This window comes from Paenibacillus albiflavus (genome assembly GCF_004344915.1).
Lineage (GTDB): Bacteria > Bacillota > Bacilli > Paenibacillales > NBRC-103111 > Paenibacillus_AM > Paenibacillus_AM albiflavus.
Genome location: NZ_SKFG01000012.1, coordinates 57,672 through 115,342 on the forward strand (window position 1 = coordinate 57,672; position 57,671 = coordinate 115,342).

Below are 57,671 nucleotides of genomic sequence, written 5' to 3' on the forward strand. Positions count from 1 at the left end.
AGCTTGGAGGCGGAGTACACGCTCGCGCCTGCCTCGCTCACGATCAAATACTGCAAGTGGCGCCGGCTCGACGCTTGCTCTTCCTTAATAAACTCCGCAACGAATTGCTCCGTTTCGCGAGAAGCGGTTCCGTTACCGATGACGATTAATTCTACGTCATACTTGTCCACTAACGTGTGAAATTTATTCTTCGCCTCGACGACTTTGTTCGCTGGCGGCGTTGGATACGTAACGGCTACTTCCAACATTTTGCCCGTCTCATCGACAACGGAGAGCTTACAGCCTGTCCGATACGCAGGGTCGACGCCAAGAACCACCTTGCCCTTCACAGGCGGCTGCAAGAGAAGATTACGCAGATTCTCCGCAAAGATCGCAATCGCATGGGTCTCGGCTTTCTCGGTTAACTCGCCGCGCACCTCACGATCAATAGAAGGCTCGATTAACCGTTTATAAGCATCTTCAATCGTTGTACGCAGCAGATCGCTCACAATCGATACGCCTTTGATCACCTGTCCGCCAATCCAATCATGTACACGGTCAGTTGGAACGACTAGCTTTACTTTAAGAACATCCTCACGCTCACCACGGTTAATGGCAAGTGTACGATGTGGCGGCAGCTTGCGAATTGGTTCTTGATACGCGTAATACATCTCATAAACGGATTCCTGCTCAGCATCCTTAGCTTCCGTCTGAACAATCCCTTGATCAAATGTAAATTTACGAATCCAGGAACGAATTTTGGCATTGTCCGCAATCGATTCCGCGATGATATCCATCGCTCCTTGAAGCGCATCTTCCGCAGTAGGGACTGACTTCTCTTCATCTATGTATTTGGCAGCTTCGCTTATAGCGTCACCGCTCTTAGGCTGTGTCATAATCCAATCTGCAAGTGGCTCAAGACCCCGCTCCTTGGCAACGGATGCACGAGTTTTACGTTTTTGCTTATAAGGGCGATATAAGTCCTCAACCTCTTGTAGCTTAGTTGATGCAAGAATGGCGCCGCGCAGCTCATCCGTCAACTTGCCTTGCTCATCAATTAATCGGATGACTTCCTGCTTGCGCTCTTCTAGGCCTCTTAAGTAACGTAGACGTTCTTCAATATCCCGAAGCTGATTCTCGTCAAGCTCACCTGTCATTTCCTTCCGATATCTCGCGATAAAAGGAATCGTGTTCCCCTCATCTAATAAGCCTACAGCAGTCTTTACCTTGCCGACAGGCAGACTAAGTTCGGCTGCGATCTGTTTAACAATTTGACCTTCTGTCTCCACTACGTAATTCCACCTTTCCTGACACAAGAAGAAACGGTTTCACCGTCCTTAAAGGCGGTGCGTTTCTTAAGGTATTCCTTAGAATTTATGACACGAATGTTATAAATTCTAGAATACCAAAAAAGAGGAACTCAAAGTCCCCCCATCATGTAATCACTTATCGTTCATACAAGGGGCAATGTTTCCTCTTTTAAAATTCAATTAATCCTAGACTGACCTGCAAAGCATCATCCACTTTGCCCATCATTTCCTCATCCAAATGAGTAATTTTGTCTGTCAGGCGTTGTTTATCAATCGTACGCACTTGTTCAAGCAAAATAACGGAGTCTCGATCAAAACCGTGGACTTCGGCATCAATTTCGACATGCGTTGGAAGCTTGGCTTTCTGAATTTGGGCAGTAATAGCCGCAACGATAACGGTTGGACTAAAACGATTACCAATATCGTTCTGGATGATCAGCACAGGTCTTACTCCACCTTGCTCAGATCCAACGACAGGTGACAAATCCGCAAAAAAAACATCGCCACGTTTAACAATCAAGATTTACACCCCGCTAACTAAGCGATCCACTGTACCGTCCGCTTCTTCCTCCGCCAAAAATGCTTCTGAAGCCATGCTTAAATTAATTTTGGCCATTTCCAAATAGCCTCTTTGCATGGATTCGCGTATGGAGCGTTTTTTGCGTTCGATTAGGTATAACTTCATCGCTTGACGTATAAACTCACTGCGATTCGAATTTTCTTTCTGTACGATGCCATCAACTTCTTGCAGTAAATGGTCTGGCAACGAAATCATTATTCTTTTTGTGCTATGCAAATTGCTCACCATCTTGCACCCCCAGAAACAGTACAAAACAATATTACCATTTTAACATTTATCTTGCAAATTTATACAAGAACAAGTATATGTGGCGGATATACATTCTATGATATAACGAGGTATATATTATGAGTATACATTTATCCTTCCCAAAGTGCGTTAACAACTTTCACAACTTTGTGTCTTTTTACATATACTCGCGGTACACGACTGGCAATCATACATCCTACTTCGTAATTTATCGTACCTAATTTGGCAGCTAACTCCTCTGCTGTAATTCGCTCATTCCCTTGTGCGCCAAGGATGACAACCTCATCACCTACCGCAGCATTCTGAATACCGCTCACGTTAATCATGCACTGATCCATGCAAATACTTCCAACAATTGGCACTCGCTGACCCTGTACAAGCACATCTACTTGACCATTTAATCTGCGCGAATATCCGTCTGCATACCCAAGCGGAAGAGATGCGATTTGCTCGTCTCCCTTTGTTCGATACTTAAGTCCATAGCTAATTCCAGAATTAGTAGGCAATGTTTTGACCAAAGCAATCTTTGTTTTAACGCTCATGACGGGCTTAAGCTTAATTTGGTCCATCTTTACTTCTTCGGAAGGATACAATCCATACAGCGCTACCCCAATCCGTACCATATTAAAGGATAATTCAGGTGTATCAATTGCCGCTGCACTATTGCCTGCATGTATGTAAGGAATGTCAATTCCTTGATTATGCAAATTGTCGACTAACTTCGCAAAATGCTCATACTGTTCGATAACATATGATTTATCCGCATGATCCGCTGTTGCAAAATGGGTAAACAAGCCTTCCACATGAACATGAGGAAGCTTCTTTAATTCTTCTATAAAAGTGACTGCTTCTGCCTGTTCACGCAATCCGATTCGTCCCATGCCTGAGTCAATTTTGACATGAACTTTAAGCCTTTGAGTAGTAGACGGCTCTCTTGCTTGCAAGGCTGCAAGCAGTTCCTGACTAAATACATTCAACGTAATATCGTGATCGATTGCCAAATCGATTCCTTCAGGAGATGTATAGCCCAATACGAGGATCGACGCTGTGATTCCTGCTTTTCGCAAATTAAGTGCTTCATCCAAAAAAGCTACTCCTAAATAGTCGGCACCTTGCTCTAATACTTGCTCTGCAACCTGCACAGCTCCATGACCATAAGCGTTCGCTTTGACGACTGCCATCATTCGCAGTTCATTTGGCAATACTCTTCTAAACTCTGACCAATTCCATTCAAGCGCATCGAGTGAGATCTCTGCCCAAGTAGGTCGATAGAATCCCTCCACCTGCTACACCTTCTTTTCCGATTCTCATTGTCATTTCTCTTTATCCATAGTAGACATATAGCAATAAGGGGAGAATCATCACATGACCCTACCCTTATATACTATGAACCTCTACCGAATACAAATGATAAACTTATGTTAATCGGATGATACGGTGCTGTCAAATGACATTTTATTTCATCATTGTTGGATTATTGCTAGACTGTGCAACCTGAATCATCTCTTCTTTTGGCAAGTCGGAGGTCGTTAAGCGATACTCTACTCCATCGCTAATCCATGAAAGTGTACGCTTCTCATCACCCGTCATTACAGCCATCGTAAATCCAAGATCAACGATATCCCCTGCAATCATACTGGAGACTGCTTGCTCGCGTGGCTTAGCTTCTAGTACAGAATAGTTGTATTTACCCGTGTAACGGATTAGCAAGGCATCATTCTCTCCATACTTCACTGTACTAATATCCTGCTGGGATACTCCGTTCGGGATGTACAGATCCACTAGATCGACCTGATCAGATTGATGATCTTGATCTTCTTGTGGCGGCGTCATCGTTTGCATCGATTGTAGATTAAAGCTTGTCATATTGCGCTGCATATCGAAGGAGTCCTTCTCGAACTTCTTGCCAAATTCGAAAGTAGTAAAATCAACCTTCACAACGACATGATTGCTTGCATCCGATACTTCAACCTTTTGCGGTTTAAGACTCTTTTGGTCCAACCAAATTTTTTGGCGCGTTAAAGTGCCTGTGCTGTAGTTTGCTGCAACTTCAAATACATAGGATTCTTTATCCGTTGTAAAATTACGCTGCGCATCCTCGGTTATGCTTTTAACGAGTGACTGGTACAAATATACTTGCTGCTGATTCTCAGGCCAATCGCTTTGGAAACGGAAGCTTTTGTTCAGATGTGGTGTTAGTACGAATACGCCATCTTCATTCCGTAATACGATCTGTGTAATGTCTTTCTCCTCATTCTTCAGCATAATCCGATAAAAATGCGGGCTCTGATACCATACTTCAACTGCATACTCCTGCGGTTGCTGTCCCGATTGCAGAATCATGCGACCGGCTCCTTGATAACTCTCCATACTAGAGACAACTTTACCAAGGTCTTTCACTACTCCTCCAGCATCCTTCTTGCCACATCCAACTAATACCACCGCAATAACAAGCACGATGGTGGTTAACCACGTCATCCGGCGCATTCCATCATCCCCTACCTTCATTAGTAATCAGCTTTGGTACATACTATGAGGGGACTTGGACATTTATGCGGACTAGTTTGACAAGCCGCGGCTTTAGCTTAAGCTAATTATTTATCTGTTCGTTTGAAAATAACATCATACATTTGATTTCCATGCAGCAAAGATCGCTTCACACGTGAGATTGTCGCCGTGCTCGCTTTGGCTTCTGCTTCAATGTCACTATAAGTATGTTGGTTATATAACATTTTCGCGACTAGATATCGTTGTGACACGGTCTTGACTTCATTTACCGTACATAAGTCGTCAAAGAAGGCATAACATTCTTCCACGCTTTTAAGCGCTAAAATACCCTCGAAAAAATCATCTAAAGATTTGCCTCGCAGCTCATTTATTAGCATATGTTACCCCCTTGCGTACTCTGAAAGCGTTTCAGTATGTAACATATTATAGCATTATTTACATTTATAATCACATAAACAATTAATAATATACAAAAATTTACAGAAAAAAGCCGGCTAGCTACCAGCTTTTTTCCTGTAGTCCACTTTCTTGTTCATGAATCCCATCAAAATATTAATAACTGGTGATGCTAAGCAAAATATAGCGAAAGGTAAATATTCCAATGTGGATACGCCTAACGTTCCTGTAATGAATACACCGCTGACACCCCAAGGGATTAGCGCATTGAACGCCGCACCTGCATTAGCCAATATTCTTGATAATTCTTTACGGGGTAAGTGAATCTCATCGTATTGGGACTTGAACGCTTCTCCCGGCAATATAATGGATAAATATTGTTCACCAAGAAGCAGGTTAATGCCCATGGAACTTAACGCTGTCATTAAGATGAGTTTTCCTTTCGTACTTACGAAAGCAGTTACCCTCGAAATTAATGTCTTGATTATTTTTAGTTCAACGAGCAATCCGCCTAGCGCGAGCGCCAACAGAATCAAGGAAACAGACCACATCATGCTCTGAATTCCACCGCGGGATAAAAGCTTGTCCACACTGTCTACTCCTGTTTGCGATACATATCCGTCCTGCATTAGATTGGATATATCAAGAAACTTCGTATGAGGTTGATAAACATAAAGAACACCGATCGTAAACGCTATACTTAACAATAAAGTTGGGATTGCAGGTATTCTCCTCCATGCACATAGAAAGAGCACCAACACTGGAATTAATGTAACTATAGAAACGGTAAAACCGCTATTGAGGGTATTCACTAGTTCATTGATTTCTTCCCCTGTGGACAGGACCTTAGAGCTTCCCGCGACCCCAAAAAATAGGAGTGAAATAATAAAGGCTGGAATGACAACCCACAGTATATAGCGGATATGATCAAACAATTCAACCTCGGCAATAGCTGAAGCCAGGTTCGTGGTATCTGATAACGGAGAGACATTGTTCCCTAGAAAGGCGCCTGAAATGATGGCTCCTGTAACGATAGCGGGAGGATAGCCCATAATCTGCCCCATACCGAAGAAAGCGATGCCTACTGTCGATATCGTCGTAAAGGAGCTGCCTACTGTGATCCCTACAACTGCACAAATGACAAAAACCGAAGGTAAAAAAAACTTCGCAGATAATATACTGAATCCATACACCATAATCGTCGGAATCGTACCAGCAGCAATCCAGACGCTTATTAATGCGCCGATAAGCATAAATATTAGAATAGGTATTAACCCCGGCGATATCCCGTTCTGGATTCCTTTATGAACCACATCCCAAGATGCTCCTTTTATCTTAGCGAAGACAATAACAATTCCCACGGAAATCAAAATGGGGATTTGAGGAGATATACCTAACCCGATGATGCAAGCACCTATAATTGCTAATAATACAACTAAAAGAAACAAGCTTTCCTTTAGTGATACTTCTTTTTTCATATTCGAAACTCCTTACAATGACCATCTATTTACAATGAAGTCATTTAAATTGGGATAATAGATTGGACATCAACAAACACGCTGCTTTTACTACTCCTATTTGGATATAAAGAAATGCGTAACAATACATAATCGTTACGCATTCTTTTTTTGTTACTCGTTCATTTCGTTATAAATATCTTCAAGTTTTTCATGGATTGCTTTTTCAATTTTGGCTGCATATTCTGCGAAAACTTCTTCATCATGCGCATATGGAGACAATGCACAAGCACGCAGTATCGTTACTTTTTCTGCTCGATCCCACTCTGCCTTGCTGAACCCTAAGCTTTGCACGAATTGCAATGGGCTGTTGCCATAGTCAGGAATTGCAAAATCTGTATGAGAAGTAATGAATTCATTGCTATAAAGGCTGCCTTTTACGTACGATGCGTGATTGAAGAATTCGTAATTTAACTTGTTCATTTGTACCAAGTCTGTATTGCCTTCTTCATTAAATACATAGTCAACCATGTTGAAGTCAGGTTTGGTCAATGGGTACAAATTGATCACTTTGCCATTTACATTGAATTTTCTATTCTTCAAGAAATTATAGAAGCGATATGCACCTTCGATACTTGCGCCCATCAACTTGCCGTATCCTGTAACGTTTAGCGGCAACACTTTATGAGCTGTCCAAACTGATGCAGCAGTTGCTCCCGCTTTGGAGCCTTCCAGAATATAAGCGCCAAGCAAAGCTGGAATGTCGGCACCTTTTTCAAATACATAAGTTGCAAAATAAGAAATCGCGTCACGCATTCTTGTGTCTCTTACAACGATAGCACCAGCAGAATAAGGGATATAGCCCATTTTGTGCGGATCAATCGTAATCGATTCGGCTTGACTCATCGCTTTGAATGAATTGTAAATATCTTCTGTAAGCCATTCGTTTTTTAATTTCATATCTGTGAAGATGCTATGCTTTTTAAATACCTCATCAATTTTGTTATATTCGATAAATTCATCATTTTCGTCCAAGAAAATAGCACGAGCGTATCCGCCATAAGCTGCATCTACATGGATATAATAGTAAATTCCTTCTTTAGCTAATTTTTCGCGGAGCTCAACAATTTTATGAATGTGATCGATTTGGCCTTCTTCGGTACTGCCGACAACGCCGACAACACCAAGAATTGGAATGTTTTGTGCAGCCAATTCACGAATTTTTGCTTCTAGCTTGCCAATACCCATGCGATAATTACTATCTACATCGATGGCCTCTACACAATCCAAGCCGATACCGATGATGTCCGCTGCTTTCAACCAAGAATAGTGCTTCGTTTGCGGTATTAACCATCTTCCTAATTTATCGAGGTTTTTGCCGCTGCGTGCAGAATGTGCTTTCACCTCATCTAGCTGGTCAGGAATTTGTTCCATGATGTTCAGAATTTCATCTGTAGACATGTTCAGCAATTCCCATTCGGATTTACCTTTTACATGCTCAGGTGCGACTTCTTGGATCGCAAGCGGAAGTGATTTCATATTTCTTGCGTACCAGAGTCCTTCCAAGTTGGCGATCGAACCGTCTGCACAAATATGCCCCCAGCTTTCGCCTTCTTTGTAACTCATCATCTTGGCAAGTTCATGTCCGACTTCTTCTTCCATCTTCGATGTACCTGGAGAGGATTCATACGCAACGTTATTGCCATTCCAGAGCATGGCAGCCGTATAAGCAATAATCGCTGGCATCAAGGTTTCCGAGTTCATATGCCCCCAGAAGCGGCCAGCCGTATGCCATGGCAACGATTCAGTACGGAGCTTGGAGGAAAGCTCATTGAACACACTGCGCATATGGTCAGCCGTATCCTGGAAGCTTTGCGAGCTTTTATCATACGGAGTAATAACCGGCAAGTCTTGCGGTTGATAATTTTGACGCCAGCCTACATGCTCATCAACAACTTTAAGCAATAATTCTTTGAAAAGATCCACGTTCTCGCCTTTGCTGCCCAGGAATAGTGCTTTAAGGTTAAGATCGGGAATTTCATAGTTCATGTTGTATTCCTCCAGTTATGATGAATTGTATGATGCAGTACCTGTAGATGAATTTATTCACCCTTTTTCCAGCTTGGTTTCTTGGCTTTATAGATAATCAAGGCGATACCTACCATCACGACAGTAGCTGCCACCTGATATATCACATATCCCGTGTATTGACTTGGTTCGAGAATAGAAGGCGGAATCAAGCTGACCACTAAAGTAATGCCTACACTGAGCAGTGACAGCAAAGAAACGAACCACATTAAACCATTCCCACGATTCCCTAGTCTAAATGGTCTTTCCATATTCGGTGCTCTGTAGCGCAAACGAATAGCTGAAATTCCGATGAATGCATAGACAATGCAATACAAAATCGTCGTTGTGATCGTGATAATTAGAAATGCGCTGTTGACATTCGGTACGACAACATACAAGACGGACACTAACGAAATCACAATCGCTTGAATCAAGACGAATGTAATCGGAATACCTTTTTCTGTTCTCTTTTGAAAAAATGGCGGTAAATTGCCCTCTTCAGCAACTTTAATCATGGATTTACTTGGTCCGAGCACCCATGCGCTCAACTGCACTAATACACCAATCATAATCATTGCCGAAATGATATTGACGAAAATCGATGGAATCCCGATATCTTCAAAGAAAATCATGTAGGGCTGCGTAATATTAGCCAGCTCAATCTTACCTCTTGGTACCGCATTGGATACCGTCAAACCAGCGATAAGGTTGAAAATAACGAGCAAAATAACCGATGCAATTACGGCAATCGGATAATTGCGTTTCGGATTTTCAATATTGTTCGCATGAACGGATGAAATCTCTACGCCCGCAAAGATAAAGATGATACCCGACAAGTAAGCCAAGCTTCCCAAATCTCCGAGATTAGGCAGCAAGTCGCTGGCTTTAAAATTGCCTAAGTAACTGTTTTGTTGAATGCCATGTTTAAACATATAAATGACACCAAAAAAAACAAGGATAACGAATGGGATATATACCCCGATAATTGCCCCCCAATTCCCGGCAATCTTAACCATGTCGAACTTAAGATTCAATAAAGTTACCATCCAGTAAGAAATCAGAATCACCACAAAAATGAAGTAATTGTTAGACGATAGGTCAGGCTTATTAATGACATATCCTAATAAGACGCCGACTGTAGAAGCAACCATAACCATCCCGAAGAACATTTGAACCCATAATAACCAAGAGGTAACAAATCCCCATTTTTCACCTAATGCATTCTTAACCCACACTTGAGGGCCACCCTCTACAGGAAAGCCTGTAGATAATTCGGCGGACATCAATGCGATAGGTAGTGCAAACAATATCGCCGCAATGAGCATATAAAAGATCTGCGTCCAACCTGTGATCGAAAGCGTTGGCACACTACGTACGGTACCGAAGAACGCCATCGTAATACCGATTAACCCAAACAGTGTTAATCTTTTGGTCATGCGTCACACATCCTTTCCTTAAGTGTTAAAACTGCAACAGTATTTCAACTGCGACTATGCTAAACGCTAAAAATATCTTGGCTTATAAGGGGTGATTTTATTCTGCTTGTCGGATGGTCTTATTATCTTAAAAAGACAAAAAAAGACGATTCCTCCGCCATTTATCATGGTTTTGGAATCGTCTTATTATGATGAGCACCAATCTGTAAATTAATTTATAACAATTTCACGAGGCTGTAGTTCTTTTTACCTTTGCGAATGATGATGAAACGTCCATCGAAGGAATTGTCAACAGTGACGTCCATATTGACATCTGTCACACGCTCGCTGTTTAAGGTGATTGCGCCATTTTGAATATCTTCGCGTGCTTGGCGCTTAGAAGGTTCAATACCTACGTCAACCAGCCAGTCCACAATATTCTTGGTTTCTTTGGAAGCTTGGAATGTAGGCATATCTTTGAATCCTTGCTCAATTTCATCAGCTGTTAATGATTTAATATCGCCACTGAACAATGCTTCTGTAATTTTCTTCGCTTGGTTCAAAGCTTCCTCGCTATGAACGAACTTGGTCATTTCTTCAGCGAGCACGCGTTGTGCTTCACGTTTATGAGGCTCAGTTTGCACTTTGACTTCTAATTGATCAATTTCGTCTTTCGACAAGAAAGTAAAGAACTTCAAGTATCTAATAACATCGCGGTCATCTTGATTTGCCCAGAACTGGTAGAACTCAAATGGAGTTGTTTTGTTCGGATCGAGCCAGATCGCGCCACCCGCTGTTTTACCGAATTTCGTACCATCTGCTTTAAGCATCAATGGAATTGTCAATCCGAAAGCTTTGGCTTCAGATCCTTCTTTTTTACGAATCAAGTCCAGACCGCTTGTAATGTTGCCCCATTGGTCAGCACCGCCGATTTGCAATTGAACATCTTCATTTACAAACAAATGGTGGAAGTCCATGGATTGAAGAATCTGGTATGAGAACTCTGTAAAGGAGATACCTGAATCAAGACGGCTAGCAACGATATCTTTGGCCAACATTGTATTGACACTAAAGTTTTTGCCGTAGTCACGTAAGAAATCCAAAATTGTTACGTTATGTGTCCAATCAAAGTTATTTACCATTCGAAGACCAGTTTCGCCTTCGTTGAGGAATAACTTTTTCATTTGTGCTGTCAATGCATCAACGTTGTTTTGAACTTGATCTAAAGTTTGCAATGTACGCTCTGTTTGACGACCGCTTGGATCACCAATCGTTCCTGTTGCTCCACCAATCAGGATAACCGGACGATGTCCTGCTAACTGGAATCGCTTCAGCATCATGAACGGAATTAGATGACCAATGTGCATGCTATCGCCGGTTGGATCCACACCACAGTACAACGAAATGGACTTCTCGCTTGTTAATTTGCGCAATCCTTCAGCATCAGTTTGTTGATTAATCGCACCGCGCCATTCTAGTTCATCAATAATGTTGTTTATCATGTGAATCAGCTCCTTGGTGTATAGTTGTATGAATAAGAGAAAACTTTTTATATTATAAAAAACAAAAAAATCGCCACTTGCCTATTATAGGCAAAGGGACGATTTATTAACCGTGTTACCACCCAGATTGCATTATTCGCGCTGCAGCCACAAATAATACCACTCTTAGCAATTATATCGGTTGCTACCCCGCTTAGCATTACCTAAGTTACTCCCGAGCGTAATTCACAAGTTTGTTTGTACCAGGTCGCATCAACCCCTGGCTTTCTGCTAAACAGTGACAAAATTGCTACTAAACTCTTTCATCGCAAAATCCAATATTAGATTACTGACAATAATAGTGAATATATATTTAGTTGTCAAACGGAAAAATATGACATTGTTATTTAATAATGTTATGCTCTTTAGAATAAAGAATTTATCTGAAGAAAGGTGGTTTCTTTGATCCCGTTGATAATAAATTGGCTTTTTGTTGCAATTGGTTGTTTTATAATCCTAAGATTTTTTAGTTATATAACTCCAACGAAAGTTTCTTGGAAAAGGGATTTATCCATTTCACTTTTTTTAGGCGCTGTTATTATCATTTTGATAAAAATACTCCAATAGCAGCATATGATTTCGTCCCCAACATTTAGAATTTTATAAATTATCGTTATAATAATGTCAGAAATCTAACTCTTCCGAAGTCTATAGTATATAGTCAACAATATTTTGGTTTACGAGGATGGAAACATGACATGGTGTTTGAGCTAAAAGTGGATAATTACGTTGTAGAAGAAATGGAAGATGCACAGCTGGTGCAGTTATCGCAATCTGGTAATCGGGAGGCTTTTGGTGAACTTGTCCGTAGACACCGTGCCAAAGTATATGGGTATGCGCAATCGATAACCCAAGAACGTTACATGGCGGAGGACATTGTTCAAGATGCACTTGTAAGAGCTTTTCTCCATTTAGGAAAGCTTGTTGAACCTAGTCGGTTCTTACCGTGGCTGCATCGTATCGTGCGCAATCAAGCGTATACGAAGCTCAAAAGTCGGGTTCAAACTTCAGAACGAGTTTTCTCAAGCTTACGCGTGGCAGAGGAAGATTCAGAAGAAGGACGATTCCAAGATCTCGATTACATTCTGCATCGGTTAACTCGCACGATGTCTGCAGATAGCGCTGGCAATCTACCAGAGGAACGAATCGTTCGCCAAGAGATTCTAGAAACGATTATCAACATGCTTAATTGCTTGAGCGAACGTGAAAGACGCATATTCGAGTCGCATTTCTTTGACCATCTATCTCCACAAGAAATTGCGAAGCTGTTTCAGCTATCATCTGCTAATGTCTATCAAATTCTATCTCGTTCTCGTAAAAAAGTGATGCAAGAGAAGGTCCGAATCGTTGTTGACCACTATATGAAAAATAGAAGGGATTTGAATTTAATGAGCAAATTAACTTTAACTACACATGAACATACAACTCGTACTTGGACGACAGCTGCTAGTGCGATTCACCACGTCCTGAAATATACGGATAAACAATATTCACTGCCTATGGTAATGGGATTAACTGGATTTGCCTTTCAAAATATAATTTTTGGTGAAGATGTAAATATTGCCGGACCTACCCTGTTTCACTTTGATAGTGTGATTAAGAGAGGTTTGCGTAATCTCGGTTATGAAGCTGTATCCGTCGAAGGCATGAAAGCAGAAGTCGGCCCAAATGCCAATCTGATCGCACCATCACTAATGACGTCTGAAGCGGCAGAAAAAAGACCGATGCATGATCTGCTGCCGAATGCACTTGATCTGATCCATCGCTCCATTAATCGTGGTTATCCAGTTGTTGCATGGGATGTATTCATACCTGAATTTGGCGTTATTTATGGGTATGACGATGAACAGCAAACGCTTTATGCTGCTGATGTCTCCAAGGAGGGCACCCTATCTTATAACCACCTAGGCAGAAGTTTGACTAGCGATTTATTTGTGGTTGCGATCGATTCGGAGCGAGCTATCGATCCCGCTGCAAGCTTACGCAGTGCTCTGGATATGATCCTAGAACATTATGCAGGCAAAGATACCTTATGCGTTCCAAACAGCGCACATGGCATCGCTGCATATGATCTGTGGATCTCCGCATTCCGTAATGGACAAATTGAGCCTAACGGTAACTCGTATTGCCTGGCTGTCGTGCATGATGCTCGCCTATACGCAACAGCATTCTTGCAAGAGCTAAGTACCACTTGGAAAGGTGATTCACCAGAGGCAGATCAGATTCGCACACTTTGTGCAGATGCGGCTGCTGTATATAAGCAAATTGCAGAGGAATTAGACAAACTGGTTACGCGTTTCCCATTCCCTGTTGGCGGAGAGCCTAATAACCCTGCTATGCTAGAGGAGAATATCAAAGAGCTTGAAAATATAAAAGCATTAGAGCAGCAAGCCGTTGCGATCCTAGAGCAGATTCGCGAACTGCTATAAGAACAGGGTTGCCCTAGTCGAATATGGCTTGGGCAGCTTCCTAAAAACCCAGTGTCCGCATTAGAATGTAAAACATGCAGTCAAATTCCACCATATTGCCAAGTTGTAACTTTTGAATGCATTCCCTACATTCAAATATTGGAAAATCAGCAAATATCACGAAAAACATGAAATTAGCCTGCACAAAGTGCAGGCTAATTTAATAATTCCCTTCATATCCGTCATTTGACTGTATGAAATACATGCTAACGATACATCATGCACGTTCGTTCTTTTTAGCCCATTCAATTGCACCACCTAGGCTAATTTTCTTCAGCTTAGGCGTGTACGCATAAATGAGTGTTATAAAAGGTGAAAGCCATAGGAATGTTGCATATGGCGTGTAATCAATGACCGATACGCCTAATGTTGCTGCAAAGAATGCACCGCTCACTCCCCATGGAACTAAAGGATTCATTAAGGTTCCACAATCCTCTAACGTACGTGATAGAGTTTTCATCGGAATGTGACGCTTGGTGAACTCATCTTTGAACATTTGACCTGGCAATAAAATCGATAGATACTGCTCGCCCGTTAACGCGTTAACAGCAATTGAGGAACTACCTGCAGCCAGCACCATATGACTTGGATTATGCAATGGCCTAATCACGCGTTCGAATAATGAACGAATGACTCCACAATGCTGCAAGAGACCACCTAGAGCAAGTGCGATAATGATCAAAGAGATTGACGAAGTCATCGACTGCAAACCGCCGCGATGAACGATAGAAGCAACGATGTCACTTGCGACCTCGCCTTTGTAGCCACTTTGCATCACTTGCAACCACATCGATACATCTGCATTTCCCTGAACAAGCCAGGTTACGAGTAAACCTGATCCTATTCCTATTATTAGTGTTGGTATAATAGGCTTTCTTCTGATTGAGCAGTACAATACCGCAGCAGGTGATAGAATGGTCAGAAGATTAATATGGAAACTATCTTGAAGCGATGCTTGCATTGTAGCAATCGACGACAACTCAATACCTTCACTTTGTGGTATGAAAAAAAAGAAGCAAGCTGTTACAATGAACGAAGGTATGGTTGTATACAGCATATTACTAATATGCGTAAAAATCGGAACCCCCGTTACCGCAGGGGCAAAATTCGTCGTATCAGACAAAGGCGACATTTTATCCCCGAAACATGCCCCAGAAATAATCGCGCCTGCAGCAATCAAAGGATTAATGCCAATAGCGAGCGCCATTCCCATTAATGCAACCCCAACGGTACTCACAGTTGTAAAAGAGCTGCCCGTCAACATCGATACAACAACTGTAATAATAAGTGTGCTTAACGCAAACTGCTGTGGGCTAATATATTCAAGACCATAGTACAAGATCGTAGGTACCGTTCCACTCATCATCCAAACGGCAATCAGCACACCGATTAACCCCAGAATAATGATCGGCATAATCGCCGACTGAATTCCTTTGAGCATTGCAGCCTGCAGCTCATCCCAGCTAAATCCAAACAAATACAATAAAGTTGCAATAATCGCTGTCCCAATCAGCAAAGGTATATGTGGCTCTGACTTTAGAATGAACATGGCGAAGAATAATAACAGAAACATTCCAATAAATAAAATAAGACTTTGGCTAAATCTAGGTTGTTTAGACATGATGTGTAGCTCCTTAATTATCTAACTATAAAATTTTCAAGTTACTTAATGACTTTTAAGCTTACACGCTTTTACGCGATTAAGTATAATAGCACAATATAATAGAGAAGCACCTATTCGTCAAACGTCAAAATGTGGAATGCACGTTACTTTAATAAATAATGCAGCTAAATAACCCATTTAAAGGCTTGTGAATGATCTTTTTCCGAATCAAATCCTCTGTAACAAATGAATACAGAAAATGATAATACCAAATAAACCATTCTTCAAATGTTGTTTCGTTAGCATATTCCGATTTCAAGTAGCAAGCATTCAGCTTAGAACGATAGTTATCCAAAATCAGAATCAATTCCTCTTTGATGAGATCCGCAATAGAATTTAAGGATTCAAATTCTTTTGTACTTAGAACAGGAATGCTAACCTTGCCATTTGCAACCAAATTTAGCTTTTCAAATCCGCTGACCCAAGTTGGTTCAAGCTCCATTTTGCCTTCTGCAACATGAAGGATATGCTGCAAGAGTATCCCCTTATAATCTGCCTTGTCAGATAGGGCACCAAATAACTCGAACGCTTTCTCCTTAGTTAAGGTTACTAGATTAAGCCCACCATAGCGATCATTTCCGTACATACAATATCCAACATCACTCCATTTTTCATAGTGATTACCATATATTCCGTAAGCCTCAAGAGGATCATTAGCATCCTTCTCCATGATTGCCAAGTAATATTGTTTTCCATTCCGATCAGGACGATCCTTTTGCAAAAAATCACTTTCCACATGATCAATCTGAATGCAATCCAACAATACATCACTCAAGATAAACAAGGAGATATCTTCAAATGCGAAAGATTGGAACGCATCAATTCGATAAGTTTGCTCTCTAATGAAAGTTAAGTTCTTCTCAATTAAGGCCGCAATTTCTCCTCCTAATTCCGTGCACTGTCGATATAGGTCTTCACCATTTTCCTGCAAAATAACAGGGAATGTAGGTAGATAGCCCTGCTCTACTTTCTTGATTAATCCTTCCTGCAGCAAAAGCTCATAATACTCCTTCAGCTTTGATTGTGAAATAACCAAGGTATCTTTAATATCACTCTCTGTTCTCCTAGCATGCAGCATCACACAGAGCATATCCAGATTATTCTGACCAAGATTCACACTTGGAGAGTTATTGCCCCTTGATATCATTTTGACTTCATAAACATTAGCCATTACAACATACCACCCGTTATGTAAATTTTCAGAAAATAACAAAAACCAAAAACACCCTCCCAATCTACTGATTAAGAGGGTGAATTCTATTATAACGGAATTAATTTAATTTCTGCAAAAGCTCATAAGTAAGCTCCGCTGTTGATGTCAGCGTTGTGTCGCCTTCAACACCAATACCGATCGAATAGATGCCAGCGCTTCGTAGTGCCTCAATGCCTGCTTCTGCATCCTCTACGCCAATTGCTTCATCGGCTGCAACACCGAGTCCTTCAATCGCCTTCAAGAAAATATCTGGGCTAGGCTTGCCGTTCACGATCTCACTTACATCTACGATATAATCAAAATCTTGCAAAATGCCTAACCGAGCCAGAATGGCTGGCGCATTCTTAGATGCTGAGCCAATCGCCATACGGATGCCATGTGCTTTCAATTCCTTCAAGAAGGACTCGATCCCTGGCAGCAAATCCGCTGCTGTCACTAGCTGAATTAAATCTTTGTATTCCTCATTCTTCTCATTCGCCAGTCGCTCAATTTCTGCAGGCTCATAAGATTCAAGCTGATTGCCGTGCGCCAGAATTCGCTTCAAGGAATCGATTCTGGACACACCTTTTAACTGCTCGTTGAATTCAATATCGATTTCGATGCCAAGCTTATCCGCCATATTCTTCCATGCTTGATAATGGTACTTGGCTGTATCTGTAATTACACCATCCAGATCAAAAACAACTGCTTTAATATTGTTTAACATGTATAAACTACCGCCTCATAAGGTCTTAACACTAGTCCTTTTGGTTGTTCAGCAGAATCAGCATAATTGCTCATTAATTTACTCCAACCACAAGCCTCAAGCTGTGCAGGCAATGGGAACTGAGCCGTATTTCCATAGAAATTCGCTACAACTAGCAGTTTCTTGCCCTCATACGAGCGTGTATAAGCAAAAATCTCTGGGTGATCCGCTAAGATAAGTTCAAACTTACCATGTACAATAATCGGCATTTGTTTGCGCAGCTTAATCATTGCCTGATAGTAATAGAAAATCGAATTTGAATCTGCCAACGCCTGCTTCACGTTAATATCCGCATATCTTGGGTTTACTTTGAGCCAAGGTGTTCCTGTTGTAAAGCCACCGTGCTCGCTAGCATCCCACTGCATTGGCGTTCTCGCATTATCACGGCCCTTATAATGAATAGCCTTCATGAATTCTTCATGTGTAAGCGTATGGTTCTCTTGTACAAGCTCCTTATATGCGTTGCGAATCTCTATATCATCATATTCGCTAAGCTCATAAGCACAGTTGACCATGCCGATCTCTTCGCCCTGGTAAATATACGGAGTTCCTTTCATAAAATGAAGGACTGTTCCAAGCATCTTGGCGCTTAGCTCGCGATACTCGCCGTCATTTCCCCAGCGGGAAACAATTCTCGGCTGGTCATGATTGTTCCAGTACAAGCTGTTCCAGCCGCCATCTTCAAGCTCTGTTTGCCACTTAGCTAAGTTCGCTTTAAGCTCTACCAGATTCAGATCACGAAGCGCCCATTTGCCATTAGGCGTGCCTTGCTGCGTATCAAGATCCATATGCTCAAAAGTAAAAATCATATTCAACTCTTTGCGCTCAGGATCTGTAAATAACAAGGCTTCTTGTGGTGAGGAGCCAGGCGCTTCACCTACGGTCATGCAATCATACTTCGCCAATACTTCACGGTTCATATCCTGCAAGAATTCATGCAAACGCGGGCCATTCGTATGGTATTTGCCTATAATATACTTCTGGTCTGGTATCGGCTCGTAATCAAGGTAATTCTGATACTTGGAGATGGAACTAATCACGTCCAGTCTCCATCCATCGACACCTTTATCCATCCAGAACGTCATCAGATCCCATACTTCTTGACGTAATTGCTCATTCTCCCAGTTCAGATCCGGCTGTCTTTTGGAGAAATAATGCAAGAAATATTGCTTAGTCTCTTCATCATACTGCCATGCAGAGCCGCTGAAGTATGAGCCCCAGTTATTCGGTTCTGAACCATCTTCCTTACCGTCGCGCCAAATATAATAGTCACGATAAGGATTATCCTTATCCTTACGGCTCTCAACGAACCATTGATGCTCATCTGAGGTATGGTTCACAACAAGGTCCATTACAATCCGAATGCCACGCTTATGCGCTTCATCAATGAACTTGTACATATCCTCATTCGTTCCGAATTGATCATAGATTTTCTTATAATCCCGAATATCATAACCATTATCATCCTGCGGAGAATCGAATACTGGGCTTAACCAGATCACATCGATGCCTAGCTCTTTCAGGTAATCCAGTTTCTCGATAATACCTGGGATATCTCCTAAGCCATCCCCGTTAGAATCACGAAAGCTTCTTGGGTAGATTTGATAGACGACCGAGCTTTTCCACCAATCCTTCATCACTAGTTGCCCCCATTATGTTTATTCAATTTAACGACCTTATCATTAAGCTGGACGCTTTCGCCCATCAGCTCTAACGTCAAGGCTTCGCCTTTTAACAGCTCAATACTTGTATTCGTTCCGTCTACGGTAACACGCAGCAGGCGATCGCGATAGTTAATCTTGAATGAATATTTATCCCAGCCTTTTGGCAATAGCGGATTGAAGGACAGTTTGCCTCCACCTGTTCTCATCCCGGCAAAGCCTTGAACGATGGATAGCCAGCTTCCCGTCATAGATGTGATATGAAGTCCATCTTCTGTATCATTGTTATAATTATCAAGGTCAAGTCTAGCTGTACGTTTGTACATCTCAACTGCCTTCTCTTCCATACCAATTTCAGCCGCTAGAATGGAATGGATACATGGGGACAAACTTGATTCATGAACAGTCATCGGCTCATAGAATTCAAAGTTTCTTCTTTTCTCCTCCATGCTGAATTGATCATTTAGGAAATAAATGCCTTGCAATACATCTGCCTGCTTAATGAAGCAAGAGCGCAGAATGCGATCCCATGACCATTTTTGGTTAAGCGGACGATCTTCAGGTCTTAGGTCGCTAACTGGCATCAGATCTTTATCAAGGAAAGTATCATGTTGAACGAATACTTGCAGCTCTTCATCGTATGGCAAGTACATTTGCTCTACAATTTGGCTCCATTTGTTCATCTCTTCGTCTGATACATGAAGCTGATCGAGCTTCGCTGTTGCCTTGGTTTCACGCAAATACGCAATAACCTCATTCGTATAGTTCAAGCACCACTTCGCCATTAGGTTAGTGTACCAGTTGTTATTGATGTTGTTCTCATATTCATTCGGACCCGTAACGCCATGAATCATGTATTGCTGTTTACGCTTCGAGTAATGCACTCGATCCGCCCAGAAACGTGCAACACCAACTAACACATCAATTCCATATTCGCCGAGGTAGTCCTTATCATCCGTATAATTCACATAGTTATAAATGGCATATATCATCGCTGCGTTACGATGAATTTCTTCAAACGTAATTTCCCATTCATTATGGCATTCTACGCCTGTGAAAGTAACCATTGGATACAGGGCACCCTGCAAGCCTTGCTGCTTAGCATTGTGATAAGCCCCCGCTAACTGATTATGGCGATAAAGGAGTAGATTACGTGTTACTTCTTTATCAGCAACGGATAGATACAGCGGAACTGCATAAGCTTCCGTATCCCAGTAAGTTGCACCGCCATATTTTTCACCTGTAAAACCTTTAGGTCCAATGTTCAGACGAGAATCTTCACCGTAGTAAGTGGAGAATAACTGGAATAAGTTAAAGCGAATGCCTTGCTGCGCCTCGTTATCACCAGCGATTTCAACATCTGAAATTTCCCATCTCGCATGCCATTTCGCTTCATGCGCTTGTTTTAGTTGCTCATAACCAATTTGTGCAGCTTCCTCTGCGAATGCTTGTGCCTTGGAGCGAACTTCTCCTTCTGCATAATCACGGGAAGTTGTAATAGCGATATATTTATGAATGCCTACTGTTTCACCAGCATTAGCCTGCATGCGAACGGTATTCTCAACATACATCTCACGTTCATCAGCCTTAATGTCTGCTTGCTTCATCGCTTCAACATGCATACTAGCCGCTACAGTGAATTGTGGGGTTTGGAACGGATTCGCCTTAGTCTTCGTTACAAGATAGCCATTGGAAGCGTCCACCCCACGTTCAATCTCTAGCCAGAACGTTTCTTCATAGTTCGAGTCTTCATTCTTCACGTTACCATCAAGAGAAGGAACGAATTTAACTTCTCCTGCATAATTAAGCGGGGTCGCCTTATATGAAATCGCACAAATTTCCTGCTTATCCACGCTTAAGAAACGCTCAACTTCAATTCGAGTTTCTTTGTTACCTTTTACAACAGTGAACTGTCTCTTAAGAACACCGCCGAACATATCCAGTTCTTGATAGAAATCGCGAACCTGATCAACAGCCAAGTCAATCTCCTGCTCATCCAAATATACGCGAATCCCGATATAATTAAGGGAATTAATCACTTTGCCAAAATACTCAGGATAGCCGTTCTTCCACCAGCCTACCTTTGTTTTATCTGGGAACCAGACACCTGCTATATAGCTGCCTGTATGTGAGTCTCCCGAATAGGTTTCCTCAAAATTACCTCTCATCCCCATATATCCATTACCGATAGAAGTCAAGCTTTCTGCCAGTCTCATATCGTTCTTGTGCAGCTTATGAGTCGTTAATTTAAATTGTTCAACATCGAATAATCTCATCTTCCATTCCTCCTACTTCACGGACCCTTGCGTAATACCAGCAATAATTTGCCTTTGGGCAAAGAAATAAATAACAATTATAGGAATGATGGCAAGCGTTAGACCTGCAAGCGCCAAGTGCCATTGCTTCGTGTATTCCCCAAAGAAATAGAACATCTTAAGTGGAATTGTCTGCATGCCTTCCTGATTGATAACGAGTGATGGCAAGAGATAGTCATTCCATATCCAAATAATGTTAAGAATTCCCACTGTAACCGTGATCGGTTTAAGCATCGGGAAAACGATGCGCCAGAACGTCTGGAATGTGTTGCAGCCGTCAATTGTCGCAGCTTCATCCAATGTTACTGGAATACCCTTAAGTGAACCATGGAACAAGAAAATCGATAAGCTTGATCCAAAGCCCAGATACATAATCATGAGACCTACACGATTGAGCATTCCGGCTCCACCGAATAATTCAATAAGTGGAATCATGACGGATTGGAATGGAATCAGCATAGCCGCAGCAAAGATCAAGAAGATCACGCCACTCAATTTCGTTCTTGTTCTGGATAGTGCGTATGCACCCATCGATGCAAAGATAATGATTACCGCAACACTAATGACGGAGATCATTAAAGAGTTGAAGAATGTACTTGCAAAATCCAGCTGCTGCGCAGCCTTCGTATAGTTCGCAAACGTAATTTCACTAGGTAAGCCAAGTGTATCGCTGAATATTTCCTTCTTGGTTTTAAGGGAGTTAACAAGCATTAAATAGAAGGGAGAGATCCAGATAATACCGAGTAAAATTCCCAATATTTCAAGAAATAGATTCTTTCTTCTTCTTAGCATTACATCTCCACCTCACGCTTCTTGTTGAAATAAACCTGAGTTAAGGCGATGGCAGCCACAATAATGAAGAAAATAACTGCTTTAGCCTGCGCGTAGGCCATAAGATTCTCACTAAACGCAGTCTTATAAATATTCATTGCGACCATCTGCGTTGAGTTGTAAGGACCTCCGCCTGTAAGAGACAAGTTCTGATCGTACAATTTGAACGAGTTTGATAAGGTAAGGAATAAGCTGACTGTGAATGCCGGTGCAACAAGTGGAAATACAATGTGACGGAATCTTTGCCATGCACTCGCGCCATCAATTTCTGCTGCTTCAACCATATCCTGAGGAACATTCTCCAAGTAAGCCACATAGATAACCATGATATAACCAGACATTTGCCAACTCATCAGAATGACAAGTCCCCAGAAGCTTGTTGTCGGAGTCGATAACCAAGCTTGCAGTGCTTCAATTCCAAATAAGGAACCAATCGCGGCGAATGCTTTGATGAAAATAAATTGCCAGATAAAACCGAGAATCAAACCACCAATTAGGTTTGGCATGAAGAATACTGTTCTAAGTAAGTTTTTGGATTTGATCTTAGAAGTTACAACTAACGCTAAACCAAGACCGATTACATTGATAAAGATAATTGCTACGACTGAGAATTTAGTAGTAAACCAAAGTGAATTAAGGAATACGTCATCCTTAAACAGTTTGGTGTAATTTTCGAATCCAATAATAGTTGCTGAACCTATACCGCCAATACCGTTCCAATCTGTGAAAGAGTAATAAATACCATATATCAATGGCAGACATACGACGAAAAATAAAGCAATGAGTGTAGGAGCTAGAAACAGCCAGAATGACAGGCTATTCTTGTTGCTTTTCATGAAATACCCTCCTCTTGAAGTAAGGAAACTGCGAGTTAGATGCATAACATCTCTTTATAAATAAAGTGGCTGCTAGAGCCACCTTATTTACAAAGAAGTTATACCTGAATGTAACTACTTATTGTCTAGCTGCTTTCCAAGTATCCTTAGCATTTTTAACTAATTGATCCCAAGGAAGCTTACCACTGATGTACTGTTGAATATCAGCACCTAGCTTGTCCATACCCCATGCACTTGGATAGCCCATGAATACCCAGCTTGATGTTTTACCCTCTTGAGCGAATCTGTACACTTCTCTGGAGATTGGATCTGCGATTTTTGCAGTGTCATAGCCATCATATGCTGGTACGAATTTGAAATCTTCCAATACAGCACGCTTACCTTCGTCAGAAGTGTATAGCCAGTCTAAGAAGTCTTTACTTGCTTTCTTAGTTGCGTCATCTTTGCTTTCGTTAACTGCCCAGTACATTGGAATACCTACTGGAACTACATCTTCTTTAACGCCTTGAACCGGAATTGGCAATAGACCTACATTATTGTCTGCAAAATCTTTGTCAATATCCGCAATTGCGTTATATACCCAGTTACCTTGTTGTGTAATCGCTACTTTGCCTTGGGAGAATAGCTCTTCCACTTGTCTTGAATAGTCAAGGCTTACAGTTGGTTGAACAGAGTATTTTTGTTGTAAGTCGATCATTTTCTTCAATTGATCTTGGTATTTGAACTCAATTTCTTTGGCTTGATATACTTTGTTGATATCGTTATCGAATTCAGCTGCAAAGAATGGGTTTGATAAATGCAAGCCTGTAATCCAAGTTTCTTTAGCTGCAAAAGCAAATGGTGCTTCGATGCCTATATCTTTTTTCTTCGCATCTAAAGTTTCAACTGCTTTAACTAAAGCATCATAGGATGTGATTGTAGCTGGATCGATACCTGCTTTTTTGAACACTTCTTTGTTATATAGCAATCCGTAGCCTTCTTGGGAGAATGGCAAGCCATAAGTTTTATTATCAACAGTTACACCTGTTAATGAACCAGATAGTGCTTTCTTAGCTGCTTCTGTATCTGAAAGATCTGCTAGCTTATTCTTCCAGTCTGCAACGTCTTGAGGTCCACCTACGTTAAAGATAGCTGGCTCTGCACCTGAAGCAAATTTAGCTTTGAGGGAAGCGCCATAATCGTCACCGCCGCCAACTGTGCTAATATTAATTTTTACGTTTGGATTAGCTTTTTCGTACGCTTTAGCTACTGCTTCAAACTGATCTTTAAACTCAACTTTAAACTGGTAAATGTCAATTACAGTTTGTCCACCTGGTGCTGGTGATGCAGTATTCTCAGTTCCTGTTTTGGAACCACAACCTGCCAAAGATCCAAGTACTAATGCACTTGCTGTTGCAATAATTACCCCTTTTTTCATGCTCATTGCTTGTAATGCCTCCTCTTTGATGACACAAATATTTATAAACACTGCCTAAGCAGTATTCATCGATATTAAGATGTTGCAGATTCACGCTTGATCAATTCATGCTCTACGATGACTTTGTGCTCGACCTTCTTATTATTCATAAGATCAATCAGCATCTGGCAAGAGCGCGTTCCAATTTCCTCTGAAAATATTTCGATACTGCTAATACATAGACTTGCGTTGAAAAAGTACGAACTGTGATTAAATCCAGCAATTCTTACATCCCTAGGAATCTGAATGCCTAGCTGCGTCAACTGCTCAATCACTAAGCTGCCAACCTGATCATCCATTACAATAATGGCATCCGGTTGATCGCCGGAATTATAAATATCTTTCAATTCGACTAAAGACTCGTTGTACGAGATATCTGTAATCACAAATCGCTCACTATTCTCTAACAAATTGTGATCATTAAGCGCTTTCTTATAGCCGTTTAAACGGTTAACAGTAACGACAGATTTAAGGGTTCCACCGATAAACCCAATTTTATTCTTACCTAGTGAGATCAAATAATTCGTCAAATCGTACGAAGCTTGAAAATTATCATTATCCACACTATAAATCTCATGCTCGTCGTTATAGCTACCGATTAGCACAAACGGAAACTTAGCTTCTACTAATGCTTTAATCCCCAAGTCCTTGACCTGAGATCTCATAAGAATAATGCCATCTACCTTCTTGCCATTTATAAAGCGGCGAATAACATCAACTTCAGAAACTTTATTCGTAGAAATGAGAATGTCGTAACCGTTTTCACTAGCTACAGTACAGATCCCTCGAAGTGATTCCTGAAAAAAGGATGACGCATAGAACGCTTCAGCATCTTGTATTGGCATTACAATCCCAATCGTCTTAGTCGACTTATTGGCGAGACTCCTTGCTACTTCATTCGGATGATATCCAAGCTCTTCAATAATTGCGTAGACTTGATCTTTCGTCTTCTGGCTTATTCTTGGATGGTCGGATAGCACTCTGGATACCGTAGACTTGGAAACGCCTGCAAGTTCAGCAATAGTTGAAAGAGTCGTGTTTTTCGAAGTTTCCATTGACCCTCCTGGCTTTGCACAAATTCAATCTGTGCAACCGATTGCGCAATTTATCTTTAACCGGCTCACAACGATTTCGATACGTTGTGCAACCGGTTGAATTAACATTATCACTAATTTATTCTTCTGTCAAACGGATATCAACTAAAATTAGGATTACTACCTATTTTTCACATATAATTCCTGCTTCTTGAATAAATTATACGCCCATCGATCATTCTAATAAGGAATACACGCAATCAATCTAATTGGAGGCGAATGAGATGGATCAAGATCAACAAGATCAAATCGTAGCTGTTCGTAAAAACGGGGATGGCGATATCGTAGAAATGAAGCTTAGTTCAGGCCAAGTGGTTGATTATAAACAAGCACAGCAGCTTGCCAAAGCAGGCTCAATTGCGAATGTCAATGTATTTCGTGGACGTGATGGAGACGAGCATATTCGCAGCAATGCGGATGGCGATCCAAGCAATAACTTGGATAATTTACCTTCTTTTTAAAATTAGTAAAGGGAGCACCTCTTCAGGTACTCCCTTCTTCATTTATGATAACCATGCGCCAAGTTTATCCATTGCAGCTTCAGCGTCACGATAACCTAGCTCATATAAGTTTTCTAATTTATCTACTTTCTTCTCCATCCGCCCTACCTGCAAATCTTGAGTTGGGCGAATAATGATCACACTGCCTTCCCTCTCCATCTCCGCAAGGCGATCTAACGTTTCATTATATAACCCAGCACGTTCTTCCATGGCACGAACAAGTCCTGGATACTCGCTATAAAAATGCTTAGCCAACCAGCCAAGACGAGAAGGCTTCTTGCGATAGTTCGCAGGCTGTGTCAATACGACAATATGACGTGTATTCCCATCCTTAATAGACTGATCGACAGGAATTGGTGCTGAAATACCGCCATCAAACAAAGTTCTTCCGCCATGATGAATTGGGGGAGCTACAAATGGCAAGCTGCTTGAAGCGCGAACTAATTTAAGCGTCTGCTCAGCCAAATCAATGTCCCGATAGAATACAGCTTCACCTGTATGCGCATCCGTCGTGCCAATAATAAGTTCCTGCGAAGAGTTATAGAATGTGTCAAAATCAAACGGTATAAGGCTAGTTGGAACTTGATCAAAAATAAAATTCATTCCAAATAGGCTTTTTTCCTTCCATAGATTTCGCATACTTAAATATCGTTTATCGTGAACAAGTCCAATCGTAACTTTCTTATTCCGACCAGGTTGTCCCGAAATATAAGAGGTGGCATTGCATGCTCCTGCAGACACACCAACGAGGTATGGGAACTTAATCCCATGCTCCAGCCAATACTCAAGCACGCCTCCCGTGTAAACACCACGCATACCACCGCCTTCTAGTACGACTCCAGTTTCATTCAAAAGATATCCTCCTCTTCCGAGTTCATATTTATCCCCTACAGGATACCGTACCCTAAATAGAATTATTTTTCAAATATTAAGTTAGACCGTATCGATTTGATCGCTTTACTCGTATATACTGTGAGTGAATACCGACCCACTTAAGGTTAATGAAGGAGGCTTACAGCATGTCTCTCTATGCTTCGGATCAAGACAAATTCAAGAATTCTTTACAACAAGCATTTAAAAGCAGTATTGAACCCTTACAAACCGCACTACAGTGGTATTGTCGTTCAGTGACTGGTTCACACTTTGATGCAGAGGATCTTAAGCAGGAAACATTGCTTAAAGCTTATGCTATGTTTGTGCGCAATCCGTACAAGCAAGAAATAAGCAAAGCCTATTTATTTCGGATTGCATCCAATGCTTGGATTGACAAATGTCGCAAAGACAAACTGTTAATTGACTCATCGCATGATCCAATCGAAGTCTCTAACGAGCAGAATACAGATGCGCTGGAATTGCTGTTCGCTATGGAGACATTAATCAGCCATCTTCCACCGCGTCAGCGAGTGATTCTGCTGCTCATCGACAGCTTGCGTTATACAGCGACTGAAGTTGCTGAGCTGCTTTATACTTCTGAAGGAGCTGTGAAAGCAGCTTTGAATCGAGCGAGAACTAAGCTACAGCAAGTTAATGAAACAGCAGAGCTAAGCGAACCAGTTGAATTGCACGCTCCCAAAATAGTGGATGATAAAATCATCTACGCCTACCTTGCGGCATTTCAGGCGAATGATCCGCAGGCACTCATCATGCTGCTTAACGACGGAGCAGCACTTGATCTTGTTCCTGCCGTATCCGCTCGTACTCATCATTCACCAAGTGATGAACATCAAACAACGCACATCTATATGAACTACCATCATGAATTATATCTTCACAGCCACTGGGCGGCCTAATTCACTCAAAGGCTTGATTAACCTACTAGTGGAGGGATATGGCATGAGTACATTTATACCGTATGTCATTGAACAAACGAATCGCGGCGAAAGATCGTATGATATTTACTCCCGCTTGCTTAAAGATCGTATCATATTCTTGGGTGCTGCAATTGATGATCAAATTGCCAATTCAATTGTAGCTCAATTACTGTTTCTTACTGCCGAAGATCCAGAGAAGGATATCTCACTCTATATCAACAGTCCTGGTGGATCTATTTCGGCAGGTCTCGCCATTTATGATACTATGCAGTTTATCAAACCACAGGTATCTACTATTTGTACAGGTGCTGCATTCTCTATGGCATCGTTTCTGCTTTTGGCTGGTGCTGAAGGCAAACGCTATGCGCTGCCGAATAGTGAAATTATGATTCATCAGCCAAGTGGTGGTGCACAAGGACAAGCGACTGATATTGCGATTTCAGCCAAACGCATTTTGAAGACACGTGAAACCATCAATCGACTTATGAATGAGCATACTGGTATGTCAATCGAACAAATTGATCGGGATATTGAACGAGATAATTTTATGTCTGCTCAAGAAGCCTTACAATACGGGATCATCGACCGTATCATAACGACAGCGCCTGAGCTTTAATTTATTTTCAATAGGCTAGCCCTTTTAGCATGCTGAAGGGGTTAGCTTTTTTATTTCAATTTATTATCAGTAAATTCCCAAAAATGATGTTGATTTAATTCTATTATGCCGTTAAAATAAATTTTAACGATAAAATTATATTTATTGATGCTGTTAATTATCTAACGAGGTGGTTCTATGCTAGCTTTATTACGCAATCGTTCTTATTTGAATCTTTGGCTCGCTCAAATTGTTTCACAGCTTGGAGACGGTATTACCAAGCTTCTGATCGTTTACCTTGCAACTCATTTATCCGATAACCCGATCGTGATCAGTTTTGTCATTCTCTCGCAAATTATTCCAAGTACGATTTTCGGCTCATTTGCTGGGCCATTAGTCGATCGTTTTTCGAAGAAGACAATCATGTTCAGCTCCGATATTTATCGGGCCGTTATCGTCCTACTCATGATCCCTTCGCAAAATTCACTTACCCTGCTGCTAATACTTATATTCCTTGAAGGCATCGGATCACTATTCTTCGATCCTGCTCGTTCAGCCATTGTTCCAAGAATCGTCGGTAAAGAGAATGTCACAAAGGCGATATCCATCTCACAAGCCACTGCAACCGCCATGAGAATGATCGGCCCTGCGATTGGCGGTGTTTTAATCGGATTTCATGACTTTACGGCTATTTTCTCTATCACTGTCGTAACTTACCTCATCTCTGCCGTATTCATTATATTCATCACCAATGTTCAGACAAAGAGCCAAGGATCAAATAAGCCAAAAGAATCTTATATCGAATCGTATAAAGAAGGCTTTCGCGTTCTATTCAATAATCAGGGGCTATTAGCCGTTATCTTGCTGCTGCTACCGACTATGCTTGTTGTAGGCATCATTAATACGAATATGGATGCTGTATTACTATATACTTTTAAAGTACCACCAGCGCATTTTGGCTTTCTCGAAACTTCATTTGGAATCGGTAGCTTATTCGGTGCAATCGCTGCATCCTACCTGATTTCTAAACTATTGCCGCACAAAATGATGTTGGGATCGCTTTGTGCCATTGGTGTCATATGTCTACTTATCCTTCCACTTGAATCGCTTCATGCAATGCTTGGTTTGCCTCCTATTTACGGATGGATTCTCATCTTAGGTATTGCATGCGCACTTATCAATGTCCCTCTTGGCAGTCTCTTCATTACGCTTACGCCAGACCATGCTAGAGGTAGAGGAGCTGCCATATTCGGTTCACTCGCAAATACAATGACCGTAATTGGAGTCCTGCTTGGCGGAACATTAGCCTCCACAATCGGCATCGTCTATTCATTAGCGATTGGTGGAGCACTTCTAGTAGTCGTCACATTGCTATTCCCTATGTTAAAATATTACCAAGCACTCAAAAATATCAATCAATATCAGGGCACTGAAACGAATAGCAGTGAAACTGCTTCATCTGCATAAACCTAACTATCACCATAATTTCGTTGCTTGAGTGCCATGAATGCCCCTAGTAAAGGATGAACACTTATGGCAAATACACCGGCAATAACAGATATCGAGATTGCAAAGCTTTTGCTTGATCCGAAACGTAATCAGATCTTATCGTTAGCCAACAATGAACCGATAACCGTCAAGCAAATGGCCGAGAAGATGAATGAGCTGCCATCAAGACTGTATTATCACGTTAAGAAACTTGAAGAGGTTGGTTTCATTGAGCTCGTTGAAACGAAGCAGCAAGGCAATCTAATCGAGAAATATTATTTAACGAATCCGCGAATGAATAGAAACTATCAATTTGATGATAAAATGCTGTCCGAAAACTCTACTTTTATGATGCAAAGGATCACATCGCTCATTAATTCGGGATTGAACGTCATTCAGCATTCATTACAAACCGAATCTGACGAATATGAAGCCGATGTTAGCATTGCCTTCAAAGCTTTAACGAGCACCAAGTGGAAACTTAGCCATGACCAAATGCTTGAAGCTCTGAAACCTCAGCAAAAACTTCCTAATGATTCTGACTCCGAGAAGCCATCCGTCATTGGCACAGAAGAGAACGGCTCAGATGCAGAAGAGAAAGATAGTTACGTGTTTGTTATCCTCAGCTATCGCCAGAAGGATGCGGAGCGCTTAAGTAGTGGACAAAAGAACGAGTAGGAGTCTTTCTATTAATATTAGGTGTTTATAATGAAGAGTAGGACTCATAATAAACAACTAAAGCCAAGTCCAGATCAATAGGACTTGGCTTAATCTCTATTACAGGCTATTCCATCCAAACTTTGTACAACGCTTGTGTTCCTTTATCCTCATAGCCTTGCTCAGCAAGCTGCTTGTATAAGGATGCTGCCAGTGCTAAGCCTGGTGTCTTAAGTCCCATTGCTTCTGCTGACTCAAGTGCAATCCCCATGTCCTTTATAAAATGCTTAATATAGAAGCCCGGCTCAAAGTTCCCTGCAATCATACGGGGCGCCAGATTGCTCAATGACCAGCTTCCAGCTGCTCCTGTTGCGATACTTTGCAATACAGTATCTGGATCAAGACCAGATGATTTCGCATAAGCAAGGGCTTCGCATACTCCAATCATGTTCGATGCGATTGCAATCTGATTACACATTTTCGTATGCTGGCCTGCACCTGCCTTACCTTGGAGAACAACATTCGTACCCATTAGCTGGAAGATAGGCAGCATGGCTTCATAATCTTCCTGATCCCCGCCTACCATTATCGATAATCTAGCTTCTCGAGCCCCGACATCTCCGCCAGATACAGGCGCATCCAGTGCATGCATTTGCCGTTCTTTCGCTTGCTTATATATGTCTGCTGCAAGCAGCGGGCTTGAAGTGGTCATATCGATAAGGTATGTACCCGCTTTCGATTGCTTCAGCAATCCTTGTTCACCCAAGTAGATCTCTTCGACATCCTTCGGATACCCAACCATGGTAATGATAACATCGCATTCAGCAGCTAATGTAGCAGGTGATTGATGCCATGCTGCACCCTGATCTATTAATTCGGTAGCCTTGCTCATGGTACGCGTATAAATATGCAGCGGATAGCCCACTTTCATGAGATGACCTGCCATACTTTTACCCATAACGCCAATGCCTATAAAACCCACTTTCGTGTGATTCGCCTGTATTCCCATCTGCTTGTTCCCCCTAATCGTTAAACACTCCTCCTTTCATTAAAACTTATATTGCTATAAAGTACAAACTCGAATTCGAAACAGTATGATTATTCATTCCAGATTCTAACCGCATTCTCCATGCTTGTCTTCGAACCCCATTTGCACTCTTCCAAACCTTCAAATTCAACAGAGAAGTAGCCTGAATATCCAGACTGCTTAATCAAACGAAGCACTTCATATAAATCGATATCGCCTTGACCAAGTACAGCGCCTCTTAAATAATTGCCACTCGCAGTAGGGAACCAGCCATCTCCTGGATTGCGATGTGCAGGACGAAGGTAGAAATCCTTCAAATGTACGATAGAGGCGTATGGTAAACTACGTTTAATCGCATCAAGCGGATTCTCATCGACGCACAAGAAATTGCCCACATCAAGCGTCGTTCGGAAATTTGGACGATTCACTTGTTCTACTAACGTAATCACCCGATTGCTTCCCTGAATATAGTAACCGTGATTCTCTATAGAAGTAACGATATCATATTGTGCCGCATAGTCAGCAATTTCCTGACACACCTCCACGAGCAATCCGAGGTCTTTTATATAATTTGTCAAAGTAGCTTCAGCTATTGGCCGAGATGCTACGTCATGACGCATCAGTTTCACACCTAGTCTACTTGCAATATCAACTTGCCTTTTGACACGATCCACTTCATCCCTTAGCTTTTGTTCATTCTCTACAATGAAGTTAGCACCAATGGCATAATTGGATACATCAATTTGTGCCTGTCTTGCTTCTTCGCGAATTCGTTCTGGAAGATCTGAATCTTGTGCGATATCAAATCCAACAGGCACGATCTCAATGTGTTTCCCGCCTTCAGCAGCAACCCATCTGATCGCATCGATAATCGTCATACTCCCCGACTTAATCTCCCTGAATAAACTATACGAACTTAAACCAATCTTCATATGGTTCTCTCCCCTTCTCCCTGATTCAATTAAACAAAAATCATAGCGAGATGGCCCTGCGACCAGCGCTAGGGAGGATTTGTCCCCCGACTCATCTTATCAGAATAATCCAAATAATACTATGATGTTGTTCATTCATTCATACAGTGTCCTTATTAATTATTTATGTTGATTGCCTATTTTTTCCTATGTTATGATCCTATTGAAAGAGGTGAAATTGGTGCTAATAATTTTTCTCCTTATTGTCATTATTTTCGGAATTATTAATATATTCTCCCCGCAAGCTGGATGGTATTTAACGATCGGATGGAAGTTTAAGGACGCTGAGCCTAGCGACGCCGCTTTATTCGTTCAACGTCTGTCCGGAATCATTGGTAGTATAATCGCCATTATTGTACTGATTTCTACGATTAGCAGCAGCATACATGAATCGAACTGGCCGGCTAAATTTAAGGAGCGCATGCAACCAGCCTTAATCGCTGAAATGCATACGCGGGACTACTCCTATTCAAACGATGAAATCGCGCGAATCGTAGAGCTCATTAAACAATCGAATATCACTCGGAATGGACCCCAAGATTATTCTTTCGGCTACAACGCAAGCTTGGAAATCAAATTCATTGACGGATCTTCCGAAACGATCTATGTTATGAGTGGCTTAGAAATTCAGCCATGGGGCGTGGATGTGAAATATAGATTTGAGAACTCGGAATTAAGCAGGCTGATCATAGCCAAAGGTTCGATAGAATAAATCCACTCATTGAAACATTATATTTAACTTGAGATCAAAGGAGATTCTGACGATGGCACTAATCACATGCAGTATTTATTCAGAAGTGTTACAGCTTACAACCACTATGACCGTCATAATACCGCAGCAATTTGCTCATCTAAATCAGTCCAAGAATAGCCGAAATGATGGTCGATATCCGACACTCTATCTGCTGCACGGAATGTCAGACGATCATTCCAATTGGGTACGTTATTCATTGATCGAGCGTTATGCGAATGAACATCAACTTGCTGTTGTTATGCCGCAGGCAGACCTTAGCTTTTATACCGATATGACTTATGGAAATAAATATTGGACGTTCATAACAGAAGAGTTACCTGTCGTTGCGCGCTCTCTCTTCCCACTGTCATCAGCGAGGGAGGATAACTTCGTAGCAGGCTTCTCTATGGGGGGATACGGCGCATTCAAATGGGCATTGCGTCACCCTGAGCAATTCGCGGCAGCTGCCAGCATCTCTGGGGCCTTAGACATTACCTCGACTACGATTCGTAATTTACTCGGGGACCGTTATCGATATATTTTCGGAGAGCATGATCCAATAGGAACAGAGGATGATCTTATCCATTTGCTTGCACAAACTAACGATAGCAATGAAGTTCAGCCACTGTTCTATCAATGTGTCGGCACCAAGGATTACCTATATGAAATGAACCAGACATTCCGACTAGCGTGCGAGCAGACAAATTTGGATTACACCTATTTAGAACATCCAGATGCAAGCCATGACTGGAACTATAGCGATGCTAGCATAAAGGAAATAATGAACTGGCTTCCGATTCGTCCATAAACAAACAAGCTGCCTTCCGATTCTTAACGTAAGGCAGCTTTCTCATTTATTTAATCGCAATATAGATATCTACTTCAACATCATTAATGTCCGCACAGCGAATACGATCATATACTTCAAAATCCCCTGTGTAAGTACGCTCATATCCTGAAGTCATGGACCATTGCCAGATCGACTGCCAAGCTTCTGCCACCACAGTAGACATAGGACCTCTTCTAGTGGTGAATACGGCATACTTGGCTGCTGGAGCTTTGATCACTTTGACACCTTCTGGCATGGATTGATCGGAATTTACTTGTACACCAACGAGGATTGTATATTCCCCCATCGCTCCGTCCACATAGTCACAGTAGCATCCATATGTAACACCAGGCTCTGTTTGATCGGGAATTAAGGTATTTATACCTTGCTCATAATAACGAGACCATAGCTTAGGAATAACTGCTTGCTCTGTGATTTCCTGCATATTCGTCGTACGTTCTGCTATCCCAACCAGAATCATCGCATCCTTCTGCTCAATTCTCACTGGCTCTAAGCTACCTGCTGCAGCATGATTCTGTGAAGACATGAAATCTTCCATTCGTAACTCCTCCTCTATCTGAATAAGCTCATTATAGATGAAGGAACCTGACAACATATTGTCAGGTTTATTACGTACGCTCGTAGATCTTCACAATATTCATGGCAATCGCTTGAATTCTATCACGAATATGCGATGGCTGCAGCACTTCCACATCTTGCCCAAAGCTTAGAATGAAGCCGTATAACCAGTTATCCTCTGGATAATCGATCATAATCCGATAATTCCCTTCGCTATCTTGCTCTAGCTGCTCCACCCCGAACCATTCCTCCGCAATATGCCTAATCCTTTTGTGAAAACGAAGCACTAGCTGCATTCGTTCAGACGAACTGTTAGAGACCATCCACCCTTGATTCCAAGGCAGCTCTCCGATCGGAATATCTTGTCGGCTATAGGTTTCTTCTTGGATGATCAGATCCTTCATCCGCATCACCTTAAACATACGGAAATCATTTTTATCCGTACAGTGAGCATATAGATACCATTTCTGCTGCTTTAAAATCAATGTATACGGATGCACACTGCGCGACGTAATTTGCCCTTCTGCATTGGAATAAGTGAAGGTAATCGCCTGGCATCCTTCAATCGCCTGCTTAATCACATTCAACTTATCCTCTAGATGGGGATTCACCCCCCAAGAGGAGAAATCAACGATAAACTGCTGGGTCATACGTTGAAACTGATCTGTCTGCGCCGTAGGAATTATACTATTTATTTTCTCCATCAGCATGTTATTCTGATTATTCCGATATGGAGTAGAGACACTCTGAAGTGCAGTCATGATAGCTGCAAGCTCCTGATTCGTTAACAAGTTGCGATCTAATCGGTAGCCTTCAATCAGACCAATTCCCCCACCTGCCCCTTGCGAAGTCGTAATCGGAATACCCGCTTGATTAATCACCTCTATATCGCGATAAATCGTTCGCACAGATACCTCAAATAAATCAGCAAGCTCTTTGGCTTGAACCATTCTGCGATTCATGAGCAAAATAACGATGGAGAGCAGTCGATCTAACTTCATAAGCATCTCTCATTTCTCTAATTGTTCTATTCACACTTCCTTCCTCATTATACTTGAAGTTACAACTTAATGGATTGAATAGCTTCTTTGAGCACCTTCGCGGAATGATGGAATTTACTCATTTCATCATCCGTTAACCGAAGCTCCAGAATCTCACGTACACCTGTATGGTTAATAACGGATGGAACTCCGATATAGACATCCTCTAATCCATACTGTCCTGTTAATAGGGAAGACACACTCAGAATGGAATTCTCGCTGCGAACAATCGCTTTCGTTAGACGGGCAAGCCCCATTGCAATCCCATAATACGTCGCTCCTTTACGATCTATAATATGATAGGCAGCGTCTCTTACATTTGTAAAATAATAATCTAAATCCGCTTGCGTAATCCCCATATTCTCAGTGACATAATCCATCATTGGTCTTGCTCCAACATAAGTATTACTCCATATCGGCAGCTCCGTATCCCCATGTTCACCCATAATGTAAGCTTGAATACTATGAGCATCCATTTGAAAGGCGTCACTAAGCATATAACGAAGTCTTGCCGTATCCAGAATCGTACCAGAGCCTATTACCCTCTCAGGGGATACGCCAGCATATTTCCACGTCACATAAGTGAGCACATCTACAGGATTCGTTGCCACAATAAAAATACCATTAAATCCAGACTCCATAATCGAAGCTACGATCTGTTTGAAGATGCTTGAATTTTTGCCGATCAGATCAAGTCTCGTTTCTCCTGGCTTCTGATTCACTCCTGCTGTAATCACGACGATATCTGCATCTTTGCAATCCGAATAATCGCCAGCCCAAATACGCATCGGTGTTGTAAAAGGAATCCCATGGTTAAGATCCATAGCATCTCCCTCTGCTTTGCGCTCATTCTGATCAATGATGACAAGTTCACTGACAATACCTTGATTCAGTAATGCAAACGCATAGCTAGAGCCAACGAATCCAGCGCCTATTAATACAACTCTGCTTACTTTCTGTTTTAGCATTTGATTTGCAACCCCATTCCTAGCTGATCGATAAAATCGATACCATCATTTGGCTCTTATTGTGCCAGCCAGCTAACAAAAATATACCCAGAAGAAACGGTTTCACCGTCCCTGAAGGCGGGATACAAATAAAGCAACAACCAGGAAATCCTAGTTGCTGCTCCATACGTGCTATTCTTATTTCTCTTTGATCGAGATGCTGCCTGATGTCGTTCTAACCTTAATAACCTCATCCGTTTGTTTCTTTGAATCTGGGGCAGAGATGGAGCCTGAACTCGATCTTAAGTCATACATACCTCCAAAGCCTGCTGGAATAGTTAAGCTGACACTACCCGCTGACGATTCTATTTCTGCTGATTTGGTTATCAGATCTGTCAAATGGATAGATCCTGAAGTTGTTTCGACCTTAATGTTATCACTTGTTACCTGTTCGAGTCGCACACTTCCTGCACTTGCTGAAACCTGTATATTGCCTTTCAGCTTAGCGCCCTTAATACTACCTGATGTTGCCCCAAGACTAATACGCTCAGCAGATACTTGATCGACTCGAACGCTACCGGCTGTACTAGACACATCTAATTGATCAGCCAGCAATTCAAGAATGGAGACACTCCCTGATGTACTAGCTACATTAGCTTGATCTGCATATAAATTAGCAACAGATACACTTCCTGCGGTGCTTCTAATATCGGCTCTATGCGCACGAAGATTGGATAAATTCATACTTCCTGAACTTGTTTTTGTGGTAAGGGAATCAAGAATTTCTTGTTCTGACATCGTAATCACAATTTTCTGCTTGTCTGAACCTGAAAAATTAAAGAAAGCAAAATACTTCGATTTATCATGCAAATTCAAATCTAACGTTCCATTTGAAATTTTGGCTGCTTCAATTTGCGCGATTACTTCTTCCGGCGCCGATCCTGATATACGAACCGAGCCATGATCATCAGAGCTTGAAACCATCTGAACATCGATCGCCAAGCTGCTGTCTATCTTAAAGTTCTTCAATTCATTCTTAGAAAAAGTCCACTCTTTCTCATAGAAAGTTCCACTAGAATTCTGTCCAAAATTAAAATTCGTAGATACCACCCCTAATCCCCCAACTATCATGCAGATGATGCCTAGTGCTATTAATATTTTTTTCATGATGATTTGCCTCCTCTAACGACTCCCGCCATCCACTTGCAATATCCTGCTGTCATTCTAAGTAACCCTTTGAAAACAGATTTTATATTCGGTGCTAATACTAAACCTAAGCCAAACAATCCAACGGCTGCAAACCATTTCGCAGGAACAAACTCGGAATACATCATAAAATCAGCAAAGCAAAGCAATGGACTTAAGATAAAAGCAATAGAGGCAGCGCTTAATGAGAACCAAATTGCCCACATACTTATCCCAAAGGGAAAGACAATTATGGTAAGGAAACCAAATGCGATTGATAAGAACACCTTGCTAATTGCGCTTGATGAAGATTGTTTCTTATACTTCTGAGAAATGGGTTCTTGTCTGTAGTTGTAATTGTTATCACGAGAATGACTCCTATGCTGCTCATTGCGCTCTTGCAATACTTCCTGAACAATCTCATAAGGATTGCCCAGCTCGCTGCAAATTTCCTCTTCCGTCTTACCGCTCTGAATTCCAAAAGCAAAATGAGCCTCATATTCATACAACAGTTCATTTCTCTCAGCCAAAGATAAACTTCTTAACTGTTCTGCAAGAATTCTCATGTATTGTTCTTTATTCATCCTACTTCCCATCCTCTAACAAATGATTTATCCCTGTTACGAATTGCTTCCACTCCGCAACCATCAAGCTAAGATATGCGGCACCTAATTGCGTTAACCTGTAATACTTCCGAGGCGGCCCTTCATTCGATTCCTGCAAATAAGTTTCGCAGTACCCTTCCTTAACGAGCCTCCGCAAGAGCGGATACAGCGCACCCTCTGCAACTTCAATATAATTAGAAAGCTGCTGTGCAAGTTCATAGCCGTACTGATCCTTCTTCCGAATCAGGACGAGCACACAAAGCTCCAACACACCTTTTTTAAACTGAATAATTACATTCATTACGTCCTCCAATTATTGATAGCTATTATTTTATTTCATAGTACTGATCAATAATCACTACTGTAAAATCAATATAACATGCAGTACTGAATAATGCAAGGTAGTGTAGAAACTAAATTACTTGACATGTCTTGATCAACAATCATATATTATTGAGTATTGAGAATTATTATCAGTAATTAGACGATTAGACACAATGGAGGTAATTTTTTTGACAACAATCCAAAGCATTATTAAAGAAAGACGTTCTGTAAGTAAATTCAAAGATACGCCTATCTCCACAGAATTAATTATTGAGTTATTGAATGTGGCGATCTGGGCGCCTAATCATAAACTAACAGAACCATGGAGGTTCATCCTGGTCCAAGGAGAAGGCAAGAAACATATGGCTAATGCCGTGGTTGAATCCTTTACTCCTGAGAATAAAGAGAAAATCGGAGAAAAAACTTACAATAACCTTGTGAATAACGTGCCTGTCCATCTTGTTGTTGTAGTCAAAGAGGATGAGAACCCTGTTCGTAGGGAAGAAGATTATGCAGCAACCGCTAGTCTTATTCAGAACTTCCAGCTCGCTGCATGGGAGCAAGGAATCGGTATGGTATGGAAAACAAGCGGTTTTATTAAATCCGAACAGTTCCGTCATGCGCTAAGCATTGAATCTGATGAACGCGTTGTTGGCTTGCTGCAGCTCGGCTATCCGGAAATGATTCCTGACGCAAGACCTCGTGTGCCTGCTGAAGAGAAATTGACCGTATTTGAATAAAACGCCTAGATTGTAAAATTAATTTCGGCTTCATCTAATTTAGGTAAATCGCGATCCTTGAGCGATAGCATCGGATTCCTGACAGGCCAATCAATACCAATAAAGTCATCATCCCAAGCAATACCACGATCACATTCAGGCGTGTAGTATTCATCTGTTTTATAGAACACCTGCGTGTTCGGAACAAGTGTACAAAAGCCATGTGCAAAGCCTTTGGGAATGAGCAATTGTCTGCGATTAGATTCACTCAGCACAACGCCTGTCCAATGTCCGAACGTTGAAGAGCCTCTGCGAAGGTCAACAGCTACATCGAATATAGCGCCAGTTAGAACTCTTACCAGCTTAGTCTGTGCTTTGGGCTCTAGCTGATAGTGCAAACCTCTGATGATACCCGCTTCCTTCGATAAGGATTGGTTGTCCTGGATGAATGCAAGTGAAATTCCTGCAGCTTGAAACTCTCGAGAGTTATAACTTTCCATAAAGAAGCCTCTAGGGTCTTCATAGCTTGCAGGCTCAATAATCTTGACATCTCGTAATTGCTTCGTTGCGATTACATGCATACGACTAACCTCCACTCACCCGTTTTATAACACCATATGCAACGAGTAAGCGGAACAGACTAATACACGAACGACTCCGAGGAAATTCCTAACGGAGTCGTTTATTTAGTTTGGGTGTGCTCATCTTACATAAGGGTGCTTTCCGGCCGAGCTTGCAAATCAATGAACGCAAGGATAATCTTGTTAATGAGATCAAGTTCTATTCTACAAGGAGGAGCACAATGAGCATACAGATTCTCGTCGCGGACGACGATCCGCATATTCGCGAGCTTGTCAGCTTAATGTTGAAGAGAGAAGGCTACGGGGTACATGAAGCGGAGGATGGTGGCCATGCTGCAAATATACTCGAACAAGAGAATATCCATTTGGCTGTTATCGATGTCATGATGCCTGTGAAGAACGGCTGGCAACTCGTAGAAGAGATTCGAGGACATTATGATATCCCTGTCATTCTGCTTACAGCTAAGGGACAAGCCAAAGACATTGAAACTGGTTTCCTTGCCGGAACCGATGATTATATGATTAAGCCATTTGAACCCAAAGAACTGCTCTTCCGAATCAAGGCACTGCTTCGTCGTTATCGGATGGTTTCGTCTGAGGTCATTAAACTGAACAATACGACGATCAATCGCAAGAGCTATGAAGTGATCCACGGTGGCGAAATCGAGACATTGCCTCTGAAGGAATTCGAGCTTCTATCCCAGTTAGCGAGCTTCCCTGGACAAATTTTTACACGGGAACAATTAGTGGAACTCATATGGGGAGCTGATTTTAACGGGGATAACCGCACTGTAGATGTGCATATTAAACGTCTACGTGAACGCTTTGCCCGTAATACGGATGATTTTGTCATCACCACCGTTCGAGGTATCGGGTATAAACTTGAGGTACAAGAATCATGAAAACACTCTACGTTCGAATCGTCCTCATTGCGCTCTTAATCGGAATCATTAGCAGCATCTTAGGGCTGCTTGCGACGAATATCCATTATCAAATGAACTTAAAGACGTACTACGAGGAGAAATTAGTCCATATTGCCAAGGAAATCAGAACACTCTATTCAAAATCACCTGAACTTAGCATGGATGATTATTTCCCCCATATGGCCAATACGGGTTTTCAGATCTTCTTGACTGACGGTACCCATAGCCATTTTTATGGCAGAGCTTTCGGTAATACAGAGCTTGCTCCAGAACGTGTCCAGAAAGTGCTGAACGGAGAAGTGTACTACGGTGCAATTAGTAATAACAGCCGCATTACGATAGCGGGTTATTTTGAAAATAGTCTGCACAATAGTGTCGGCATTCCGATTCAAATTAGCGGAAAGCCTTATGCTCTGTTCATTAAACCTGATTTAACCCAGCAAATTGGGGAAGTGCGAAATATTATGGCACTGCTATTAACGTTTACTGCATTATTTAGTATAGTGCTCATCATTATTTTCACCCGCTATATTGTAAAGCCTATTCGTTCGCTAACCACCGCTACACAAAAAATTGTAAACGGCGAATACGAATTTCGGCTTGATGTGAATCGTAAGGACGAGATCGGTGAACTTGCCAGGCATTTTGCCCATATGTCGGAGTCACTAAAGCAGCTTGATGAGATGCGGCAAGAGTTCGTTGCCAATGTATCTCATGAGATCCAATCTCCACTAACTTCTATACAAGGCTTTGTTCATGAGATTCTGAATGAAGAGACGAACCCGAACGATAAGGAACGCTATCTTCACATTATTGATGAAGAAAGCAGACGCTTATCTTCATTAAGCAAGCAACTTCTGACTCTCGCTTCACTCGACAAGGAAAGCGGGGTTATTAAACCATCCCTCTATCGCTTGGATGAACAAATCAGACAGATTGTTATCGCGAATGAATGGTTATGGGCAGATAAAGAGATCATGATTGAACTTGATCTGGCAGAGATCAAGGTGCGCGCAGATCAACAGCTTCTGCATCTCGTATGGACGAATCTATTGGTTAACGCGATTAAATTTTCCGAACACGGCTCTTCCATTCAGATCAATATTCGAATTGAGCAGCAGATCATTGTGACGATTCAGGATCACGGAATCGGTATTCCGGAAGAGGAGCTTCCGCATATTTTTGATCGATTCTATAAAGTCGATAAAGCAAGAAACCGCTCTCGATCCGGAAGCGGCTTAGGCTTATCAATTGTTCAACAGATTATTCGCTTGCATCGTGGAACGATTGACGTGCAGAGTCAAATCGGGATCGGAACAACTTTCATTATACAGCTTCCGCATTTGTAATAGACTGTTCATACGGTGTTCATATTTCTGTTCTACTATTACCTCTATATCCGAGTGTAGACAGGAGTTGAAGCAACCCTATGTTACGTGGATTTCGCAAGTTAGCCGAATGGACTAGTAATCCCAAAGGAGCCAAAATCATTTTAGCCGCCTGGCTTGTCGTTATCATTTTATTAAGTGTAATTGCACCAGGTTCCAAGCAGTACGCACATAATAGCCAAGAAGGCAGCATACATGAGAATACGCCTTCCGCCACCGCGACTGAGCTTATGAATGAATATTATCCATCGAAGAACGGCTTAACCGCCTTGCTCGTATTTCATCGTCCTACAGGAATTACAGCGGATGATGAGCAGCAAATTAATCAATTAAGCGAGTGGCTAACTTCGGATGACAAGCCAGAGTTTGTAGCGTCCTCACTCCCTTATCATAAGCTTCCGAATGAAGTAAAGAAGAGTATTCTATCTGAGGATCAAACCTCATTGCTGATCAATATTGCGATGCAGAAAGATATCAGCTCAGACCAAAACTATCAAGCATTGAACCAAATTACGGAGCAATTCAACAAGCTAAACGCTAATGGTCTTCAATTTGAAATTACAGGTCCTGCTGGAATTACTGCGGATACAATCAATCTGTTTAAAAATGCCGATTTCGTTCTCATGTTCGCAACGGTTGGTCTCATTCTCGTTATGTTGATCGTCATCTATCGCTCACCTCTTCTCGCCATTATTCCGTTGCTTGTTGCAGGTGTTGTTTATCAAATAGTTGATCGACTACTGGGACTGGGTGCGAAGAGTGAATGGTTCGTAGTCGATAATTCAGCGACCTCGATCATGATGGTTATGCTATTCGCTGTATTGACCGATTATTGCCTATTCATCGTTTCTCGCTATCGAGAAGAGCTTCGCAAAATCGGCTCTAAGCACACGGCAATGCGTATGACGATGACTCATCTGGGAGAGCCGATTGCATTCAGCGGCGGTACCGTGTTAATCGCTATGCTTACATTGCTAGCATGTATTTTCAAGCCCTATAATCACTTTGCACCAGTATTCTCAGTCGCGATTGTCGTTATCCTGTTGGCAGGATTAACTCTGATTCCAAGCATATTCACTTTGCTAGGTCGCAAAGCATACTGGCCCTTCGTTCCTAAGCTAGATGCACAGACGGAAGCGCCACATCGTTTCTGGAGCTGTATTGGATCGATGGTAACCAAGAAGCCGATTGTTTCAGCTACTGTTCTGCTCGTGCTGCTCGTTGGTTCTGCACTTAATTTATTCTCGATGAACTACTCCTTCAATCTGATGAAATCTTTTCCCGATAACATTACATCGCGTCAGGGATTTGAGCTACTGGAGCAGCATTATCCGAAGGGAGAGCTTGCCCCTGTTAGCGTGATATTGAAATCAGATAAAGAGCTTCAATTGAATGAGGGTTTCATCAAACAATTGACTTTATTAACGAATGAGTTGAAGAGGCAGCCAGGGATCGAAGAGATTAACCCAGCGATTTCAAGCGATTGGATTGCAAACCCTGATAAGCTTCCAAAGAATTTTATCTCGGACAATAAGAAGGCAATCAAACTTCAGATCATATTGAGCGACAATCCCTATGACCAAGCAGCGCTTAATACCCTGCAATCCTTGAGGGAAAATGCGTCAAGTTCACTTGCGGCCAGCAACCTGAATGCGGTCGATTATTCGCTTCACTATGCAGGGCAAACAGCCGAACAGCTAGATGTACGCGAAATGAATACGAGAGATACCATTCTCCTATTTTCCTTAATTACCGTCTTCATTACGATTATGCTGCTCTTCCAGACAAGATCGCTGAAGCTAGCTCTATTAATGATCCTGACAATCCTGCTATCCTACGCAGCAACACTTGGTCTAGGTTGGATGATCTATCACCTGATGCTCGGCTATGATTCTATCAGTTATCGCTTGCCGCTTTATACTTTTGTATTTATGGTAGCTTTAGGTGTGGATTACAATATTATGCTAGTTTCGAGAATTAATGAAGAAGCACGCAGCTATGAGTGGAAAGAAGCGATCAAGCGCGGTGTTACCTATACAGGTGGAGTGATTTCCTCCGCAGGACTGATTCTAGCAGCTACTTTCTGTGTCTTGATTACTCAGCCGCTACAGGAATTATTCCTATTTGGACTAACGATGGCGATGGGGATCATTATTGATACATTCCTCGTTCGCGGGGTACTACTACCAAGCATTATGGCTTTAATGGTTAAGAAACCACAACATCACAATCAAACTTTTAAGGAGCTGTCTTCATGAAAAAATTATATTATTCATCCCTATTCTATGTCATTCTAGGTCTGATTGCGGGCTTATCCTATCGTGAGTTAACGAAGCATAGTGACTTCACAGGCAACACCGTATTAGTAGCAACCCATACGCATATTCTGGTACTCGGATTCCTGTTCTTCTTGCTCGTTCTCATCCTAGCTAAACAGTTCGGAGTTCATCAGCGCAAAGGCTTCTCAAGCTGGTTCATTGTGTATCACATAGGCTTGCTAGCTACAGTCGGTGCACTAGCTGCTCGTGGAATCATGCAAATTAACGGAACTGATTTTGCTGGCTTGCCTCATATCGCAGGACTTGGTCATACAATTCTCGGCGGTGCCTTGATCTGGTTCGTCATCATGGTAGGGAAATCGATTAAAGAATAAGCGGTTATAAAAGATAGGACTATTCATAGATAGATCATTCTATTTATGAATAGTCCTTTGTTTGTTGTTGAGGTTGGGTGGATGGTGGGTGGATGAGAAAAGTTGATCGAGCAAGTTTGGCTGCATTTTGTACAGGCAAAATAGTCTAAATCACAGGTTAATGAAACTTTGACTGCATATTATACAGGCTAATTACTAGCCATTAGTTAAATTCTGTAATAACCCCCCATTTGCCTGCACAAATTGCATTCAAAAGCTAAATTCCTCTCTAAATGTATGATTTGACTGCATGTTTTACATCCAAAGCAATCAAATACAAAAAAAGGTTGAGCAGTAGGATTACACTGCTCAACCTTTTATTTATTTTTCACTAGTTATGCGTACGTTTCTTTCTGAAAATCAATAATGCAGCACCTAGAATAATGAACGCAAGTCCGGCTAGCTGCAGAGGCAGTCCGCTTTCTTCACCCGTTTTCGGAAGAACTCCGCCAGGCTTCTGATTACCGTCAGTCGGTAAATTACCTGTACCTTTGCCGCCATCGCCTTTGTCGTCACCATCACCCTTGGTTCCGTTATTTCCATTATCGCCGTTGTTACCTCCATTATCACCATTGTTTCCTGTACCACCGTTACCATTAGGATCAGTTGGATCCGTCGGCGTTGGTGTCGGTGTTGGTGTAGGTGTTGGTGTAGGAGTCACCGTTGGCGTAGGTGTTGGGGTTGGTGTAGGAGTCGGGGTTGGAGTACCGCCATTCTCACCACCGCCGCCGCCACCGCCACCGCCTGTGCTGCGGCGGTAATTCTCAACGTTAACCATCGTTACATTATTCTTAACGATTTCGAACTCTGAATATTTATTCTTGATCGTATAACCATTTGGCGCTTTGATTTCTTCAAAATAATACTTGCCAGGTCTGAGATCTGTTATTGTTAGCTCACCTTTAGAATCGGTTATACCAGTTATCTCATTTCCGTTTGAATCTTTAACGGGAACTTTATTCTCATCTAGAAGCTTAAATTCTGCTCCTGAAAGAACAACTGTTGGATGACCGTTCTCAACCTTCGTAAGTTTCACAATCCCTGGTGTTAAATCATTAGAGGCTGTAACTGTAACATCCTCTGCCCCATCCTCAATGGTGAATGGAACAGCTTGGGAATTTAATTCATAGTCCTTTGGTGCACTCGTCTCAATAAAATAGTAGCTTCCACCTTTTAGATCAGGAACATGAATCTCTCCACTACCATTCGTTTTGAGTCCACTTTCAATTAGTTTATCTTGTGATGGGTCATTGGAATCCATGACTTGCATAAGATTAAACTCTGCATTTTCAAGAAGATGATGATTAAAGCGGTCTTCCTTGACTAACGTTACAGAACCAGTATCGATAATTGAATTCACTTTGGTTTTAGTCTCAACAACCGTTTGATTCGCTTGGATTGTAAAATCTACTGGTGATGCATCCAATGTATATCCAAGCGGGGCTTTCGTTTCAATCAATTGATATTTGCCCGGATCAAGATTAGGAAGCGTAATCCTACCCTGAGTATCTGTCATTAAGTCAGTTTTTCCAAGTACATCTTCATATACGGACCCATTCTGTTTCTGCAGTTTAAACTTGGCACCTTCTAAGCCTTTACTGTGAAGATCATCAACTTTCATTAAGATTACGCCTTGCTTAACTTTGGGATTAATAATGTTAATCGAAACTGCATTCCCTTTAAAATCAATTACTTTGCCTGTTACTAATTCGTTGTCTGCAATTACATAACCTATTGGAGCGTATTTCTCCTTCAGCATGTATTTGATACCTTTATCTTCATGGAACTTATATGAGTTCTTGGTTTCTGCTACACCATTTTCGCCACTCACAAAAGTTTCTAGAAGAATGGATCCTGATTCATTATATAACTCAAATTCTGCACCTGCTAATGGTTGATTTGAATCATCTACTTTGACAATTTTAAGCTTTTGTTTACCAGTAGGAGCTGCTCCTCCACCAGCACTAGAAAACTTGGCTTCAAATTGACCTCCATCATTCTTCTCTACTGTCGTCTGACTTTGTCCAGCAAATTTAACTTCATTACTAATTTGCTGCTTATCACCAGCATTTATAAATGTCTGATACGTTAAAATGTAAGCAGTATCCAGTTTTTCTTTGAATGTTAGCTTAAACTTATCATTAAGCACTTCTAATTCATACTCAGATGGATTAACCAAGTTTTTGTCATTTATTGCACCAATCGTTCCATTGCCGTTGACTCCCGGTTTATAGAGCTTGAATGAATCTTTAATGTAAAAATGCAAAGGCTCACCATCATTAGACTTATTAAGTGAGTCTGTTAATACAGAATTCTTCTCAATGTGAGATTGGCTGCGATTAATATTAACTGTCCAATAGGCGATATCGACATCTTTACCTGTTCCTTGCTTTCCAGATTTCTCAATAAACTCTCCGCCGTATTTAGGATTAACAGTTGCTGTTTCTTCGAAAAGATAATCAGTAGAGTCTCCGTCCTGCAATGTTGCATGGTTCTTGTATACTGCTTCTACAGGGAAGCCTGCTAAACTGGTCTTGTACGTAATACGATAAGCTTCATGAATTGAACCAAGATTTAATCTAAAACCTTCATTGCCATCAGCATCTTTTGTGGCCTTAAAATCCTTAGGGGGTATTGGTGTTAGTTCAGGCTCTACGCCATTCTCCCCACCGGAAAGCTTTAATTTTTTGATATCTAATGAACCCGTTACAAATGTTTGCCCTTTGCCATACGTATCCTGAATTATAGCTTCCGTAATGTCGTGAAGATTATAATTCAAATCAATCGTCCACGTAATTTCTTTTGAATTGGCATTATACGTGCCCGTTTTCTTACCATTCTTCTTCGTATAATTATCAATATCAGGAGTCTTTGACTTTTCCATTTTGATTTGTGTTGGTTTTTCCACCCAGTCAAGTGTCGCCTTGTTCGTATACCCACCTGATGGAATAGGCTTTGTAGAATCAAAGCTTGTCTGATATTTAATTACATGACTTGATTCAATTTTGTTATTAAATGTAATTTTGAATCCTTTATCGTAACTTGGATCTTCCTCGACGGTATAGTTCTTTTTATCCGAATTTACTTCAATCCCATAAATTACGATGCTATCTTCAACCAGCTTCATATTTTTACCAATATAGCTATCCGTTATAACGACACCTGTCATCGACAGGTTATCATCGTTAAGATTAATTCTCCAATTAATCCTCTTGTTTGCAAAATCCACACTGTCTACATGCTTCCAAAATATTTTTTGAACATTGTTTCCACTAGCTGTTGCAGTGGTCCCGTCAAACATCTTAACTTCATTATTTACTTTAACAGAATCACCATAAATACGTTCAATCGATTTAGTCGTATACTTAATTTCGTATGCCGAAGTAATTTTAGCATCAAATTTTAATTTGAACCCTGCTTTTTTATTGACTGAATCTGTTAATGGTGTAACCTCAAAATTGGTTACAGCCCCACCTTGTTTAGCTGATCCATCATCATTAATCGTCATTTGGTGAACATCAATATCACCAACTAATTCTTGACTATCATCGAAGAGATCTTCTATCCAAGCATCATCTTTATCTATCGGCTGCTCATTGTAATTATACTGAATTGTCCAAGTCATCGTTTGTGTAGCAGGATCATACTCTGATGTTTTATCAAGAGGTTTACTGAACTCAACTGGTACGCGATCTGACTCGGTCTGTAGATATGGATTTTCATTAATAGTTCCAGTAACCGTTGCTTTATTAGTATATGCCCCTTTATATGGGTCTTCGAGGATTGGTGCTACAGTAGTTGCATATTTAACCCGATAAGCTTTATCAATATCTCCAAAGTGGATTTCAAAACTTTTGCCATCAGCAGCTACAACAGCCGCTTTAGTTGAATCTTCCTGACCTTGCTTGACAGTTCCATCTATTTGAACCTCTAGTTCATACACCTCAATGATCGAATTCTTATCTATTGCCAATCCATCAGGAAGTTCATCCTTAAAGATTGCATTATCGATCTTCTCTTCTCCCTTATTAAAATCAACCTGCCAGCTGATCTTACCAGGATTCTTCACCTTATCTGGAACACCTGATTTATCCATTTCAGTCATGTTCTTATTCTTGAAATGAACTTCTATTGGCAGAATTCCTTCAAATTCAAAATCAATAGGTTGTTTAGTACCACCCGAAAACTTGCTTTTATCAAATTTACTCCAAACGTAAAAATTCCCTTTTAAACCTGTACCATCATTAATTGCATCTGAAAAAGTAAACGTAACGATACCATCGTCAGAAACCGTATAATTTCCTGCTCCTCCGTCAAGTAGACCAGGTTTTATGCCGGATACTTTAAACTTATCTGGAAGTCTAAAGACAAAAGTGTCACCTTCATGGTATTTGCCAGATTCATTCTTAAGTTCCCACTCAAATATAACAGCTGCTTCACTATCGATATCAGGGCGAATATCCACCAGGTTATTTCCTTGCGGCTCAAAGTGTGATAGCTCCGTTTCGCTATCTGTTTCTATTAAAGGCGCTTGATCCCACATAGACACACTTGTTATGATATTCTCCTTAATCTTACTTTCCTCCAGCGGATTCTTAGGCCCGTCCGCCCTCACCACCGAAGTTGGCACAACAAAACTCAAGAATAAGGCCATAATAAGAAATACATGCATTGCTTTCTTTAATTTATACATTGTTTAAACCTTCACCTCTCATACTTCTTTCAACTTTTTTGTCATGCAAAACTTAAACAGTAAGCCAGCCTCCTCCTTTAGATGATCATTTGATCAATTCGGATAGCGCAATTCGTGCTGTTTCCTGCTGTCAGTCCAAGTCGATACTTATCAAATTAACTATACAGATGCCCGTTGAATATTTTCTGAATATGACCCAAACGACAAAAAACTACCTATATTCACATATAGGTAGGGTATACGCTTGTCCCTTAATCGATTATCTTCCCTTTAACAATAAGACGATGAGTAGGATCTACCATAGGGTGACAAGTAACCAGGGTAATCTCCTTATCCTTCTTGTTCCCTTCTAATACCCATACTTCCTCTGGCTTCACGTACAGCTTCTCTGTGACGGTGTATGTAAATTGATGATCGCCATTATCGACATCGATCTTGTCGCCGACTTCCATTTCATCCAGTCTGTTGAAATTCCGACCGTATGTAAAGTTACGATGTCCTGCGATGGCATAATTACCGAGTTCGCCTGCTTTGCCTGTGTTCTCAATGCTGGCAACCGTCGTTTTCATATTTATATCCGTCGCACCATGCAGAATAGGGAGCATTAGATCGATTTTTTCTATAGACAGTATGCCCTCCATATTCTTGTAGCTGCTAAAATCAGGCTTAGCTGTTGGTGTCGCTTCAATTTCGCTGGTCGTGCGCGTTAATTCATCCGTACCCATTGCGGAAGATTGCCCAGTATCCTGAGCATCGTTATCCACGTGATCATCACCGTTATCAATTTGAAGAAGACTATTCTGCCATTCTTTCACCAGCTTCTGCTGCTGGTAATCATAATAGAGCTCGCTTGCTTTGGGGAAGACGAGAATCATGATGCCAATCAGAATGAGCGTTCCAGCGATCATTTTCATTTTCATATCAATTAGGCCCTTTACTCCACTCAAGATACCATTCGGTTAATTCCTGGCTAGGCTCTCCATCAAACTCTTCTTGAAGAATATCCGAAATAAGTTGATATTGTTTTCTCACTTCTAATTGATAGTTTAGCTTATCGTAAACCCGCATCAATCCAAAATAACCATCCTCAGCAAAAGGCAATCTTTCTCTTATTTGCTGATACAGCAGAATGGCATCGGTATATTGACCGAGAGATGCATAGTATTCGGCTAATTGCTTCACAGGGTCGAGCCAAATTAACCGGAGTCTCTCTTGTTCGTACTCTATCCATTGATAGCGATGCTCCTCCAAAAAATCACCTGTGTATGATACCATTATTGACTGATACTTTTCAACCGATTCCGAACTAATAGGTGGCAGCTGACGTACACTATTCTCCCATTCTTCCGCATCAAGCCTCATTTCTCCCCAAATCAATCGATACCCTTCATCCTTATATTTGATCTCAAGATCAAAGCCAGCCGTTTTGATAATTTTACGAATTTGATAGATGGCAGTATGTAATTGTGTAGTAGCCTTCTCAGTGTCGTAGTCTGGCCATAACAAGTCAATTAACGATTGTTTGCTCACAGTTTTGTCCCGATAATGTACGAGGTAGGCGAATAACTCAGGGGCTTTGAGCGTTTTCCAAGGAAAGGGCTGCGTATCCCCACATTGATCAACATAATGCAGGTTCTGCAAACAGCAGAGCATTGTTCGATTTGTCCCTTTATTTGCTGCTATTCCTGTGTTACCTGAATCTATCATTCTTTGAAGTGTTTTCGTCAATCGGTCATGATGCACGGGCTTCATTATATAATCAAGTGCATTTACCTCAAAAGCTTTGACTGCATATTCATGATAGGCCGTCACAAAAATGATCCGTAGATTAGGTTGAACATCCAATAATCGCTCAGCTAGTTCAAATCCGTCTAATTCAGGCATCTCAATATCGATAAATGCTAAATCTAGTGTTTCTTTGGAGGCTGTCTCAATTGCAGAATAAGAGTCCTGATAACCCCCTACTAACTCTAGGGAATAGTCACTACTAATTTGTTCTTCTAATAGCTTTTTCATTTTTTGTAATGCTAGCCATTCATCATCCACAACAATTGCTCTCAAGCTCATCCACCTCTTAAATGTTGCTCTCTATCTACAGTTTCCAAATTTATTGTAGCACAATTGAATCCATTTATGTCCAAGTTGAGTGACTCATGAGCAAAGGTCCGATCGACTCTATTGGATTCCATTTCGATATACTTACTATCGGTAAAACTGCATGAAGTTTGTAATAGCATGTAATATTAGGTAAAATCTTAAGTGTACATATAAAAAATATAGCGGAAGGATGAGAGATTTGCAGTTTAATGGAAAAAAAATACTTTCAATCGCACTTACAGGTATCATGTTAGTGCCTTTGCTCACTGCTTGTTCATTTGGGGGAAAGGCTAGTGACAAGGAAGAACGCGTTCTACGCATTGCGACAAGCGAACTTTATGATGGAGAAGATGAATATTTCCGTCAACAATTCACCAATATTTTTGAATTTAATAATCCGAATATTAAGATTGAAATTGTCTCCGTTCGTGATGAGAGCGAGAAGTTCAATTATTACTATGGCAATGACGATAGTCAGTCTGCCAAAACATTCAAAGATCCGGTTCAAACCCTGCAAGAAATGATAGAAGGCCCAAATCCGCCAGATCTGATCGCGATGAGCTATGATCAAATGTCTATCATGTTAGAAAAGAATCTATTATCTCCACTTGATAGTAAAATGGCAGAGGACAAATTTGATACAACGGATTATGTGCCTGCTGTCTATGAAGGGATCAAAAACCTAAGCCCTGATGGCAAAATGTATGCCTTAGCTCCAATCTTTAATTCATCTGCACTTGTCTATAACAAAAAGCTGTTTGCCGATGCAGGAGTCGAGCCTCCTAGCGATAATATGACTTGGGATGATATCTTTGCACTTGCTCAGCGGGTTTCCAAGCCAGATGCAGACAAACCAATCTCTGGCTTCTCTTTCACGCCATATAGATGGGGCGATGCATTTGAAGACATGAACGTCTACACTAATTCATTGCAGCTTCGCTATTTTGATGAGGCTGGTGAGAAAATGACGGTCGATACGCCAGAATGGGAGAAGGTTTGGAATAAACTCACTCAATTGCAGAAGGATAAAATAACACCAAGTGTGAACGAACAATTTAATTACGAGGAAAATAGAGGACCATTCTCACATGATCGTTTCATGTCTGGCCGTGTAGCAATGTCCATTATTAGCTATGGGCAACTTGGACAAATCATCGATGCCAATAAGAATAGCAGCCAAATCAAGGACTACACGCCGATTGATTTTGACGTAGTAACCATCCCAAGTCACCCTGAAAATCCTGGAGTGGTTCCGAATTTCAATATGTCAGGCTTAATGGGCATCAGCTCTAAAGCAACGAATCCAGAAGATGCATGGAAGCTCATAAAGTTCGTTAACAGCCCAGAATGGGCCAAAATCAAAGCCGGCGGCAGCTATGAATTAACTGCCCGCAAAAGCTATATTAAACCAAAGAATGGAGAAACTTTTAACATTGAGGCGTTCTACAATGTGAAACCATCTTCATTTATGGGTAACGATTATTATCGAATGTACCGTGAGAAGCCTAATTTACAAAAAGCAATGAACCCAGGACGAAATGAGCTTCAAGAAGTTCTCGCAGGTAATAAATCTGTTAAGGATGGACTCAAAAGCTGGCAGGAACAAGGGGATAACATTCTTCAGCAAATCAAAGCTAATCCGAATGGACCTGCCACAGATTCAGGCGCATCATCGGGTTCAACCACCATTGTACCTGTAAGATAATTACACACAAGGAGGAACCACTGAAATTCGTTTCAGTGGTTCTTTGTATGCTATAATCCTCATATCTTTAAGATTCGAAACCATGATTCTATTTTACCTGTAGCAGCAATACATATGGATCAGATGGAGGGGTAGTGTAGATGATCAAGAGAAACCTATTAACTGTAAGCTTAACTATTATTCTATTTGCGATAATGATGACTGCATGCGCCTTCAACGGACAGGAGGCTAAGCCAGTACAAGAGAGAACACTTCGCATCGCAACGAGTGAAGGGTTTGGAGAAGATGATGAATATTTCCGTATGAAATATACGAATATCTTTGAATATAATCATCCGAATATTCATCTTGAAATTATGGATACTCATCTTGAAGAGGATCCGTTCCATTCCATGCTTCAATTAATGGAAGGGGCTGATCCGCCAGATGTCGTCATGCTAAATGCTAATCAGATGTCTGAAATGCTGGAGAAGAATCTGTTATCTCCATTAGATAGTAGATTAGTAGATGCAAAATATGATTTTAGCAATTATGTCCCTGCTGTCTATGAAGGCATTCGAAATTTAAGTCCGGATGGACAAATTTATGCAATGGCACCTTTGTTTAATTCATCTGCTCTTCTATATAATAAACAAATTTTCGATGATGCAGGTGTTCCTTATCCGCATGACAATATGACTTGGGATGAAACGTTTGAACTTGCTCGGCGTATAAGCAGCAAGCAAGACGGAAAGATTCCGATCTACGGTTTCTCCTTCAATCCACAGAGAAGGCAAGATACTTTTAGCGCAATGCGTGTATATACAGACCCCTTGCAATTGAATTATGTAAATGCAACAGTAGATGCTATGACTGTGGATAATGGCAATTGGGAAAAGGCTTGGAATACAGTCTATCAATTACAAGAGCAAGGGATTACACCACCTGTACATGATCCGAACAACCTGAATCCGTTGATCGAAAGCCTAGCAAGTGATAGCGCCTTTCCGAATGACTATTTTAAGCTAGGGCTTCTGGGGATGACGATTATTAGCTATGACCAACTAAATCGTCTAATCGATTTGGATGCACATGCGGATCAAATACCGAACTACTCCCGGATTGATTGGGATGTTGCTACGATTCCTTGCCACCCCGAATATCCCGGAGCTGTAAGTAATGTGGAACTTCAAGGACTCATGGCAATCAATACTAGAGCGACCAACCCCCAAGATGCATGGTCCTTTATTCGTTTCATTAATAGTCCAACTTGGGCCAAAATCAAAATCGACCATCACTCGCAGCTATCTGCTTACAAGCAAGTTGTTAATTCTTCTGGCAGAGATTATCATGTCGAAGCATTCTGCAATATTAAGCCAATAGGCTTAAGCTCTGGTCTCGATGAATACCGATTAGAACAAATAAACCCAACCGTTACCGAGGCGGTGGACCTGGGTCGTACTGAGCTTCGTAAAGTAATGCTCGGTAAGCAATCAACCAAAGACGGACTAAAAGCTTGGCAAGAGCAGGGCAATGATATTTTAAGGCAATGAACGAATAAGTTTATTTATTCTCTAAAACTGAATTATCCACTTGTAGAGGTCTTGATTGTAAGGGAAGCTTAATGTCGAACTTCGTACCATGACCTCTTTCACTTTGAACACCGATACTTCCCTGATGAAGGGTGATAATTTTTTGCACGATCGATAAGCCGAGTCCATTGCCGCCTAGTGCCCTATTTCTAGATGCATCTGCTTTAAAGAAACGCTCGAATAGGCGCGGTAAATGTTCCTGATCAATGCCAATCCCCGTATCTTCAATACTCACAACTGCTAGATCTCCAACCTGCTTCATTGAGATTGCAATCGAACCTGATTCCGGAGTAAACTTAATCGCATTGTGGATGAGATTGACCCATACTTGGCTTAACATATCCTCATCCGCTGTAATCATGATTTTCTGCAAATCGAGCTCCAATTCCAAATCTTTATCCGACCATTGGGGCTCACTGGCTAGAACTAATGTACGAATTTGATTATCTAGGCTAAAGCTTGTCATCTCTAACTTCTGTCCTTTAGATTCCAAAGAGGTTAGCTTCATTAAATTATCGCTTAACTTCGATAACCGCATCGTCTCCATTTCGATAATCTGCAAATAATGCTTACGCTCCTCTTCCGTCAAATCGTTTTCCTGTAAGGCACGCGCAAATCCACGAATCGAGGTAAGTGGAGATTGTATCTCATGCGAGACATTGCTGATGAATTCTTGTTTCATCTTTTCCGCTTGCCCAAGCTCTCCAGCCATGTCATGAATGCCTTCAATAATCCCTCGATATTCTCGTTCAAAGTCTTTATCTGCCTGAATATGAACATCAAAGTCTCCCTTAGATATTCGTCTCAGCGCATCACTGATCTTCTTGGTGAAAGCATAATGTTTCTTGATCGCGCGAGGGAAGAATAACGCCATTACCATAGATAGCAATAATAATGAGAAAATGCCATGCAATAGATACGCCCAATACCCTGTAATCTCCCAACCGAACCACTTAAAAATATAAGGATTTATCCAGTATGAAAGGGACCAAACCAACATGATGCAAGTAACAGCAAACATCACTCGTCCAATGAATACAATGACTTTCCACACTTTAGACCAACTCATTCCGTCACCTCAAGTCGATAGCCAAGACCTCGAATTGTCTTTATACGAAACAAACTGTTTTTCTCCGAGAAGCGATCCCGCAAGCGGTTAATGTGAACATCAAGCGTTCGCTCATTGCCATCGAAATCATATCCCCATATATCCTCAATCAATTGCTCGCGGGAGAATGTTTTGCCTGGATAAGCGCCTAACTTGAACAACAGCTCAAACTCCTTCATCGGGATCGTATATTGATCAGTTCCAACAGTCACTTCATAAGTCTGACGGTCCATCGATACGACTCCAAACTGCACGACCTGTGAAGCAGCAATCTGATATCGCTTTAACAGCGCCTTGACTCGAACAACTAATTCAAGCGGATCAAAGGGCTTCACTAAGTAATCATCCGTACCCAGATTGAACCCCTTGATTTTCTGAGAGGTTTCTCCTTTGGCAGTAAGCATTAGAAGCGGAATGTCATATTGTTCCCTAAGCTCCTGACACAGCGTCCAGCCATCCATATTCGGCATCATGATGTCCGTTATCACCATATCGATTCTGTTACTCTCCATTATCTGAAGCGCCTCGACGCCATCTGAAGCTTCTTTGATTCGATAGCCTTCCTTAAGAAGAAAAACACGAATCAATTCACGTATATGCGTATCATCATCTACGATTAATAGAGTGACCATGATAGCTATGCCTCCTTAGACAAACCGAATTACGAAGTCTTAAGCTGACCTTGCATCCGAAGCTGCTGCTTGGCAAATTCATGATACATCGGATGATGATGATATAACTCATCATGTGAGCCACTGCCCGTTAACTTCCCTTTTTCAATAAACAAAATTTGATCCGCATCCACGATCGTAGACAATCGATGGGCAATCACTAGAGTTGTGCGCCCTTTCATCAGATTATTAAGCGCCTGCTGCACAATAATTTCGGATTTACTATCAAGGCTTGAAGTCGCTTCATCCAACATCAAGATTTGTGGGTTCCGAAGCAAGGCTCTAGCAATGGCAATCCGTTGACGTTGACCACCTGACAACTTCACACCGCGCTCTCCAACTTCCGTATCGTAACCATCGGGCATATCATGAATAAAGGTGTCCGCATACGCCATTCTAGCAGCTTCCTCAACTTCCTTTTGCGTAACCTCACGGTTCATACCAT

The 57,671-nt window shown here is 41.4% G+C and carries 50 protein-coding genes and 1 other annotated feature (2 of these 51 cut by a window edge); of the genes, 15 read left to right on the forward strand and 35 right to left on the reverse strand.

Translation table 11 applies throughout. From position 1 onward, the window contains the following. From E0485_RS13200 to tyrS, 10 genes are all read right to left on the reverse strand, one after another. Nucleotides 1–1,268: the 5' portion of a Tex family protein gene (locus tag E0485_RS13200; protein ID WP_207910983.1), read on the reverse strand. The gene continues 904 nt to the left of window position 1, outside the view; only the first 1,268 of its 2,172 coding nucleotides appear in the window; its start codon is at nucleotides 1,266–1,268; the stop codon falls past the left edge of the window. A 190-nt stretch (nucleotides 1,269–1,458) separates the two neighbouring features. Continuing rightward, nucleotides 1,459–1,809, reverse strand: a complete 351-nt coding sequence (locus E0485_RS13205; protein WP_132418524.1) for a type II toxin-antitoxin system PemK/MazF family toxin — start codon at nucleotides 1,807–1,809, stop codon at nucleotides 1,459–1,461. Nucleotides 1,810–1,812: 3 nt separating this feature from the next. Next, nucleotides 1,813–2,097 carry a CopG family ribbon-helix-helix protein gene (locus E0485_RS13210; protein WP_207910984.1) on the reverse strand — a complete coding sequence of 95 codons (285 nt, stop codon included), beginning with the start codon at nucleotides 2,095–2,097 and terminating at the stop codon, nucleotides 1,813–1,815. A 131-nt stretch (nucleotides 2,098–2,228) separates the two neighbouring features. Next, a complete protein-coding gene (alr, locus tag E0485_RS13215; RefSeq protein WP_132418525.1) occupies nucleotides 2,229–3,401 on the reverse strand; it encodes an alanine racemase in 1,173 nt (390 codons plus the stop codon). 172 nt (nucleotides 3,402–3,573) lie between these two features. Further along, on the reverse strand, nucleotides 3,574–4,605 hold the full coding sequence (locus tag E0485_RS13220; protein ID WP_132418526.1) for a LolA family protein: 1,032 nt from the start codon (nucleotides 4,603–4,605) through the stop codon (nucleotides 3,574–3,576). Nucleotides 4,606–4,712: 107 nt separating this feature from the next. Continuing rightward, the gene (locus E0485_RS13225) at nucleotides 4,713–5,003 is read right to left on the reverse strand and encodes a YerC/YecD family TrpR-related protein (RefSeq protein WP_132418527.1); all 291 of its coding nucleotides are present in this window, start codon (nucleotides 5,001–5,003) and stop codon (nucleotides 4,713–4,715) included. Nucleotides 5,004–5,120: 117 nt separating this feature from the next. Continuing rightward, nucleotides 5,121–6,500, reverse strand: coding sequence for a Na+/H+ antiporter NhaC (gene nhaC, locus E0485_RS13230; protein ID WP_132418528.1), 1,380 nt, complete (start codon nucleotides 6,498–6,500; stop codon nucleotides 5,121–5,123). 153 nt (nucleotides 6,501–6,653) lie between these two features. Beyond that, entirely contained in the window at nucleotides 6,654–8,528 is a 1,875-nt protein-coding gene (tdc, locus tag E0485_RS13235; RefSeq protein ID WP_132418529.1) for a tyrosine decarboxylase, read from the reverse strand. Nucleotides 8,529–8,581: 53 nt separating this feature from the next. Next, nucleotides 8,582–9,985: a tyrosine-tyramine antiporter gene (gene tyrP / locus E0485_RS13240; RefSeq protein WP_132418530.1), complete on the reverse strand. Its 1,404-nt coding sequence runs from the start codon at nucleotides 9,983–9,985 to the stop codon at nucleotides 8,582–8,584. 215 nt (nucleotides 9,986–10,200) lie between these two features. Beyond that, a complete protein-coding gene (gene tyrS / locus E0485_RS13245) occupies nucleotides 10,201–11,466 on the reverse strand; it encodes a tyrosine--tRNA ligase (protein ID WP_132418531.1) in 1,266 nt (421 codons plus the stop codon). 91 nt (nucleotides 11,467–11,557) lie between these two features. Further along, nucleotides 11,558–11,781: a binding site (T-box leader), on the reverse strand. Between the two features lie 422 nt (nucleotides 11,782–12,203). Between tyrS and E0485_RS13250 the strand changes: the two genes are divergently transcribed. Further along, nucleotides 12,204–13,934, forward strand: coding sequence for an RNA polymerase sigma factor (locus tag E0485_RS13250; RefSeq protein ID WP_132418532.1), 1,731 nt, complete (start codon nucleotides 12,204–12,206; stop codon nucleotides 13,932–13,934). A gap of 256 nt (nucleotides 13,935–14,190) precedes the next feature. On the opposite strand, the gene nhaC (E0485_RS13255) is transcribed toward E0485_RS13250, so the two are convergent. From nhaC (E0485_RS13255) to E0485_RS13295, 9 genes are all read right to left on the reverse strand, one after another. Further along, entirely contained in the window at nucleotides 14,191–15,594 is a 1,404-nt protein-coding gene (nhaC, locus tag E0485_RS13255) for a Na+/H+ antiporter NhaC (protein WP_132418533.1), read from the reverse strand. Between the two features lie 151 nt (nucleotides 15,595–15,745). Next, on the reverse strand, nucleotides 15,746–16,807 hold the full coding sequence (locus tag E0485_RS13260) for a hypothetical protein (protein WP_132418534.1): 1,062 nt from the start codon (nucleotides 16,805–16,807) through the stop codon (nucleotides 15,746–15,748). Nucleotides 16,808–16,907: 100 nt separating this feature from the next. Further along, nucleotides 16,908–17,555: a beta-phosphoglucomutase gene (gene pgmB / locus E0485_RS13265; RefSeq protein ID WP_207910985.1), complete on the reverse strand. Its 648-nt coding sequence runs from the start codon at nucleotides 17,553–17,555 to the stop codon at nucleotides 16,908–16,910. Further along, nucleotides 17,549–19,231 (reverse strand): glycoside hydrolase family 13 protein, encoded by a 1,683-nt coding sequence (locus E0485_RS13270; protein ID WP_132418535.1) that lies wholly within the window; start codon nucleotides 19,229–19,231, stop codon nucleotides 17,549–17,551. The genes pgmB and E0485_RS13270 overlap by 7 nt, the downstream gene beginning before the upstream one ends. Before the next feature lie 2 nt (nucleotides 19,232–19,233). After that, nucleotides 19,234–21,531, reverse strand: a complete 2,298-nt coding sequence (locus E0485_RS13275; protein ID WP_132418536.1) for a glycoside hydrolase family 65 protein — start codon at nucleotides 21,529–21,531, stop codon at nucleotides 19,234–19,236. 12 nt (nucleotides 21,532–21,543) lie between these two features. Beyond that, nucleotides 21,544–22,362 (reverse strand): carbohydrate ABC transporter permease, encoded by an 819-nt coding sequence (locus E0485_RS13280; RefSeq protein WP_132418537.1) that lies wholly within the window; start codon nucleotides 22,360–22,362, stop codon nucleotides 21,544–21,546. Beyond that, nucleotides 22,362–23,237: a carbohydrate ABC transporter permease gene (locus E0485_RS13285; protein WP_132418538.1), complete on the reverse strand. Its 876-nt coding sequence runs from the start codon at nucleotides 23,235–23,237 to the stop codon at nucleotides 22,362–22,364. Before E0485_RS13285 ends, E0485_RS13280 begins: the two co-directional genes overlap by 1 nt. Before the next feature lie 118 nt (nucleotides 23,238–23,355). Then, a complete protein-coding gene (locus E0485_RS13290) occupies nucleotides 23,356–24,660 on the reverse strand; it encodes an ABC transporter substrate-binding protein (protein ID WP_132418539.1) in 1,305 nt (434 codons plus the stop codon). A gap of 68 nt (nucleotides 24,661–24,728) precedes the next feature. Beyond that, a complete protein-coding gene (locus tag E0485_RS13295) occupies nucleotides 24,729–25,748 on the reverse strand; it encodes a LacI family DNA-binding transcriptional regulator (protein ID WP_132418540.1) in 1,020 nt (339 codons plus the stop codon). A gap of 263 nt (nucleotides 25,749–26,011) precedes the next feature. On the opposite strand from E0485_RS13295, the gene E0485_RS13300 reads away from it, so the two are divergent. Beyond that, entirely contained in the window at nucleotides 26,012–26,248 is a 237-nt protein-coding gene (locus E0485_RS13300) for a DUF3892 domain-containing protein (protein ID WP_132418541.1), read from the forward strand. 42 nt (nucleotides 26,249–26,290) lie between these two features. Here the strand turns inward: E0485_RS13300 and E0485_RS13305 are convergent, their stop codons facing one another. Further along, a complete protein-coding gene (locus E0485_RS13305; protein WP_132418542.1) occupies nucleotides 26,291–27,139 on the reverse strand; it encodes a patatin-like phospholipase family protein in 849 nt (282 codons plus the stop codon). Between the two features lie 167 nt (nucleotides 27,140–27,306). On the opposite strand from E0485_RS13305, the gene E0485_RS13310 reads away from it, so the two are divergent. The 4 genes from E0485_RS13310 (at nucleotide 27,307) to E0485_RS13325 (ending at nucleotide 30,859) form a co-directional block, all read left to right on the forward strand. Beyond that, complete coding sequence (locus E0485_RS13310) at nucleotides 27,307–28,077, forward strand: sigma-70 family RNA polymerase sigma factor (RefSeq protein ID WP_165921172.1); 771 nt, start codon at nucleotides 27,307–27,309, stop codon at nucleotides 28,075–28,077. Nucleotides 28,078–28,120: 43 nt separating this feature from the next. Next, entirely contained in the window at nucleotides 28,121–28,714 is a 594-nt protein-coding gene (gene clpP, locus E0485_RS13315) for an ATP-dependent Clp endopeptidase proteolytic subunit ClpP (protein WP_132418544.1), read from the forward strand. A 177-nt stretch (nucleotides 28,715–28,891) separates the two neighbouring features. Beyond that, entirely contained in the window at nucleotides 28,892–30,160 is a 1,269-nt protein-coding gene (locus E0485_RS13320) for an MFS transporter (protein WP_132418545.1), read from the forward strand. A 66-nt stretch (nucleotides 30,161–30,226) separates the two neighbouring features. After that, a complete protein-coding gene (locus tag E0485_RS13325; protein ID WP_132418546.1) occupies nucleotides 30,227–30,859 on the forward strand; it encodes an ArsR/SmtB family transcription factor in 633 nt (210 codons plus the stop codon). Between the two features lie 106 nt (nucleotides 30,860–30,965). Here E0485_RS13325 and E0485_RS13330 read toward each other — a convergent pair whose 3' ends face one another. Then, a complete protein-coding gene (locus tag E0485_RS13330; RefSeq protein ID WP_132418547.1) occupies nucleotides 30,966–31,847 on the reverse strand; it encodes an NAD(P)-dependent oxidoreductase in 882 nt (293 codons plus the stop codon). Nucleotides 31,848–31,936: 89 nt separating this feature from the next. Further along, entirely contained in the window at nucleotides 31,937–32,797 is an 861-nt protein-coding gene (locus tag E0485_RS13335; protein WP_132418548.1) for a sugar phosphate isomerase/epimerase family protein, read from the reverse strand. 220 nt (nucleotides 32,798–33,017) lie between these two features. Between E0485_RS13335 and E0485_RS13340 the strand changes: the two genes are divergently transcribed. Both E0485_RS13340 and E0485_RS13345 read left to right on the forward strand, forming a co-directional pair. After that, on the forward strand, nucleotides 33,018–33,548 hold the full coding sequence (locus E0485_RS13340) for a DUF6199 family natural product biosynthesis protein (protein WP_132418549.1): 531 nt from the start codon (nucleotides 33,018–33,020) through the stop codon (nucleotides 33,546–33,548). Between the two features lie 52 nt (nucleotides 33,549–33,600). Continuing rightward, nucleotides 33,601–34,377, forward strand: coding sequence for an alpha/beta hydrolase (locus E0485_RS13345; protein ID WP_132418550.1), 777 nt, complete (start codon nucleotides 33,601–33,603; stop codon nucleotides 34,375–34,377). 46 nt (nucleotides 34,378–34,423) lie between these two features. On the opposite strand, the gene E0485_RS13350 is transcribed toward E0485_RS13345, so the two are convergent. The 6 genes from E0485_RS13350 to E0485_RS13375 form a co-directional block, all read right to left on the reverse strand. Continuing rightward, entirely contained in the window at nucleotides 34,424–34,957 is a 534-nt protein-coding gene (locus E0485_RS13350; RefSeq protein WP_165921173.1) for a GyrI-like domain-containing protein, read from the reverse strand. Nucleotides 34,958–35,027: 70 nt separating this feature from the next. Next, nucleotides 35,028–35,978: a helix-turn-helix transcriptional regulator gene (locus E0485_RS13355; protein WP_132418552.1), complete on the reverse strand. Its 951-nt coding sequence runs from the start codon at nucleotides 35,976–35,978 to the stop codon at nucleotides 35,028–35,030. Nucleotides 35,979–36,037: 59 nt separating this feature from the next. After that, nucleotides 36,038–36,985 carry an L-lactate dehydrogenase gene (locus E0485_RS13360; RefSeq protein ID WP_132418553.1) on the reverse strand — a complete coding sequence of 316 codons (948 nt, stop codon included), beginning with the start codon at nucleotides 36,983–36,985 and terminating at the stop codon, nucleotides 36,038–36,040. 177 nt (nucleotides 36,986–37,162) lie between these two features. Then, entirely contained in the window at nucleotides 37,163–38,131 is a 969-nt protein-coding gene (locus E0485_RS13365) for a DUF4097 family beta strand repeat-containing protein (RefSeq protein ID WP_132418554.1), read from the reverse strand. Next, the gene (locus E0485_RS13370) at nucleotides 38,128–38,733 is read right to left on the reverse strand and encodes a DUF1700 domain-containing protein (protein WP_165921174.1); all 606 of its coding nucleotides are present in this window, start codon (nucleotides 38,731–38,733) and stop codon (nucleotides 38,128–38,130) included. The genes E0485_RS13365 and E0485_RS13370 overlap by 4 nt, the downstream gene beginning before the upstream one ends. Before the next feature lies 1 nt (nucleotide 38,734). Then, a complete protein-coding gene (locus E0485_RS13375) occupies nucleotides 38,735–39,055 on the reverse strand; it encodes a PadR family transcriptional regulator (RefSeq protein WP_132418556.1) in 321 nt (106 codons plus the stop codon). Between the two features lie 211 nt (nucleotides 39,056–39,266). On the opposite strand from E0485_RS13375, the gene E0485_RS13380 reads away from it, so the two are divergent. After that, complete coding sequence (locus E0485_RS13380) at nucleotides 39,267–39,818, forward strand: nitroreductase family protein (RefSeq protein WP_235857560.1); 552 nt, start codon at nucleotides 39,267–39,269, stop codon at nucleotides 39,816–39,818. 5 nt (nucleotides 39,819–39,823) lie between these two features. Here the strand turns inward: E0485_RS13380 and rfbC are convergent, their stop codons facing one another. After that, on the reverse strand, nucleotides 39,824–40,378 hold the full coding sequence (gene rfbC / locus E0485_RS13385; protein WP_132418558.1) for a dTDP-4-dehydrorhamnose 3,5-epimerase: 555 nt from the start codon (nucleotides 40,376–40,378) through the stop codon (nucleotides 39,824–39,826). 221 nt (nucleotides 40,379–40,599) lie between these two features. Between rfbC and E0485_RS13390 the strand changes: the two genes are divergently transcribed. The 4 genes from E0485_RS13390 (at nucleotide 40,600) to E0485_RS13405 (ending at nucleotide 45,342) form a co-directional block, all read left to right on the forward strand. Continuing rightward, the gene (locus E0485_RS13390) at nucleotides 40,600–41,280 is read left to right on the forward strand and encodes a response regulator transcription factor (protein WP_132418559.1); all 681 of its coding nucleotides are present in this window, start codon (nucleotides 40,600–40,602) and stop codon (nucleotides 41,278–41,280) included. Next, entirely contained in the window at nucleotides 41,277–42,650 is a 1,374-nt protein-coding gene (locus E0485_RS13395) for a sensor histidine kinase (RefSeq protein ID WP_132418560.1), read from the forward strand. The genes E0485_RS13390 and E0485_RS13395 overlap by 4 nt, the downstream gene beginning before the upstream one ends. 80 nt (nucleotides 42,651–42,730) lie before the next feature. Beyond that, a complete protein-coding gene (locus tag E0485_RS13400; protein ID WP_132418561.1) occupies nucleotides 42,731–44,947 on the forward strand; it encodes an MMPL family transporter in 2,217 nt (738 codons plus the stop codon). Beyond that, nucleotides 44,944–45,342: a DUF2871 family protein gene (locus E0485_RS13405; RefSeq protein WP_132418562.1), complete on the forward strand. Its 399-nt coding sequence runs from the start codon at nucleotides 44,944–44,946 to the stop codon at nucleotides 45,340–45,342. Before E0485_RS13400 ends, E0485_RS13405 begins: the two co-directional genes overlap by 4 nt. 370 nt (nucleotides 45,343–45,712) lie before the next feature. Here the strand turns inward: E0485_RS13405 and E0485_RS13410 are convergent, their stop codons facing one another. The 3 genes from E0485_RS13410 to E0485_RS13420 all read right to left on the reverse strand — a co-directional run bounded on the left by E0485_RS13410 (nucleotide 45,713) and on the right by E0485_RS13420 (nucleotide 52,141). Further along, nucleotides 45,713–50,074 carry an LPXTG cell wall anchor domain-containing protein gene (locus E0485_RS13410; protein WP_132418563.1) on the reverse strand — a complete coding sequence of 1,454 codons (4,362 nt, stop codon included), beginning with the start codon at nucleotides 50,072–50,074 and terminating at the stop codon, nucleotides 45,713–45,715. A 251-nt stretch (nucleotides 50,075–50,325) separates the two neighbouring features. Then, a complete protein-coding gene (locus E0485_RS13415; protein WP_132418564.1) occupies nucleotides 50,326–50,994 on the reverse strand; it encodes a class D sortase in 669 nt (222 codons plus the stop codon). A gap of 1 nt (nucleotide 50,995) precedes the next feature. Beyond that, nucleotides 50,996–52,141, reverse strand: a complete 1,146-nt coding sequence (locus E0485_RS13420; RefSeq protein WP_235857561.1) for a response regulator — start codon at nucleotides 52,139–52,141, stop codon at nucleotides 50,996–50,998. Nucleotides 52,142–52,370: 229 nt separating this feature from the next. Here E0485_RS13420 and E0485_RS13425 point away from each other — a divergent pair, with 229 nt between their 5' ends. After that, entirely contained in the window at nucleotides 52,371–53,876 is a 1,506-nt protein-coding gene (locus tag E0485_RS13425; protein WP_165921175.1) for an ABC transporter substrate-binding protein, read from the forward strand. Between the two features lie 140 nt (nucleotides 53,877–54,016). Continuing rightward, the gene (locus tag E0485_RS13430; protein ID WP_132418567.1) at nucleotides 54,017–55,408 is read left to right on the forward strand and encodes an ABC transporter substrate-binding protein; all 1,392 of its coding nucleotides are present in this window, start codon (nucleotides 54,017–54,019) and stop codon (nucleotides 55,406–55,408) included. A 10-nt stretch (nucleotides 55,409–55,418) separates the two neighbouring features. Here the strand turns inward: E0485_RS13430 and E0485_RS13435 are convergent, their stop codons facing one another. The 3 genes in view from E0485_RS13435 to E0485_RS13445 are tightly spaced (at most 26 nt apart) and all read right to left on the reverse strand, a layout consistent with a single transcriptional unit that may run on beyond the window. Next, on the reverse strand, nucleotides 55,419–56,516 hold the full coding sequence (locus E0485_RS13435; protein WP_132418568.1) for a sensor histidine kinase: 1,098 nt from the start codon (nucleotides 56,514–56,516) through the stop codon (nucleotides 55,419–55,421). Continuing rightward, a complete protein-coding gene (locus E0485_RS13440; protein WP_235857568.1) occupies nucleotides 56,513–57,190 on the reverse strand; it encodes a response regulator transcription factor in 678 nt (225 codons plus the stop codon). The genes E0485_RS13435 and E0485_RS13440 overlap by 4 nt, the downstream gene beginning before the upstream one ends. Before the next feature lie 26 nt (nucleotides 57,191–57,216). After that, nucleotides 57,217–57,671 carry the final stretch of an ABC transporter ATP-binding protein gene (locus tag E0485_RS13445; RefSeq protein WP_132418570.1) on the reverse strand. 1,312 nt of this gene lie beyond the right edge of the window, so only the last 455 of its 1,767 coding nucleotides appear in the window; the start codon falls outside the window, past its right edge; the stop codon is at nucleotides 57,217–57,219.

What these genes read in the sequence shown, in the direction of transcription:
- E0485_RS13275 (WP_132418536.1), bottom strand. Translation starts at nt 21,531, where the DNA reads ATGAGATTATTCGATGTTGAACAATTTAAATTAACGACTCATAAGCTG.
- clpP (WP_132418544.1), top strand. Translation starts at nt 28,121, where the DNA reads ATGAGTACATTTATACCGTATGTCATTGAACAAACGAATCGCGGCGAA.
- E0485_RS13410 (WP_132418563.1), bottom strand. Translation starts at nt 50,074, where the DNA reads ATGTATAAATTAAAGAAAGCAATGCATGTATTTCTTATTATGGCCTTA.
- E0485_RS13360 (WP_132418553.1), bottom strand. Translation starts at nt 36,985, where the DNA reads ATGCTAAAACAGAAAGTAAGCAGAGTTGTATTAATAGGCGCTGGATTC.
- E0485_RS13350 (WP_165921173.1), bottom strand. Translation starts at nt 34,957, where the DNA reads ATGGAAGATTTCATGTCTTCACAGAATCATGCTGCAGCAGGTAGCTTA.
- E0485_RS13210 (WP_207910984.1), bottom strand. Translation starts at nt 2,097, where the DNA reads ATGGTGAGCAATTTGCATAGCACAAAAAGAATAATGATTTCGTTGCCA.
- E0485_RS13355 (WP_132418552.1), bottom strand. Translation starts at nt 35,978, where the DNA reads ATGAAGTTAGATCGACTGCTCTCCATCGTTATTTTGCTCATGAATCGC.
- E0485_RS13390 (WP_132418559.1), top strand. Translation starts at nt 40,600, where the DNA reads ATGAGCATACAGATTCTCGTCGCGGACGACGATCCGCATATTCGCGAG.
- E0485_RS13270 (WP_132418535.1), bottom strand. Translation starts at nt 19,231, where the DNA reads ATGAAGGATTGGTGGAAAAGCTCGGTCGTCTATCAAATCTACCCAAGA.
- E0485_RS13395 (WP_132418560.1), top strand. Translation starts at nt 41,277, where the DNA reads ATGAAAACACTCTACGTTCGAATCGTCCTCATTGCGCTCTTAATCGGA.
- E0485_RS13290 (WP_132418539.1), bottom strand. Translation starts at nt 24,660, where the DNA reads ATGAGCATGAAAAAAGGGGTAATTATTGCAACAGCAAGTGCATTAGTA.
- nhaC (WP_132418528.1), bottom strand. Translation starts at nt 6,500, where the DNA reads ATGAAAAAAGAAGTATCACTAAAGGAAAGCTTGTTTCTTTTAGTTGTA.
- E0485_RS13435 (WP_132418568.1), bottom strand. Translation starts at nt 56,516, where the DNA reads ATGAGTTGGTCTAAAGTGTGGAAAGTCATTGTATTCATTGGACGAGTG.
- E0485_RS13280 (WP_132418537.1), bottom strand. Translation starts at nt 22,362, where the DNA reads ATGCTAAGAAGAAGAAAGAATCTATTTCTTGAAATATTGGGAATTTTA.
- E0485_RS13375 (WP_132418556.1), bottom strand. Translation starts at nt 39,055, where the DNA reads ATGAATGTAATTATTCAGTTTAAAAAAGGTGTGTTGGAGCTTTGTGTG.
- E0485_RS13260 (WP_132418534.1), bottom strand. Translation starts at nt 16,807, where the DNA reads ATGGCTAATGTTTATGAAGTCAAAATGATATCAAGGGGCAATAACTCT.
- tyrP (WP_132418530.1), bottom strand. Translation starts at nt 9,985, where the DNA reads ATGACCAAAAGATTAACACTGTTTGGGTTAATCGGTATTACGATGGCG.
- pgmB (WP_207910985.1), bottom strand. Translation starts at nt 17,555, where the DNA reads ATGTTAAACAATATTAAAGCAGTTGTTTTTGATCTGGATGGTGTAATT.
- tdc (WP_132418529.1), bottom strand. Translation starts at nt 8,528, where the DNA reads ATGAACTATGAAATTCCCGATCTTAACCTTAAAGCACTATTCCTGGGC.
- E0485_RS13330 (WP_132418547.1), bottom strand. Translation starts at nt 31,847, where the DNA reads ATGGGAATACAGGCGAATCACACGAAAGTGGGTTTTATAGGCATTGGC.
- E0485_RS13300 (WP_132418541.1), top strand. Translation starts at nt 26,012, where the DNA reads ATGGATCAAGATCAACAAGATCAAATCGTAGCTGTTCGTAAAAACGGG.
- E0485_RS13220 (WP_132418526.1), bottom strand. Translation starts at nt 4,605, where the DNA reads ATGCGCCGGATGACGTGGTTAACCACCATCGTGCTTGTTATTGCGGTG.
- E0485_RS13310 (WP_165921172.1), top strand. Translation starts at nt 27,307, where the DNA reads ATGTCTCTCTATGCTTCGGATCAAGACAAATTCAAGAATTCTTTACAA.
- E0485_RS13285 (WP_132418538.1), bottom strand. Translation starts at nt 23,237, where the DNA reads ATGAAAAGCAACAAGAATAGCCTGTCATTCTGGCTGTTTCTAGCTCCT.
- E0485_RS13345 (WP_132418550.1), top strand. Translation starts at nt 33,601, where the DNA reads ATGGCACTAATCACATGCAGTATTTATTCAGAAGTGTTACAGCTTACA.
- rfbC (WP_132418558.1), bottom strand. Translation starts at nt 40,378, where the DNA reads ATGCATGTAATCGCAACGAAGCAATTACGAGATGTCAAGATTATTGAG.
- E0485_RS13415 (WP_132418564.1), bottom strand. Translation starts at nt 50,994, where the DNA reads ATGAAAATGAAAATGATCGCTGGAACGCTCATTCTGATTGGCATCATG.
- E0485_RS13400 (WP_132418561.1), top strand. Translation starts at nt 42,731, where the DNA reads ATGTTACGTGGATTTCGCAAGTTAGCCGAATGGACTAGTAATCCCAAA.
- nhaC (WP_132418533.1), bottom strand. Translation starts at nt 15,594, where the DNA reads ATGTCTAAACAACCTAGATTTAGCCAAAGTCTTATTTTATTTATTGGA.
- E0485_RS13335 (WP_132418548.1), bottom strand. Translation starts at nt 32,797, where the DNA reads ATGAAGATTGGTTTAAGTTCGTATAGTTTATTCAGGGAGATTAAGTCG.
- E0485_RS13295 (WP_132418540.1), bottom strand. Translation starts at nt 25,748, where the DNA reads ATGGAAACTTCGAAAAACACGACTCTTTCAACTATTGCTGAACTTGCA.
- E0485_RS13370 (WP_165921174.1), bottom strand. Translation starts at nt 38,733, where the DNA reads ATGAATAAAGAACAATACATGAGAATTCTTGCAGAACAGTTAAGAAGT.
- E0485_RS13430 (WP_132418567.1), top strand. Translation starts at nt 54,017, where the DNA reads ATGATCAAGAGAAACCTATTAACTGTAAGCTTAACTATTATTCTATTT.
- E0485_RS13325 (WP_132418546.1), top strand. Translation starts at nt 30,227, where the DNA reads ATGGCAAATACACCGGCAATAACAGATATCGAGATTGCAAAGCTTTTG.
- E0485_RS13365 (WP_132418554.1), bottom strand. Translation starts at nt 38,131, where the DNA reads ATGAAAAAAATATTAATAGCACTAGGCATCATCTGCATGATAGTTGGG.
- E0485_RS13250 (WP_132418532.1), top strand. Translation starts at nt 12,204, where the DNA reads ATGGTGTTTGAGCTAAAAGTGGATAATTACGTTGTAGAAGAAATGGAA.
- E0485_RS13320 (WP_132418545.1), top strand. Translation starts at nt 28,892, where the DNA reads ATGCTAGCTTTATTACGCAATCGTTCTTATTTGAATCTTTGGCTCGCT.
- E0485_RS13420 (WP_235857561.1), bottom strand. Translation starts at nt 52,141, where the DNA reads ATGAGCTTGAGAGCAATTGTTGTGGATGATGAATGGCTAGCATTACAA.
- tyrS (WP_132418531.1), bottom strand. Translation starts at nt 11,466, where the DNA reads ATGATAAACAACATTATTGATGAACTAGAATGGCGCGGTGCGATTAAT.
- E0485_RS13405 (WP_132418562.1), top strand. Translation starts at nt 44,944, where the DNA reads ATGAAAAAATTATATTATTCATCCCTATTCTATGTCATTCTAGGTCTG.
- E0485_RS13225 (WP_132418527.1), bottom strand. Translation starts at nt 5,003, where the DNA reads ATGCTAATAAATGAGCTGCGAGGCAAATCTTTAGATGATTTTTTCGAG.